The sequence below is a fragment of the Priestia megaterium genome, from assembly GCF_041941685.1.
Classification (GTDB): Bacteria; Bacillota; Bacilli; order Bacillales; family Bacillaceae_H; genus Priestia; species Priestia megaterium_C.
Genome location: NZ_CP130958.1, coordinates 330,344 through 388,014, shown reverse-complemented (window position 1 = coordinate 388,014; position 57,671 = coordinate 330,344). Strand labels below are relative to the sequence as shown.

The following is a 57,671-nucleotide window of genomic DNA, read 5'->3' as shown; positions in this document are numbered from 1 at the left end:
CGCATAACATTTCCATCCACAGCAGGCTGTGGCACTCCGTATGCAATACTTAAAATGGCTCCTGTCGTATAAGGACCTACTCCTTTTAGTTTAGAGATTTCTGCTGGCGTATTTGGAACTTCTCCCCCGTATTGTTCGTGAACTTCTCGAACGGCCGTTTGTAAATTACGGGCACGGGAATAATAGCCTAGCCCTTCCCACGCTTTTAACACATCATCTTCATTCGCATAAGCTAAGTCTTTGATAGTGGGAAATTTGCTAATAAAGTTATTAAAATACGGAATGACCGTATCTACTCTCGTTTGTTGAAGCATAATTTCAGATACCCACACTTTATAAGGGTCCTGGTCTTGACGCCATGGTAAAATGCGCTGTTCCTGCTCAAACCAAGAGATTAAGTCATTTTGAAATGCTTGAATATCAAAATTTTGTACAATATCTTTACTTTGTTTCACGTCATAGCCTCCGAGGTATTAACTATACATATACAATGTGTTGCTTTTTGAATCTTAGTAACTTTATGATAACCTTATAACAACTACAAATATGAATAGTAAAATGAATTGTTCAAATAATGAATAAAAACAGCCAATTTGCTGCGTTAATAATAAAACGAGATTTTTTGCTTTAAATCAAGCTTTCATGCTGAATTAGAATAATCTAGGATCGTCATCTTACAAAGGAGGAGTTCGCTCTGGATACTGGTACACACATTGCAATGGGAATCGCCCTGGGCGGCCTTGCAACATTAGACCCCACTGTATCTGCGAATACAGCCACAATGGATGCTGTAATGATTGGCGTAATGGCCGGGTCATTAGCACCTGATTTAGACACTGTTTTAAAGCTGCGAAACAATGCACAGTATATCCGGAATCACCGTGGAATTACACATTCTATCCCGGCCGTTATTTTATGGCCTTTGCTTATCGTGCTCATTCTTTCGTTTCTGCTGCCAGGAGCTAACTTGCTGCATCTATGGATGTGGGCCTTTGCAGGCGTCATTATTCACGTTTTTGTTGATATCTTTAACGCTTATGGCACGCAAGCTTTACGGCCTTTCACAAATAAATGGATTGCGCTCGGGGTAATCAACACGTTTGATTACGTGATTTTCTCAGCTCACGTCCTTGCGATTCTCATTTGGTTTGCTGGAGCAGCGCCGGGGCCAACATTCATTACGCTGTATGTGTTATTGGCGTTTTACTATGGACTGCGCTTTTATATGCGCCACCAGATCGCCACGAAGCTTCGAAAACAGTTTCCTGATGTAATCAAGCTCAATATCTCTCCTACACTGCGTTTCACTCACTGGCACTTAGCTGTGACGACCGAAAAGTATTTTCATGTAGGAAGAGCAATCGGAGAAGAAATTTTTATTTATGATACGTTTGATAAAGTTCCAATTCCTGAATCAGCCGTAATTGAAGTAGCGAAAAAAGATGAAAATTTATCTGCGTTTCTTTCATTTTCACCTATTTATAGATGGGAACTGGACGAATATAACGACCATATCGAAGTGCGCTTTATTGATTTACGCTACCGCAGCAAGGATTACTATCCATTTGTAGCCGTGGTCCAGCTTGATTACGATTTAAATATTATTTGCTCGTACACAGGTTGGATTTTCAGTGAGAAAAAATTGCGTAAAAAGCTTGATTACCTCCCGCACTAATCATAACAAGAACAAATATGAAACCCAAAAAACGAACCGTCTTGAGAAGACGGTTCGTTTTTATTTAATGTTTTAAATAGTCATCGTTATTTAATAAATGCTGATATTTAGGGTTTTTAACCGCGATTTCATGAAGTTTGTCACCATAGCTGTTGATATACATCGTAACAACCTTTTCCGTCGCTTCTTTCCCTTTATAATCATATCCGGCTTTTGCGTAAGATGACTCAAAATCTTCCCAGAAAAGTTCGACCCATGTGCGCGCTTGAGCATATGAAAGCGAACTGTTTTTACTTAATAGCTGATTCGTTAATCTTTCAAATATATCGTTCATAAGAACACCTCGATTACCAAAATTCTATATGAGTATGTTTGCACTTTTAACTTACACTATAAATGCGGAGTTATTCACTCCCTCATGTACTATATCATAACCGCAACGCTTTCTGTTGTAAAAGGAGAGGTATCGATGCGCAATAAAGCAAAAGATTTTCCAAACCAACATCATACTAAGTTTGAAGGCGAACCTCGAGCAAAAGCTGAATACGCTTCAAAACGTGCAAATGGAACCATCAATACGCATCCGCAAGAACGCATGCATGCTTCTAATGAACGCGAAGAATAACGGCTTGCTCTACGTTTAAAAATAGAGTGACTATAGAAATCAAACAAGCAGCACTACCTCGTGCTGCTTGTTCATCCCGTTATTTTTTCAACATGGAAATAGGCAATGCCTCTTCTTTTTGCGGTGCGCCAAGCCTAAATCCCCACGCAAAAACTCCGTTCATATAATCAATTTTAAAATATGAACCCGGATCTCCTTGAATTTCATATACTTCCCCTGCTTTAAACGTTTCGGGATCCAATAAATATGACCTAGCCATTGTTACTTTTCTTTCTAATACTGCATACTCATTGACCATGCCAAGCTGTTCAGCTTTTCGTGCTTTTTCTTGAAGAGACCCAATTTCTTGTTGAAGTTCATACGTCGTCATATCGCTGTAACGTTTTTCAGACATGCTGTTTTCCCCCTTGTTTGCTTTCATTTTATTATAACAAAAGGTATAACTAAAGGGAGACTATGAAAAGGGAGTTTTGGGAATGAAAACAGTACTAATCACGGGCGGTGCGACGGGTCTTGGAAAAGAACTTGCAAAACTTTACGCAAAAGACTATAACGTCATTCTAGCTGGACGCAATCAACAGAAATTAAATGAAGCGCAGCATGAGCTAGGAGACAACGTATATACGATGTCTGTAGATATTACAAAGTATGAAGAAGTAGGAAAATCTGTAGAGAAAATGCTGATGCAGCATTCAGTAGATATCCTTATCAACAATGCAGGCATTGGACATTTTGGTCCTTTGACGGATTATACAAAACAAGCCATCGATGAAGTCATCGATACAAATGTCAAAGGAACTATTTTTTTAACACAAGCGCTTATGCCTCATCTCTTAACGAGACCTGAACCTAAAGTTATGAATATCATTTCAACTGCAGGACTTCGCGGGAAAGCTAATGAAAGCGTCTATGTGGCAAGTAAGTTTGGCGTAAGGGGATTTACAGAAAGTTTAAAAGTGGAATACCAAGATACCAGCCTTCATGTGATTGCAGCATACATGGGAGGCATGAATACCCCTTTTTGGGATCACAACAACCACATTAAAGATAAAAGCCGATTGCGCTCCGCTTCAGAAATTGCTGAGATTATTTATAAACAACAGAACGGCTCAGAAGATATTTTGTTTTAAAAAGAGAGTGAAACATAACTACATCAATCTAATCTAAAGATAAACAAATTGTATAAATGATCTTATAGAAATTGCGTATGACACGGCAGTTGATTTCCATGCAAGACTTCGCTTTCCGCAGAAGTCTTCGTCTTGCCCTCCAATCAACCGCTAGAAGCAGCTAAATACATGAAGTATACATTTACCATCACACTGAAAAAATCCGAACGAGTTGGATTCTACATCAAGAATCTCGATTCATCGTTCGGATTTCCCTTCAATTAACACACTTTTGTCCTGCCTTTATTCCTCTTCAATGGAACCTAGAAATGATTGAATTTGGTCAATAGAGAATCCCTTTCTATAAAGAGCCTGCTTCATTTTTTGCTGATATTCCCAGCCTTCATACTTTGAAAAACGACGATGAGCTTTCATTCCTTGGTATTGCAGAGCTTCCCATGCTTCATCGCTTTCTTTTTCTGTATTCGTGCGCTGAAATGCTTCTTGAATAATAGAAAAAGAATAGCCCTTCACTACCAATGCTTGTTCCATTTTTTGTTTCATCATCACTTGAGATAATTTTTTGTATTTCCCTTTTAATTTTTCAATTAACTTCACGGCAGTTTGAATTTGCTGTTCTTCAGGGTATTCACATAAACTAAGGGTAATAATGGAATCAGAAACCCCCTTTTCTTTTAATTCTCTTTGAATTACATTCGGTCCCTTTGATGTCGTATTCATTTGCGTTAACACAAATGCTTTCGCAAACTCTTCATCGTTTAAATAACGGTGGCTGACTAATTTCTGAATAACTTGTTGAATAATAGTAGAGTTAACGTCTTTTTTCTTTAAATAATCATACACCTCTTTTTCAGAGCGCATTCGATAAGATAAGTAGGTAATGGCTAAATTATAAGCTTTTTTTCATCATCTGCGTACTGAATTTCTGTTAGTTCAAATTCATCAAGCTCACGACCTTTTTTTAAGCCGTATTTGATGAGGACATTTTCATCAACACCAAAGCCAAACTCTTCACCTTTACCGTAATCTAAATACACATTATAACGTTCACCGCTATTCTTTTGCGTTGTGATCTTTGTGACAACAGGCATTCACCTTCACCTCATATTTCTTATTAAATTGATGGCTGAAGAACCGCCAAACGTATCATACACATTTTTGTTTATCTCAATAAAGGAGGAAATTCGTATGAAAATTGTTATTGCTGGAGGCACTGGATTCGTAGGCAAAGCTTTAACAAAACATTTCTTAACACAAAAGCATTATGTATATATTTTAACACGCAATGCAGACAAAGCTGCAAGAGATCCGAAACTTAAATATGTAGAGTGGATGGGAGAAAACAGCCAACCTGAAGCTCAAGTAGAAGGAGCAGACGTCTTTATCAATTTAGCTGGTGTTTCACTTAACAGCGGCCGATGGACGGACGAACGCAAAAAAGCAATCGTGGAAAGTCGCCTTTCTTCTACTCAAGAAATTCTTCGCATTATGGCTTCTTTACCCGAAAAACCGTCTCTTTACGTAAATGCAAGCGCCGTTGGTTATTACGGAACATCAACGAAAGAAACATCCACAGAAGCTTCCCCTTCTATCGGTACAGACTTTTTAGCTGAAACGGTAAAAAAGTGGGAAAATGAAGCGCTAAAAGCGATGGAGCTCAACATTCGTACTGTCTTAACAAGATTCGGCGTTATATTAGGGAAAGACGGCGGCGCACTTCCTTCTACTGCCCTTCCTTATAAATTATTTGCAGGAGGAACAGTCGGTTCTGGAGAGCAGTGGATGTCTTGGGTCCACCTTCAAGACGTCGTGGAGATCATTGATTATTGTATCCATCACAAACAAATAGAAGGACCTGTTAATGTAACTGCCCCAAATCCCGTTCAAATGAAAGAGTTTGGAAAGACGATTGGAAAAGTATTGAATCGCCCTCACTGGATGCCCGTACCTAGCTTTGGCCTTCAACTGCTGATGGGAGAAATGAGCATGATTATTTTAAAGGGACAGCGTGTTTTACCTGAAAAATTGATTCAACAGAATTACATTTTTACATATACTGTATTAGAAGATGCATTGCGAGATTTACTCTAGTTATTTTCTGATATTTACCTAAAACAGGTGACTAAGCTGCCGATAGATAGGAGCATCCTTTATGAAAACCATTCTCTTGAAAAACGCAACGCTCTATCCTATTACGTCAAAACCTATTTATAATAGTGATGTGCTCATTCAAGATGGCAAAATTGTTTTAATTGGGCCAAACTTGCAGCCTCCTCTTCAAGTAGAAGTCATTGACTGCAAACAGCGCTACTTATTCCCAGGATTTATTGATGTTCATACACATCTAGGACTATATGATGAAGGAACCGGCTGGGCCGGAAATGATGCTAACGAAACAATCGAGCCTATGACTCCCCATATCCGAGCTTTTGACAGCGTACATCCTTTAGATCCTGGGTTTAAAGATGCCATTGAAGCGGGTATTACGTCTGTACACATTATGCCTGGAAGTGCAAATGTGATCGGAGGTACAACGTCCGTTATTAAAACAGCCGGAACAAGTATTTCTCAAATGTTGATTCAAGAGACAGCTGGACTTAAGATTGCGCTAGGAGAAAATCCAAAACGAATTCACAGCCATGGCAATAAAGAATCCATTACGCGAATGGGTATTATGGGGATGCTGAGAGAAGCCTTTTATCATGCAAAAAGCAGTGATAATAAAGATGATTTGCGAATCAAACCGCTCATTCAAGCATTGAATAGAGAGATTCCCGTTCGAATTCATGCTCACCGAGCCGATGATATTCTATCAGCTCTGCGCTTAGCAGATGAATTTAATTTAGACGTTCGTATTGAACACTGTACAGAAGGCCATTTAATTGCTAAAGAGCTAGGTGGAAGAAACTTAAAAGTAAGCGTGGGACCAACTTTAACACGCCGCTCAAAGGTTGAATTGAAAAATAAAACGTGGAAAACCTATCAAGCTCTCTGCAACGAAGGAGTAGAAGTTTCTATTACAACAGACCACCCTTATACGCCCATTCAGTACTTAAATATTTGTGCATCCATTGCCGTACGTGAAGGACTCGAAGAACAAAAAGCATTAGAAGGCATCACGATTGCTGCTGCTCGGAATCTCCGTATTGATCAACGAATCGGCAGTATCGAAGCTGGAAAAGACGCTGATTTAGTGCTATGGAGCCATCATCCCTTTCACTACTTAGCAAAGCCCCTTTTCACCATGATAGATGGTAAAATATTATTTAAAAAAAATTAACATTTTACCTATTTTCTTTTTTTATTTTTTTTAGTATGATACGTTTAGAAGCATGTGAATTTCACAAAAGCATAAACATCACACGTTGACTTTTTATGTTTGTTGACTTGTAATGGGAAGGCAAATGGTGCGCCACCAGGTAACTGGTTCTAGTGGGTTCGATTCCCACCCCGAAATTTTTTTAATTATTAAAAAATTTCGAGGGTGGGGACTTGATTGGAGTCTGTATATACCCTCGATCAGGAGGGAAAAGTTATGTTAAAAAAACGTGACCTAAATGACTGTCAATCTCTATACGAACTCATGGTACATCCTGATGTCTTCCCTTTTGTTCGTCATAAAGCCCATTCCTATGAAGAATTTTTATTTGTGACTAAACAAACGATGGAAGCAGAAGATCATGGAGAAATTATTTCTCGCACGATTTTAGACGAATGGGGTAACCCTATCGGCACCATTAATTTATTTGATGTACAGGACCAAGCTGGTTTTTTAGGCACTTGGCTTGGCAAACCGTTTCATGGAAAAGGATATAATCAAATTGCAAAAGAAGCGTTCTTTAATGAACTGTTCTTTGAGTTAAATATAGAGCGAATCTTTATGCGAATTCGTAAAATCAATATCAGGTCTATTAAGGCTGCAGAAAAACTGCCTTATGCCGTACTGGCGAATGAAACACATAAAGCTTTATACGATGAAATTAATCAACATGAAGACGTATATGATTTATACGAAATTCCAAAAGACTTGTATACACTATACTACTTGCGTCACGAACAAGACGTTCAAGAAGATCACCAACTTAAAGAAGCGTAAGAGTCTCTCCGTGTAACGGAGAGCTTTTTTTATGATTAAAAACGAGAGATTCTGGAAAAAATAAGTAGCATGATCGAAAAACGTTAATTGGAGGTTTTTTTATGTCTGAAAAAAAACGAAAAGAAAACGCAAAAAATACGTTAAGTAGCGCTCAAGAAATCTATTACGGCCGCGAGTTTAAAAAAGCAGACCGTGCAGGCGGCTACACGAAAAAATAAGTGAGGCAAAACATCTCTATCCAACGCTTGATCATCCCAACGTCCTTTCTGTACAGTTTGTATCGGAAGGACGTTTTTATATTATGTAAAAATAATAACACGAAGATTTCAAGCGTATGATTTACGTTTTTTTAATACTCTACTATATCCACAAAGTTTACCCACAATTATGTGGATAATGTGTATAACTTTATTGAATATGCATATTACCGCTTTCATAACTTGAAATAACAGTGGGTAATTTTTATGTAAATTTTCTGAAAAAATGTGAATAGTGTGGATAAAGTTGTGAATATCCTATATAATTCAGCAGTTAACTTCTTGTTAACCTGTGGATATCTTCTTTAGCACTTTCATTTATTTTAGTACCATCAACGCTTTTGATATATTATAAGTATAATAAAAAAAGTAGGGGAAGTTCCCCTACTTTTTTATGATTGGAAACAATATATCCACACTTGTTCCTTTATCTAACTGACTAGAAAACGTCATCTGCGCGTGATGAGCTTTAATAATCCGATAGCTGACCATCAGTCCTAAACCTGTACCTTTTTCTTTTGTACTATAAAAAGGCTCACCTATCTTCGCTAACCGTTCAGGAGGAATACCCTGTCCTTCATCAGCAAGCTGCAGCCAAAGGTGGTTTTCTTTTACTTTAGTCGTAATATGAATAGCTCCTCCTTCAGGCATTGCTTCGATAGAATTTTTAATAATATTAATAAATACTTGTTTTAACTGATTTTTATCTCCATACACCCTTGGTAACTGGTGGTCCCTTTCAAATATGAAAGCTACTTCCTTTTCTGTTGCTTCAGGTTCAAGAAGTGAGCACACTTCTTGAACAAGCGCTTGCATATTCAAAGATTCAACCTTCATTACCTGAGGTTTTCCTAACATCAAAAATTCTTCTACGATTCCATTCATTCGTTCTAATTCAGTTTCCATGATATCTATATACAAAGCATCTTTAGGATGTTGTTCTTTTAATAAGTGAACAAAACCTTTTAAAGAAGTTAAAGGATTTTTGATTTCATGAGCCACTCCAGCTGCAAGTTCTCCTACCACGGCAAGCTTCTCAGAAGTTCTAAGCTTCTCTTCTGCCTTTTTACGCTCCGTAATATCCGTGGATACACACAGCATTTGAATCACTTCCTGTTTTTCATTCATAATAGGAAGTTTTGCTGTTTCGACCCAGCGCCGGTTTCCTTTCGAATCTTTAAACTGTTCTTCTAATACCATCCCTTTTTGGGTACAGTTTGAAAACGCCCCTTTATATAAAAGATCTGATCGAAGGTTGAACTGATATTTATCAATTGATTGTCCAATTAAGTCATCAGATTTTTCACCTAAGAGCATCGCAAAAGATTCATTAACGAGAATGAATTCCCTTTTGTGATTGATAGCATAAATATAGCTTGGATTAATGTCAATAACTTGTCTTAAAAACGTTTTCTGTTCCTGCAGCTGATTTTCTTTTTGCTGTAAATTTGCTTTAGAATGGCGTATATAGCTAATCATTTCATTAAACTGTTTAGATAAAATACCGATTTCGCCCCGCTCAATTTCTCGTTCCGGAATTTTTTGATTAAAATTCCCGCGCGCTACTTGTCCCGCCAATTCATATAGTTTATGAATAGGATTCACAATTTGCCTTGCATATAACGCAGTAAAAAAAGAAAGCAGTAAAATAGTAACCCCTGAAACGATCCAAAGCGTTTTTTCAAACATTTCATAAGGCCTGTAAATTTCTTCAACGGGTAATTCAGCGACAATTCCCCAATCCAAAACAGGAATATATTCGAAAGACGCAAAGAAATACTTACCTTCGGTGTTCACAACGCGCTGATATCCTGATTTATGATTCATCGTTTTCTGAACGATTTCATTTTTCTTAGCATTTTCACCGATTCTCTGTTTCTCTGGGTGGGAAATAATTCTACCATTGCGGTCTACAATAAATGTATAGCCGTTCTCTCCTATATCAAACGTTTGAAAGATGGATTGAAAGCTTTTATTTTCTTCAATTCGCAGCGCTAAATTTACAACCTTTTTTACATTTTGCTGCCCATCCAAAATAGGAATCGCCATCACCACAATATAGTGCTTTGTATCTGCTGAAACGACATCGCTTAAATATATTTTTTTGGTTCGCAGCGCTTCTTGAAAATATTTTCTTTTACTTAAGTTCACATGTTTCATATTTTTTAAATCATTCGGGTAATAATGCTCAACATACCCTTTTACATTAAAAATGGTTCCGCTATCGATATACGGTGAAATATTAACTATTTTCTGCAATTCTTTGTCTATTTCCTGTTCATCATCCGATAAAAACATAGGATCTTGCTGTACCTCGTCGCCTAGGCTCCAAATATCTTTAATGACGACGTTAATTTGCTCTTTCATTCTCTTGACGGTTTTATCAGTTACCTGTCGATATTGATCTTGAGAAATATTAGGCAGCATCACTCTTGAAACAATAAACATTAGCGTCAGTACGGTACAAATAAGAAGCACATTAATCGTGAAGATTTTCCAAAACGTATGAGATTTAAACCATTTCATGTTTGTTCACCTTAATCTAATGAAGTCTACCTCCATTGTACTGCAAAATGAAAACTTTTCCATATAAATGACGGAATTCCATCTTTAGACACAGAAGAAAAGCAATTTGTTCTACATTCCTATCAGAAAACTATGAGCTTTCTCACTGTGTTTTCTGTTAGAACAATTTTTTAGTTTTCTTCTATAAACTTTGCTTCCTGCATTTTATTCATGCAGTAGAAATCAATTATTTATCCTCCACTAAAAAAGACCTCATCACGGAGTGATGAGGTCAGAAGTTTACTATATTCTTTTATAAAAAATCATGTTTGTTCCCTGCTGATTTTCTAGCCTTTAAAGATTGATTTTCTTTTTCCTTCTAGTCCAGTAAAAAATAAATAAGAGAATAAACCAAACGGGCGTCAACAATAAGGCTGGGCGCGTCGCGTCAGAAAACAGCATAATAACAAGAATCACCGCAAACAAAGCTAGCACAACATAGTTTATAAATGGTGTTAACGGTGCTTTGAATGCTGATGCTGCATGCAGCTGCGGACGCGTCTTTTTATACCTTAGATGGCAAATGAGAATGATACTCCACACCCAAATAAAACAAATAGCGCTAATGGTCGTGACGATTCCGAAAGCTTGGTCTGGTATAAGTTTGCTTAACAGAGCTCCCGCTGAGATGACCAGCGTAGATACAAACAATCCGTTGCTTGGTACGTGGTTTTTGTTCAGTTTTGCAAACTTAGATGGCCCTTGGTCATTTCTACTTAAATTATATAAGATACGGCTTGTTGAAAACATTCCGCTATTACAAGCAGAAGCGGCTGAAGTTAATACAACAAAATTAATAATTCCAGCAGCAAGCGGAATTCCGACTAAACTAAAGGTTTTAACAAATGGGCTTTCTGCTGCATTTAATTCCATCCACGGGTTAATAAATAAGAGGACGATAAGCGCTCCAACATAGAAAAATAAGATTCGCAGCGGAATTTTATTAATGGCCGATGGAATATTTTTTTGGGGATTTGATGTTTCTGCTGCCGATACCCCTACCAATTCAACCCCGACGTATGCGAATATAACCATTTGGAATGAGAGTAAGAAACCTGAAACCCCATTTGGAAACAGTCCTCCGTGATTCCAAAGGTTTTGAACAGTAACGGATCCCGCGTCTGTTTTAAATCCCATTACCAGCAAAATAACGCCAATAATAATTAATGCAAGAATCGTAATAACCTTTATTAAAGCAAACCAAAACTCTAATTCTCCAAATAATTTTACGGTTAATAAGTTAAGTCCTAATAAAATGATTATACAAATAAGTGCGGGAATCCACTGAGGAATATTGAACCAATATTTCACATATACGCCAACTGCAATCACATCAGCCATAGCTGTCATAATCCAGCAAAACCAGTAGGTCCATCCCGTTACAAATGACGCCCATGGTCCAAGATACTCTTCAGCAATATCAGTTAACGATTGATAACCTGCTTTAGACAGCAGTAGTTCTCCTAGCGCTCTCATCACAAAGAAAAGCGCAATACCAACAATTAAATAAGCAAAGATGATAGAGGGACCTGCAAGCTGTATTGCTTTACCAGAACCTAAAAACAAGCCCGTACCAATGGTTCCCCCAATCGCGATTAGCTGAACATGACGATTGGATAAATCCCTCTTTAATTCTCGTTGTTCCAACTCTAACTCCTCCTAACAATAAAACCTTTGATGCGATCGTGCGGACTACAAATAAAGTCCAATAAAAAAAGAGATTGGATGCGCTCCAATCTCATGGTCATAAGAATAACAAATATCAAGGTACATGCTACCAATTAGTAACATGCCAAATAAATATCCGGTACTCTTCTGTCCTTTTGCCTGAGATTGTGAACCCTTCGGCGTCGCGAAACTATCGCGATCTCTCCAGAAGCTGCTCCTGCTATAGTGTGATCCATAGCAATCATAGCTTTCTACGTATTAAATTTTTCAATCAATAGAATGACTGTCGAATAGTTGTTTATTCTAATACCAGTTGGATGCTTTGTCAACAGGAAAGATTACTTTCATTTATTTCCCTTCTTCGAAAGAAGGTAATCGAACAATTTCAATCGTCAACTTAGTATCCTTTTCCTCATGCTACCTGAGTCCCTCCAGAAACCTGAACACATTAAACGGATCGTACTTTTTATTCACTCTTTCTAGCCTCTGTGCGTTGTCTCCAAAATACTCATACTCGTAGTTTCTAAGGCTGCTGATAGGGAAATTCACATAGGAACCTACCATAATACTTTTAATATATTCAAATCGCTTGCGAAGCCAATCTCTGTTTGCTCTTGTAAATGCACCTTCTGTCCATACAGACTGAAAGCCCTTTTAAAAACATTGAGTTCATCTTAACTCCGCCACCTCTGTAAATAATTTCCATTATTTTCATTACTATAGTATCCTTGATGTGGTTAAGGGTGTGGGTTTTGAGATAGGATTTGCGTTTATCATTTGTATAAGAAACGTCCTTATAGTTCATTTTGAAGATGTTCACTCTCTGATGTAATTTCTCCTTGGTGACGTAAAACTTTCCAAAGCGAAACTTTATTGGAACTTAATTTAACTATACTAAAATATTTTTTACACTAAAGGAACAGGTGCTGAATTTTAACGATTTTTCCCACTAATAAGAGTACAGCTCAAAGAAAAAAGAGCAGAACCAAATCTGCCCTTTACTCTTCATCTATTCATTTCTTTAACGTCAGACTCACCACATTCTCCACATGTGCCGTATGAGGGAACATATCCACAGGCTGAATGTAATCCACATGATAGGCCTTCGACAGCTGCTGCACATCTTTCGCTAATGTGGATGGATTACAAGATACGTAAACCATTTTCTTTGGCTTTACTTGTAAAATTGTTTTGAGAAGCTTGTCATCACAGCCTGTTCGCGGCGGGTCAACGACGATTACGTCTGGCTTCCAGCCTTCTTTCACCCACTGCGGCATCCATTTTTCAGCCGGACCCGTTACATACGTAGCATGTTCAAATCCATGATCTTTAGCATTTTTCCGCGCGTCTACAATAGATTCTTCAATCGTGTCCATTCCGCGAATTTCTTTGGCATCTTTAGCAAGCCATAAGCCAATTGTCCCTACTCCGCAGTAAGCATCTACGATTTTTTCACTGCCTGTTAGCGCAGCTGCTTTTTTTACTTCGTCATATAGCTTCACGGTTTGAAGAGGATTCAACTGGAAAAATGCACGCGCTGAAAGTTCGAATGAAATGTCTCCTAACGTTTCTTGAATCACCGATTTTCCAGCGAGGGTAAACGTTTCGTCTCCAAAAATAAGCGATGTTTTTTGGCCGTTTACGTTTTGTACGAGCGATTTCACTTCCGGTAGGCGACGCTGAATTTCTTTAATCAGCAGCTCTTTTTTCGGAATTTCTTTTTTAGCCGTAATCAAGACAATTTGTACTTCACCCGTTTCAAATCCTACTCGAGATACGATGGTACGTACAATCCCACGACGTTTGCGTTCATTGTAGATAGGAATTTGAAGGTCTTGTAAAATTCGTTTCATTTCTTTTGTCACGTGATTTGTAGCTTTATGCTGAATGGGACAGTTTTCAATATCAATCAAGCGGTGAGAATTCAGTCCGTACAAACCAGCGATGACTTTTTGTTTATCTACGCCGACTTGAAACTGAGATTTATTACGATAGCGCCAAGGATCTTCCATACCAATCGTTTGGCGTGTTTTTTCCTCTACTTTTTTTAATGAGCTGTGACGTTCGAACGCTTGCAGAACGATATCGCGCTTGGATTCTAACTGACCTTCATAGGATAAATGCTGAAGCTGACAGCCTCCGCACTGTGCGTAAATAGGACAGGGTGCATCTACGCGATGAGGAGATTTTTTGCGAATTCGCTTGATTTTACCTTCAGCAAAATTGCGCTGAACGTTTGTTGCTTCTACAACCACTTCTTCATTTGGTAATGCTCCCGGTACAAAGACGACTTGACGCTTAAAATATCCTACGCCTTCTCCATTAATACCGAGTCTTTTTATCGTTAACGGAAACGTTTGTCCTTTTTGAACTTTCATTTCAGTTTTTGGTTTATTCATGAGACCAACTCCGATTAGTTTAAATTCTTTATATAGTTATAGTTATTAACGGTCCTTAGCTGCTTAAACCTATTAGACCGTATTGCTTTAAAAAAGACATCAACGCATATTATAACACTTCAACAGCAAAAAACCGACAGGAGAAACATTCCCATCGGTTTTTATCGTTATTTCGTTTTAGAAGGACTTTTCTTCATTTGTTTGCGTTCGTTCATTAAATCATCAATACTTTTAAACGTATAGCCCTGCTTTTTTAAATCTACAATTGCTTGATCTAACGCATCCGCGTTATCTTTTGAAACGGTATGCAAAAGCATAATTGCACCTGGATGTATTTGAGCCATCATATTGTCGTATGAGTAGCGCCAGCCTTTTTGTTCATTCACTTTCCAGTCAACAAATGCAAGTGACCAAAATACATTCGTATAGCCCTCTTGCTTTGAAAGAGCTAGCGTTCGTTCACTAAATACACCTCTAGGTGAGCGAAGATATTTCATTTCATCACGACCAGTAATGTTCTTGTATTCATCTTTTACTTTTTGTAATTCCTCTTTGAAACGTGCATCATCTACTTGAGTTAAGTCAGGGTGATGCCATGAATGATTCCCGACAATATGCCCTTCTTTTACCATTCGCTTAATAAGCTTAGGCTCTTCTTTTAAATAATGTCCTGTTACAAAAAACGTTGCAGGAACCTTTCTTTTTTTGAGAACGTCTAATACCTGCGGTGTATAGCCATTTTCATAACCGTTATCAAACGTTAGATAAATATTTTTTTTATTTGTATCTCCGAGGTAAAAAGCATCATACTTAGCAAGAATTTGTTCATAAGCTGTACCTGCGGATGCGGGCTTGTGATCTTTACTTTTTTGAAATCCCCAGCTGATCGGAGTGTTTGGATACATTTGTGCTTCAACAGATGCTATGCCTGTTGACATCACGAATAAAAAAACGAGAAAAAAGGTGAACCGGCGCATAAGAAGCTCCTTTCGGAAGTCATTTTACGCTTAGTATCCACTCAATTTTCTCGTTCATGAACGTTACTTTTTACCATACGCTCCGGACGTATGTTTATTTAAATACCGGTTCTTTAAATTGCTCAAGCTTTTCAAATGAAGACTTGTCTACATCTGCATGCAAGCTGTTTCCGTGTGAATCCATCGTCACTACAGCTGTAAAGCCTTCTACTTTTAAATGCCACATTGCTTCAGGAATACCGAACTGCATCAAATCAACGCCTTCTACGCTCTTGATACAATCAGCGTAGTACTGTGCAGCTCCGCCGATCGCATTTAAGTATACACCGCCGTGCTCTTGAAGAGCAGCAAGCGTTTTAGGACCCATACCGCCTTTACCGATAACCGCGCGGATACCAAATTTCTTCATAATATCTCCTTGGTAAGGTTCTTCACGGATACTTGTTGTTGGTCCTGCAGCGGTTACGTGCCATTTTTCGTCTTCATCTTTTAACATAACCGGACCACAGTGATAAATGATTTGTCCATTTAGATCAATTGGCGCATCGTGATCTGTTAAATGCTTATGAATAGCGTCGCGTCCTGTGTAGATCATACCGTTGATGCGCACCACGTCGCCAACTTTTAATTCACGAATTTGCTCTTCTGTAATAGGTGCTTGTAATACAACTTCTTTTGTTTCATCCGCATTTTGTTTCTCTTCTTCGCCTGCATTTTTATTAAAATCTACTTCTTCGCCTTCTTGATACAGCCACTCTTGAACGCTTCCTGTATCGGCATTGATTTTAACGCCCAAACGGCGGTAAGCCCAGCAGTTATACGCAACTGACACATAGAAGCTAGCAGGAATACGATTGATTACGCCGACTTTACAGCCAAGTAATGTCGTTTCTCCGCCGAAGCCCATTGTACCGATTCCCAACTTATTGGCATTTTCCATTACATACTCTTCTAATTCTTTCAGCTGAACATTTGGATTTTCATCATCTAAGTTTCGGAACAGCTGCTCTTTTGCTAATTCATAGCCTGTTGTACGGTCGCCACCGATTCCAACACCAATGACGCCGGCACTACAGCCTTGACCTTGTGCTTGATACACAGAGTGCATCACACATTTACGAATGCCGTCTAAATCACGGCCAGCTCTACCTAAACCTTCTACTTCACAAGGCAGGCTGTACTGAATGTTTTTATTTTCACAGCCGCCGCCTTTTAGAATAAGACGCGCATCAATATAGTCATTTTCCCACTGTTCAAACTTAATAACCGGCGTGCCGCCGCCTAAATTATTACCGCTATTTTCTCCCGTTAACGAATCTACGGAGTTAGGGCGAAGCTTTCCGTGCTTTGTTGCTTCTTCAATCGCCCAATAAATCGCTTCTTTAATTTGAAGCTGATTCACTCCTACAGGGGTTTTAATTTTAAATGTTGGCATACCTGTATCTTGGCAAATTGGCGATAAATTATCATCCGCCATTTTAATATTATTGGTAATGGTCGCTAAAGACATTGCTGCACGCGTTCCTGCATTTTCACGCGCTTTTGCCTTTGCGATAGCACGTCGAACGTCTTTTGGCAATTTTGTAGATGTTTCAACAATTAAATCGTACATGCTTTGTTTTAAAGCTTCAATCATCACTTAATTCCTCCCATATCCCGCTAATGTATGTATTTATCTATCTGTCGTACAACTTTCAAAATTTATTATACTCCTTCAAAAATTGTTTCGAAAGACCTTTATAGGAGGATTTCCACTTCAAGCAAAAAAGCGCTAGTTTTTCTAGCGCTTTTTCCTTTGTTCATTCTTTATCTTTTTTAAACTGCTCACATTTTGCTTCGAGGTCATCAATCATCGTAATCAAACGGTCAATGTCTTCTAGGTCTGTGTTTTCAGGCTCCATGGAGTCTAATACGTGTACAAACATATTTAAACGATCTTTTAAATAACGTACTTGTGAATCTTTATCTCGAACGGCGTTTCCCATTTTAAACCCTCCTGATATAGCTTTTCATTCGTATTTCTTTATATCCTAACGAATACTTTCATATTTGACAACTAAAAGCAATAAAATCCATAATAGTCACTGGTGTCCGTTTTGAATGAGACGTATAATTTAGTCTAGCAGGACGGACCGTGAGATGTTTTCATCATCATTTCACTTTACGGAAAAATAAAAGGAGTTTTTTTATGGCCACTTTACAACGAATTACCCCGGAGTTCGATCCGTGGGAAGCGTATTTAGATATGAAACAATATGGCAAACCGACGCTTACAAACGTTGAATTTACCACAACGACGCTTTGTAATATGCGATGTGAGCACTGCGCAGTTGGATATACGCTGCAGCCAAAAGACCCAAACGCACTGCCGCTTGATTTAATTTTAAAACGTCTCGATGAAATTCCAACTCTTCGAGCGTTAAGTATTACGGGCGGAGAGCCGATGATGTCTCTATCTTCCGTGAAAAATTATGTGGTGCCTTTATTAAAGTATGCACATGAACGATGTGTCCGTACACAGATTAATTCAAATTTAACATTAGATCTTGCTCGTTACGAACAAATCATTCCTTATTTAGATGTTTTACATATTTCTCACAACTGGGGAACGATGGACGACTTTGTGGAAGCTGGCTTTGCAATGATGGAGCGAAAGCCTACTTATGAGCAGCGCGCCAAATATTTCGACCGTATGATTGAAAACAGCCGCGCGCTTGTAAAAGCAGGTGTAACCGTATCAGCTGAAACAATGTTAAATAAACGTACGCTTCCTCATATGGAAAAGATTCATCGTCAAATTGTTGATGAAATGCTTTGTCAGCGTCACGAAGTACACCCTATGTATCCAAGTGACTTTGCCAGCACTCTAGAAACATTATCTCTTCCTGAAATGCGTCAAGCTATTCATCACCTTCTTGATATTCGAGATGAAAATGTGTGGATGCTATTCGGCACGCTGCCGTTTTATGCATGCAGTAATAATGAGGAAGACTTAGCGCTCTTACAGCGCTTGTATAGCAGTAAAAATGTAACTGTTCGAAACGATCCAGACGGGCGCTCTCGCCTAAATGTAAATATTTTTGACGGAGATATTATCGTAACCGATTTTGGTGATACGCCTCCTCTTGGCAACATTCAAGAGACAAAGCTTACAGACGCTTTTGATACGTGGCAGGAAAGCACGATTTCTAAAGAACTTAGCTGTCATTGTTCGGCAGTGTCTTGTTTAGGACCTAATATTTTGGTGAAAAACAGCTATTATCAAGATACTGATTTTAGCAAACTCCAAGCGAGCATTACAAAATAACAAAAAAGAGATTCCATCACTGGAATCTCTTTTTTGTTATCTCGGCTGGTCATAAGCTCCAAAGCTTAAAGAAACATAATCTTGTACTGGAATCCATGCTCCAATTCCTTGAGACGTTACATTTCTCACCACAATTGAACGCTTGCTGCCTTTTACCGTTACATACACTTCTCCATATGTTACTTTTCCCTTTTCACTTACAGCAGGCGTATAAGCATAGAGGTAACCTACTTTTTTGGGAGCTACGTTATAGACCTGGTCTTTTTTCGTTCCGGCACCTACAAACGTTTGAAATGATAAAGTGAGCTTTGTTTTTTTAGCTGCTTCAATTAGCATCATTTGTTTAACATGATCAGGCTGAAGCACTTTTGCTGTTAATCCGCCTTTTACATGGCTTTGATTTTCCTGGCTGTACATCATTTTGTACTGAGTTTTTCCTGCTCTGTTATCATAATGATTTGTATTGATTCGCTGGTGCTGCCAGTTAACGTTTGTTTCTGTGGATTCGTAATTTAATGGCCACTGTCCTAAAAAGACGGTTGCTCTGAAACCAATTGCCCATGGAGTTTTAGAAATGTTTGATTCATTTAATATACGAATTAAATCAGGGTTTTCAATTTTTACATTTGATGTTTCAATGAGCTCTTTTGTAAACTCACTCGGCTGCAAATATGGCGTGTCTTGACTAGCATTTGGATACGTATTTTCTTTTGAAATATTTAAAGCTGAAGAAGGCACGTTGATGGTAGGATGAGCTGTTTTAGCAATGGCGATCTTCGTTGAACATGAAAATGAAATAATGATGGTAAACACAAATAAAAGCAATTTACGTAACATCTAGAAACTCCTTTCAACATCGTTAATGAATGCAACCATAGTTTTTTCAAACATCCCCTGTTTTATCCTGAATACCGAAAGGGAAATTCTTCTATTTACTTACACAAAAAGAAGAGATTAAGACATAACTAAATTAATCCAATCTAAAGACGAACCAATAGGATACATGAGCTAGTATGGGTCACTTTTTACGCCGCTGTTGATTTCCGTGCAAGACTTCGCTTTCCGCGGGCGGCCGATGAGCCTCCTCGTTGCTTACGCTCCTGCGGGGTCTCATCTATTCCGCTTCTCCCGCAGGAGTCTTCTCCTTGCCCTCCAATCAACAGCTAGAAGCAACTAAACACATGAAATCTATGTTCACTATAACCTAAAAAATCCGAACGATTATTCGTTCGGATCTTCTTTCAACTAAAACATTTTTGTCCCAGCCTCTTCTTTTTTAAATAAGATAAAAACCAATTCCCATAATAATATAAGCACCTAAAAGAGTTGCACCTTCGAACCAGTTTGTATCTCCGTCATTAGAAATAGCAATCGTTAAAAATACGGCCGTTACCATCGCAATCAACTCGGGCCAAGTAAAGACAAGAGACATTTGGTTTTCGAATAATAGAGAAACTAACACTAATATCGGTGCTACAAACATCGCTACTTGTAAAGTTGATCCAACAGCAATTTCAACAGCTACACCCATGCGATTTTTAACAGCCATAATAATAGCGGAAGCATGCTCTGCCGCGTTCCCAACAATCGCTACAATGATGACCCCGATGAACAGCTCACTCCAGCCAAAGCTTTCCGATACAATTTCGATTGTGCTAACCAAGCTTTCGGATACGTAAGCTACAGCTAACGTAGACAAAAAGAGAACAGTAATCGCTTTCCACATTGACCACTCTGGCTCCTCATGTTCTTCCACTTCTTCACTTTTATGCTGATACACGCCTCGATGCGTTACCAGCTTAAAAAATAACGCCGCTAAGTACAAGATGATGAGAATAATGGAGATCCCGACACTCAGGGACATAGTCTTCACTTCGTCCATTTCGCTAGCAAACACTTCAGGAATAACGAACGCAACGATAACGGCAAAGATCAATAATCCAGAATTATGTCTTGCATCATAGACATTAAATTCTTGACGCTTAAATTTTAATCCCCCGATGAAGAATGAAAGACCGCCTACAAGAAGAAGATTTCCTAATACAGAACCGGTTAACGATGCAAGCACCACAGCTGTAAGGCCTTCTTTTAGAGCAAAAATAGAAATAATTAATTCTACAGCGTTACCAAACGTAGCATTTAATAGACCTCCTATTCGAGGACCAGCTACAACAGCTAAGCTCTCTGTTGCTCTCCCCATAAAAGCTGCGAGGGCAATGATTGTTAAACAGTAAATAATAAACATAAGAACATCTGACCAGTGCATTATGTGCCCAATAACAGATAGCGGCACCCCAAGAATAACCGCTATAAGAAAAATCCGATTGATCATCGATATGTACACCTACCTTATTCATTTTTTGACAACAAAATCAATCATATCAAATTAATGGAATTTGTATAGACTCACCGTCAATGTTAGTATTTTTAACCTATTTTTATAAATGATAAACCCTTAATTGATTTTTGATTAAGATAGTTAAAAATCAGCCAAACTACCAAGGATAAAAAGATATAATAAGGAGTGAAAAAATGAGCAATAATGATGTGAAAAATCAAATTTTATCCTTACTGGATGACTATACAATTGGAACGTTAGCTACAATTCAAGATGGAAAACCTTATTCACGCTTTATGATGTTTTTTCATGAAGATCTTGTGCTCTACACCGCCACCAATAAAGATACCCATAAAGTCGAAGAACTAGAAAAAAACCCTTACGTTCATATTTTGTTAGGCTATGAGGGGCAAGGTTGGATTGATCCGTATGTAGAGGTAGAAGCCAAAGTAAATGTAGAAACAAACGAAGAGTTAAAAAAGAAATTTTGGAATGAAAAGTTAAAAGAGTGGATTAAAAGTCCAGATGACCCAAATTATTTGCTTCTTCAGCTGACTCCTGAACGCATGCGCTATTTTGATAAAGCTGGAAGCAAACCAAAGGAAATGTGAGCTTGAGACATAACTAAATCTATTCCATCTAAAGAGGAACAAAGGGGAGAAATGAGCTCGTAGGGACCGCTTGAGATACCGCTGTTGATTTCCGTGCAAGACTTCGCTTTCCGAGGGCGGCCCAGTGAGTCTCCTCCTCGCTTACGCTTCTGGGGGCTCACCTGTTCCGCTTTTCCCGCAGCAGTCTTCCGTCTTGCCCTCCAATCACCAGCTAGAAGCAGCCACATACATGAAACCTCCATTCAGCCTACCAATAAAAAAATCCGAACGAGTTGGATTCTCCAGCTAGAATCTCGATTCATCGTTCGGATTTTCCTTCAACTAACATACTTTTGTCCCAGGCTCATTTTATTTCGAAGGTTTCTGTCACTTCAATACTGTCCACAACCGACTGTAGCATCGAACAATTTTTTCGTGCTAGCTCAACTGATTTTTCAATTTTGTCTAATGGCAGGTCTTCTCCTGTGATGATATAGTGCAAGTAAATTTTTTCGATTCGCCCCGCTTTTTCATCATTTCGCGTCACATCAGCTTGGATGCGTAAATCGGAAAAAGCGATTCTTTTTTTCTCTAGAATCTTTCTTAACACGCCTCCGCTGCAAACAGCAATGGACGATACCATTAACTGATACGGACGAAAGCCATACTCTTCATCTCCGGCGATATGTAGCTCTCCATAAGGAAAATTTGTTGTAAACCCCGCCTCTTCTTTCATGTTAAATTCCATTTTCTTCACTCCTTTACTTCATTATAAACCGCTTTTTATATAATCAACTACTCTCAATATGGATACTTGTTACACCGTCACCATAAAAAAATCCGAACGAAGTTGATTCTCCATTAAGAATCTCAATTCATCGTTCGGATCTTCCTTTTGTTCTAGCCTCTTTTTATGATTCCGTATTAAATCAATTTTCCAGCGCGAATATCATCTGTCATTCCTTCGTAAGGCGCTTGAGCGATAACTTCCTCATTGTTCGCTCCGACATTTTTGATGAATGTAATGTCAGCAAATTCAGGTACAACGTATTTCGGATACGTTTCGTATTTTTCACGAGATTCATGCATTAAATCAAGGTGATCATTTTGATAGCACACTGTAATTTCAGGATGTTCATGTACCCATTTTGGGAAGAAGATAATGCCGTGCATGCGTTTTTCATCAGGCATAAAGTTTAAAGATACATCTGTTCCAGTCGGTTCAGTCCACGATACTTTATATACACCTTCTGTTAACTTCACAATATCTACTTTTTGGTCACGAACCCATCGTCCTGCCACCATTCCGCTATGAATACGGTAATCGATTGTATTTTCGTTTTTAATATAAATTTCATATTCCCATCCGTTTTCGTATGTGTAAATCATATGATTCCCAATAAATTTTTCCATGTTTATATCTCTCCTTTGAGTTAATTTATAAAACTTCGTATATGTCTAGCACAACGCTGTTTGGGTGTCTCACAGCAGCGCCTAGAAAAATGCGGTCCTGTAGCCACTTATACTTTGCACTTCCTGTTTCAAAGGCAGGAACCGTACGAAAATAAACATGCTCTGGAGGTACACTTTTACCTTCAGCAGCCTGTTCTTTAAATTCTTCACTAACCTGACGTATTCCGTTGTTTTCGATATAAATAAGCTCATCATCTTCTGTTTGAATTACATACCTTGCAGATAAATCAACGCGTCCATCTGAACGAATAATTTGAGAATCCGCTCCGCTTGGAAGGATTAAGCCTTTTATCTCTCCATCTGCAGTACCTGACTTAATAGGGATAAACTGTTTTTTTCCCAATCCTGTATGACCAATGACAATCGGTGTACCGACATTAATTGTGAATGTCGCTATTTTCTTAAGCACTGGTTCTATCATAGCGATCACCTCTTTATTGTAAATGAAAACATGTAACTATTTACATGATTTATTCTACTCTTCCTATAAAAAGATGTCAAATAGACAGCGCAGCATGTTTACATCCTTGTCAATAAAGCGTTTTCCTTGTACGATTAAACAGTTGGATTGACAAAATATAGATAAAAAAGAGGTTAAATACTATGAGTGCTACTCATCAACAACGTTTCTGGATTTTAGTTAGCCTTGTCGCCATTTCTGGATTCAGCCAAGGTATGCTGCTGCCTTTAATTGCTATTATTTTTGAGAAAGACGGTCTTTCCTCTACTATAAACGGATTAAACGCAACTGGATTGTACCTAGGCATCTTATTTATTTCTCCTTTTATGGAAGGGCCGCTTCGCAGATACGGATATAAGCCAATTATTGCAGCAGGCGGACTTTTAGTTATTTTGTCTTTAGCTTTGTTTCCCCTGTGGAAATCTGTTGTTTTTTGGTTTGTGCTCCGTTTATTTATTGGAATAGGAGATCACGCGCTGCACTTTGGTACTCAAACGTGGATTACATCGTCTTCACCTGCTGATAAACGAGGTCGAAATATTTCATTGTACGGGCTTTTTTTCGGTATTGGTTTTGCTGTTGGCCCTTTAATGACGCCGTTAATTGAAATTAATCAAGCGCTTCCTTTTATGATTTCTTCAGCTCTCTGCCTCATAACGTGGGTGTTTTTATTTTTGATAAAAAATGAATTTCCCCTACAGGAAGTGGAGGTTAATTCATTAAAAGAAACGGCTAAGCGATTTTCTAAGGCGGCTAAGTATGCTTGGATTGCTTTTTTGCCGCCTTTTGGATATGGATTTTTAGAATCATCACTGAACGGAAGCTTTCCTGTATATGGTTTACGAATTGGTTTGCAAGTAGAGTTTATTTCACTGCTGCTGACTTCCTTTGCAGTTGGAGCTATTGTATTTCAGCTTCCTCTCGGAATACTGAGCGATAAATTTGGACGGAAATTGGTATTAGGCTGGATTTTATCAATTGGAGCCGTTACGTTTTTTACAGCAAGTCTCTTGGAAGAGACCGCTATTCCATTAGTAGCCTGTTTATTTATAGCTGGCATGGTTGTAGGCTCGACGTTTAGTTTAGGAATCAGCTATATGACGGATTTGATTCCTGCTCGCCTACTGCCTACAGGTAATTTACTATGCGGCATTGCTTTTAGTATCGGAAGCCTTGCCGGCCCTTATATAGGCGGCACGTTTATTCAGTTCTTTCACCATATCAGCTTTTTTAATATTATTAGCGGGGTGCTTGGCTTTATTTTTATTATTCTTTTTGTATTCGGACAAAAGATGCCTATGCAACAAAAAACAAGCGAGAACCTATAGGTTCTCGCTTGTTCTTTAAACTTTTAGCGTTCGATGCTGAAGAGCTGATTTTTCAATTTGTATCGTCGTATGCTCAATGCCGCAGTGATCATGTACTAAATCGATGGCTTTTTGCAAAATTTGCTGACAATCTTTTTCATCTTCTACGCGCATATGACAGCTCAATGAGTCCAATCCTGAAGTAATCGTCCAAATGTGTAAATCATGCACATCTTTGACTCCTTCAATGTTTTCAAGAAGGTTTTTTATTTCACTATGATCTACCCCTTCAGGAGAGCCTTCCATCAAAATATGAACGCTATGAGCAAGCACGCCCCAAGCGCTTTTTAAAATTAATACAGACACAACTACAGAAATAATAGGATCAGCAATATACCATCCAAACAGCATCATAAGAAGTCCCGCTACAATAGCTCCAATAGATCCTAAAGCATCTCCCAATACGTGTAAGTAAGCGCTGCGTAAATTTACATTTCCTTTCACATCGCCTTGTCTCATAAGTGACCATGCGCTGATTAAATTAGCGAGTAAACCAACAGCAGCAATCAACATCATGCTGCCGCTTGCTACAGACTGCGGCTCTAATACGCGCTGATAGGCTTCATAGATGATAAATCCTGCTATTACAAACAGTGCCACTCCGTTAAAAAGAGCCGCTAATATTTCAAAGCGATAATAACCGTACGTTTTTTTAGCCGATGCAGCTCGGTTAGCAAACCATATCGCTACAAGGCTAAGAGCAAGTGAGCTTGTATCAGAAAGCATATGTCCGCTATCGGATAATAACGCTAAACTATTTGTAAAAAGCCCTCCAACAAACTCAAGAACCATAATACCCGCTGTGATAATGAGTGCAATTAACAGACCTTTTTTGTTGCCTTCACGCTGTGTATCAAAATGGTGATGGTGACCATGATGGTGGTGATGATCATGACTCATGCAAAGCCCCCTCCTTCTACTCGTTATGTGCGCATTCTACGTGCTGAATTACTTGATGCAAAATTCCAACCACGTGTTCATCATCATACGTATAGAAATACGTATTCCCTTCACGGCGATATTTTACTAAACGTAAATGACGCAAGTGAGTCAACTGATGTGAAATAGCTGATTGTGAAACACCAAGCACTTCAACCATATGACCGACTGAACACTCTTCTTGAAATAGCAAATAAAGAATTTTCATTCTCGTAGGATCTGAAATAGCTTTTAGTATTCTTGAAGCTTCTTCTACCGTTTGAGGCGATAAAAACGAATGTTCATCTTTTTTCATAACATCTCTCCGTTCATTATATGCAAGTATATGAGCATATGTTCATATATAAATTATAAAACACCTTTTTCTATATAGTCAATTATTTACGTCTTTCTAAATTTTTTTGCCTATTTTTAAAAAAAATCCACACAAAATACTTTTTCTGTTATATAATACAATTAAATATAATAAACTGTATTAAAACAGATGGAGAGGAGAATAATAAATGAGCAGACAAGAACGTAAAAACATGATTACATTTATTGAAACAATGAAGGGGATTGACCGTGAAACCTTAATGTACATGACGGATGCCGATATCGAGCACATTTACACTTCCGCTTATAAATATTATGAAGAACATTTAGATATGTAGTACGTTTTTTACAGAATGCAGACGTCCAGTTGCATTCTGTTTTTATTTTTTAGGCGTTAGTCGTTACCTCCTTGCTTGTTCCGTGCTATACTATACTAAATATCCCAATTTAAAAGACAATAGGTAAAAAAATGTGCTGCTATCGCTGAGATGGCAGCTTTCGTGCTTTTTTAGGGGTAATGATTGTGATTATTCTTCTCAATTATCGTTCAAGGAGGATTTGTATGGAAAATGCGTTACCTAAAAAACAAGAACAAACGCGGCAAACATCTTCTGCTGTCAATGTATTAAAAACACATGGTGAACTCATTGCTGCATTGTTAAGCGGCGTGCTGATTTTAGCCGGCTGGCTGCTGTCAAAACAGCAGGATACTGCTGTATCTATTACGCTCTTTGTATTAGCTTACGTGATAGGCGGATTTGCTAAAGCAAAAGAAGGCATTGAAGAAACGATTGAAAATAAAGAATTGAATGTCGAAATGTTAATGATTATTGCAGCCATTGGAGCGGCTGTAATTGGCTACTGGACAGAAGGTGCTATGCTTATTTTCATTTTTGCATTAAGCGGTGCATTAGAAACGTACACCATGAATAAAAGCAACCGAGAAATTAGCGCCTTGATGAATTTACAGCCGCAAGAAGCAACGCGTCTGATTGGAGATCAAGAAGAAATTGTATCCATTTCGGATTTACAAATCGGTGACTTGCTGCTAGTTAAGCCGGGTGAACGAGTGCCATCCGATGGTATTGTTGTCTCAGGTCAAACAACGATTGATCAGGCTGCTATTACAGGGGAATCTGTTCCTGTACTAAGACAGCTCGATGATGAAGTATTCGCGGGCACGGTGAATGTGAAAGGCGCCATTACCATTAAAATGACAAAGCCAAGTGCTGAGACGCTGTTTCAAAAGATCATTCAACTTGTTCAAACGGCTCAAAGTGAAAAGTCGCCTTCTCAATTGTTTATTGAACGATTTGAAGGCACATACGTAAAAATTGTTCTATCGGTTGTGGCAGTTATGCTATTTCTCCCACACTATGTACTTGGATGGAGCTGGACCGAGACATTTTACCGTGCAATGATTCTCTTAGTTGTAGCGTCTCCTTGCGCCTTAGTTGCATCTATTACCCCTGCTTCGCTGTCTGCTATTTCAAACGGAGCAAAAAAAGGAATTTTGTTCAAAGGCGGCGTGCATTTGGAAAGGTTAAGCCATTTAAGCGCAATTGCTTTTGACAAAACAGGAACGTTAACAAAAGGAAAACCAGAAGTAACAAATGTCATTGTCCGTTCTGATATGCACGAACAAGAATTTCTTATTAAAATCGCATCAATTGAACGTCAGTCCAACCATCCGCTTGCTCAATCCATTGTTGACTTTGTGAAAAACAAGCAGGAGTTAACACTCGTTCAGCCAGATTCGCTTGAAGACGTTCCCGGATATGGTGTCATTGGTTCTCTTCAAGGAGATATGTGGAAGATAGGAAAAGCAGAGTTTGTAGGTAAAGAAGATGCAGCTGAATTCGAAAATGGGATTTCATCTACGCTTGCCAGTGAAGGAAAAACGATTGTGTACGCAAAAGACCAGCATGGTATTGTAGGATTGCTTGCGCTAAAAGACGTTGTACGAACAGAAGCTGTAGACGCTGTTAAATCTCTTAAAGAGCAGGGTATTCATACTGTCATGATTACAGGAGACAGCGAAAAAACAGCCGAAGCCATTTCAAAAGAATGTGCAGTCGATGAATACATTGCAGAATGTTTGCCTGAAGCGAAAGTAGATAAAATTAAAACGTTAAAAGAAAAATTCCCTACTGTTTCAATGGTGGGAGATGGTATTAACGATGCACCTGCTCTTGCTACTGCTAACGTTGGAGTAGCCATGGGAGAAGGAACGGATGTGGCACTTGAAACAGCGGATATCGTTTTAATGAAAAATGATCTATCAAAAATTTCGGATGCAGTAGCTCTTTCCAGACGAATGAACTCAATTGTGAAGCAAAACGTTATTTTTTCTATTGCCGTCATCTTTTTATTAATTTGTTCGAATTTTTTCCAAGTGCTTGATATGCCATTTGGTGTTATAGGTCACGAAGGCAGCACCATTTTAGTTATCTTAAACGGCCTTCGCTTGCTAAAATCTTAACGCAAAAAAGCCTAACGTATTTGTTAGGCTTTTTATTATGGAAATCAATGCCTTAATGGTAACCGTTTTGTCCATTTTGACTGTTGCTTGTTTTATGCTTTGGCTGGCTCTTTTTATTTTGCTTTGTATTGCTTCCGTCTTTTTTTGTATGCTTTGTCATGATGTAAAACCTCCCTTTCACTTTGTTAGTATGCTCATATCTTACGAATGATTTCATCCCAATTTGTGACTATGAAGATTTGACTCGACGGTCGTAGAAAATAGCGTTGATTTCTCCTCCAATAACGATAATCATCCCCGATAGGTACAGCCAAATAAGCAGGATAATAATTCCACCCAAGCTTCCATATGTAGCTGTATAGTTATTGAAATGATTTACGTAATATGCAAACAGCATCGATACCACTGTCCATCCCACCGTAGCAAAAGCTGCTCCTTTTACAACATTTCGAATCAGCAGTTTTTTATTAGGAGCAAAGTAATATAACCCGGTAAAAACAGTAAACAAAATGAGACCGCTGATAATCCAGCGGGAAGCAGACCATAAAGCGAGAAAAGTTTCTGAAAATCCAAACGTAGACGATAAATAAAGGCCAATCATATGACCGAAAACAGGAAGTAAAAGCGCTACAATAATAACAAATATCATCGCAAAAGTAAGGAGAACTGCCATACCTCTCGCCACTAAAAAAGGCCGATTTTCTTGTACGTGATACGCTCGGTTAAATGCTCTTACGATCGCATTAATTCCATTTGAAGCAGACCACATCGTGGCAATGATACCAAAGGACAATAGCTTTTCATTATGAGAACCAATGATATGGGAAACGTTGCTTTCAATCATGTGCAGCGTTTGCTGTGGCGCTACATTTTCGACCAAGTCAAGCAGGTCTGTTGATTCCAATGGCAAAAATCCAATCAGCGTAATTAAGAAAATTAAAAAAGGAAATAGCGAGAGCAGCAAATAATAAGCCAATTCAGCTGATAAACTGGGCAGCTCATCTCGATGAATGCGGCCCATCAGTTCTTTGCCAAACCTTACGATGTTATTTATGTACATTCCAGCCATATGTGCCTCCTTATTTATTTTTGTTCATCACCATACTTCTCCACAAATGCTTCTTTTGTATCGTTTACAATTTCCATTACCTGAGGCGTTGTTTCTTTTAACTTTTCTACTTTTCCTGCTACAAATGATACATCTTCAGAAACTTGCTCGATGGTCGTACGGATGGTTTCATATTTCTCTTTGACAGTATCCGTTACAAGTTCAGGGTGCTGAATAAGAGTTGTTGTTTTGTCTTTCAGTTTTTTACTTCCTTGAATGACGGAGCTTCTTGTTTCTTTATCAAATAAAGAAACAGCTCCTCCTATAATTGCTCCAATGACAATACCTTCTACTAGCTTATTTCGTTTACCCATTTGTCGTTTCTCCTCCGTTTTTTATTTTTTAAGTATCGCTTATTCCGAGAAATGCTTCTCTATAATTTCGTCTAAAAGAGCCTTGCATCCTTCTTGAACTAAGTCATATACTTCGTCAAAATTTCCCGTGAAATAAGGATCCGGCACATCTTCAATATGTAAATCGGGCACAAAATCCAAAAGCCTTGCAATATAACCTGTTTTAGTATGTCCAGCCATCCTTCTCAGATTTCCTACATTTTCGACATCCATTCCAATAATATAATGGAATTTAGCTACATCCTCTTGAATCACTTGTCTTGCTGTTTGCCCTTTAAAATCAATGTTGTTTTTCGTTAAAATAGATTGCGTCCCTTCATGAGGAGGATTGCCTTTGTGCCAGCCTCCTGTGCCTGCAGAATCTACGTGAATTTGTCCTTCTAGCCCTTTTTTCTTCACCATATCTTTAAAGACCGCTTCTGCCATGGGTGAACGACAAATATTTCCTAAACAAACGAATAATACGTTAATCATAGTCTCGACTCCTTTCCCTTATTACAAACATTATATACAATCATTTTTAAACTAAAAAATAGTTTTCTTTTATTTGTATCGTTTCCACTCTTCTGTGGATAAGAACCTGACATAAAAGTGTTCACACGATAAAAACATGTTACAATAAAAAAAACGCAACTGGAAGGATGAACAAAGTGGATTTATCAGTAAAATCTCCAGAGAATATTAAACATATGGTCGATAGCATTAGTGAAAAACTGCGCATGCTAAATATCGGAGCAATTAAAGCTGAAGCTTTTGACGAAGAAATGTATGAAGACTTAAAGTACTTATACGATATGGTAATGAGAAAAGATTCTTTTAGCCCAAGTGAAATGCAAGCGATCGCTGAAGAATTAGGTACACTGCGTAAACAAGCTTAATGACAACTCCGTCAATGACTAATAGCCATTGACGGTTTTTTCTACATTTTTTTCTATACATGAATGCTGCACCTTTTAGCGAGCAAATAAGAGTTAAATCGTTTACATACGCATAGATGAAATATTCCCAAAAATCTTTCTTTTTTATTAGGAATTGACGTTTTTATTATTTGTCTATAGAATGTATCGAAATACCTAAAGCTCGTATAGTCTTGGAAATAGGGTCCAAGAGTTTCTACCGAACTACCGTAAATAGTTGGACTACGAGGGTTGAACATCATTCATACTGCATTTTTATTCTTCTTTATGTTCTCCCTTACATAGTCCTTCATTGTTATTCAGTTATACAATGAGAGGAGTCACATTCATGTCAAATACAAAAACAATCTTAAAAAAACAGCTTGCTGTTGCCAATAAAAAAATACCTGCAGATCTTGTAGTGAAAAACGGGAAAATTATCGATGTATTTACGCTTTCCATCATTGAAGCCGATATTGCGATTGCTGATGGAGTGATTGTTGGAATAGGTCAATACGATGGGAATAACGTTGTTGATGCAAAAGGAAAATACATTTCTCCTACGTTCATTGATGGACACGTTCACATTGAATCATCAATGGTTACACCTAAAGAGTTCTCAAAACTTCTTGTACCTAGAGGCGTCACAACTGTCATAACGGACCCTCATGAAATTGCGAATGTTTCAGGGAAATCTGGCATTGAGTTTATGCTTCAAAACTCGGATTCCATTCCTTTAGACGTATTTGTGAACTTACCTTCAAGCGTGCCAGCAACTCCTTTTGAAAGCTCTGGAGCCGTCTTAAAAGCACCTGACTTAGCGCCATTTTTCTCTCACCCTCGCGTGCTTGGATTAGCAGAAGTGATGGATTTCCCTTCTGTGCGAGATGGAGATGACGATATGCTCGATAAATTACAAGCAGCTAACGATGCAAACGGCGTAATTGATGGGCACGGCTCAGGGCTAGATGCTAAGGGCGTTAATATTTATCGTACCGCTGACATTTCAACAGATCATGAATGCGTAACAGCAGGAGAAGCAATTGAACGTATTCAGCGAGGGATGTATGTTCTGATCCGCCAAGGTTCTGTCGCTAAAGATTTGAAACAACTATTACCTGCTGTAAATGAACGTAACGCGCGCAGATTTTTATTCTGTACCGATGACAAACACCTAGATGATTTATTAACGGAAGGTTCTATTGATTACAATGTTCGTTTTGCTATTGAACTCGGGCTGGATCCGTTAATTGCGATTCAAATGGCTTCGTTAAATGCGGCTGAATGCTACGGGTTAAAAGATAGAGGTGCGGTTGCTCCTGGTTACAAAGCGGATTTTATTCTATTAGACGACTTAACCGATATATCTGCAGCACATGTCTATCAAAACGGAGAGCTTATTGCTGAAAATGGAGAGATGCTTTCTGTTCAAGAAGAACAAATTGATCTTCCAACAGAACTAATGAATTCTGTTCATCTCAAAGAGTTTTCCATTAAAAAACTTACGATACCACTTCAGCACGATCGCGCTAATATTATTGAAATTAATCCAAACAGCCTGCTTACAAATCATATTGTAGAAGAAGTTCAAGTGAAGCAAAACGAATTTCAGTCTTCTGTAGAAAACGATCAGCTGAAAATGGCTGTTGTTGAGCGTCATCATCTAACAGGGAATATTGGTCTTGGGATTGTAAAAGGTTTTCAGTTAAAAGACGGAGCGATTGCTACCACGATTGCTCACGATTCACATAATATCGTAGCCCTAGGAACAAATGATGAGGATTTAGCAAAAGCAATTGCGGCAATTGAAGAAATCGGCGGAGGTATTGTTATTGTAAAAGGCAATGAAGTGATTGGCTCCCTCCCTCTTTCCATTGGAGGATTAATGTCACCTCACCCTTACAATGAAGTAAACAGCTTACTTAAGCAGCTTCACGGGGCTCTTCATGAGCTTGATATTTCACAGAACTTCAACCCGCTGCTGACACTATCTTTCTTAAGCTTGCCTGTTATCCCATGTCTAAAATTAACCGACAAAGGATTATTTAACGTAAAAGAATTCAAGCATATCACCGTTCAAGCATAAAATAAAAAGGACTCGAAAGAGTCCTTTTTATTTATATCCTTTAGACGGCGCAGTTCGAGTTTTACGATTTTTATAATGACGATATCCTTCTTTTAAAAGGATAGGAAAAACAGCGACTAGAATTTTTTTTAATATACGTCCCAATTTAAGGCACTCCTTTACGTGTTCTTACTTTACTATACCCAAATTGGACAGCTAAAAACGCAAAAAAGAGCAGGTATATCCTGCTCTTTTTGTATTACTTACCGATAAACTGTTGAGTCCAGTACGTAGTATCACCTTTTACGTATCCAACACCAATTTCAGTGAAATCAGGGTTTAGAATGTTTTTGCGGTGACCGTCACTATTCATCCAAGCATTCATTACATCTTCAGGAGATTGCTGACCTTTTGCAATGTTTTCACCTGCTGTTGTATATTCAATGCCGAATTGTTTCATCATATCAAATGGTGAACCATATGTTGGTGAATTGTGGTCAAAGTACCCTTTGTCCATCATATCTTTTGATTTAGTGCGTGCAACGTCACTTAATTTTTTGTTAAGTGTTAAAGGTTTTAAACCTTGTTTTTGACGCTCTTGGTTTACTAAATCTACGACCTTTTGTTCAAATTGACTAGCATCTTTTGTTTGTTCTGCTTTATCAGTATTTTCTGATTGTTGAGCTTTTGTGTTTTGCTGTGTTTGCTCAGGAGCTTTTGCTTCTTCACTTTGTTCTGGTGCTTTTGCTTGTTCCTGTGGAGCTGCTTCAGCTTGATCTGGTGCTTGTGTTTCCTGTTGTGGAGCTGCTGCTTCAGCAGATTGTCCTTGAGCGTTAAATTTCTTTAATAGCTCATCTACATTTATATTTTGTGCTGCTTGAGCATCTTTAATGGTAATTTGTTTTGGAGTGTTGCAATCAGGAGCTGCTGCATTTGCTTGTCCTGCTGTTAGTAATCCTAATGATACGGCACCTGCGACAGTGGCAATACGAAACCTTTTCTTCATGTTTGAAATCCTCCTATGTGATAATAAAGTTTTTTGTAAAACCGCAACGCATCTAAGCTTGTAGCAAGCCAATCTCGTGATGCACCCTCATTGTTGCACGAAAACTATGAAACTCGCAACGTCTTTTAAGCTACCAAAATTATACTTTCATTTATGTAAAAAATATTTCGATTGTGTTACGTGGCTTCTACCTATTGATAGTAAAAGGTTTTCATATTCTTTTAGAAACCGCTTCATCCAATGCGGTAATATAACTGTAAATTCCTCGTCAAAATCGTTACATACAAAAAAGGCGACAGCAGAGTGGTAAACCACCCTGTTATCGCCTTTTACAGAAAATTTTAATAATATTATTTACTTATTTTAAGACATTTACTGATTCACGTACGAATGCTTCCATATCGTCTGGTGTACGGCTTGTAACTAGTTGATTACCGCATACCACCACTTCTTTATCATGGAAGTTTGCACCTGCATTTTTCAAATCAATAGCAATTGATTTGAAACCAGTTACGTCACGTCCTTTTAATGTTTCAGCATTGATTAGCAGCTGTGGTCCGTGACAGATAGCCATAACCGGTTTGCCTTCATCCATAAATGATTTTGTGAAAGCTACGACTTGATCGTCCGCACGCAAGATATCTGGTGAGAAACCTCCCGGTAAAAACAATGCGTCAAAATCTTCTGGTTTTACATCCGCAATTGCCTTATCAATTGTTAATGTTGTTTCGCCTTGTTTACCTGTTACTTCACCTGTTTTAACGTCGATTTTTGTTAGCGTGTGGCCTTCTTCTTCAAAGGCTTTGGCTGGATCTGTATATTCCACATCTTCAAATAAATCTGTTACTAATACTGCAATTTTCTTACTCATTCTAAGCAACTCCTTAATTGATTTGTGTACTAATGTTCTATAAATAAAATACCCGTACACTATTCTTTTAAACATAGTTTATGAGTAAAAAACTTTTCTACAATAACCAAAAACCACATTGAAGATTTTTATAAAGCAGAAATTCAAAACAAATTAAATGTCTGGAACGTCGTCTCTTCTGGAACTGGGTACACATCTCTTCCTGCAATCACGTTCAGAATACGCTGATTGCGCTGAACGGATAAACCAAGATTTGTTGCGCCAGATCCGTGTGAATGTTCGATATTGGTTAACGTAAAAAAGTAGTGGTTACGGGGTTGTTTAAATACCAGCCGGTAATCTTTTGTGACTTTGAAACGCTTGTCATCTTCCCATACGATATCATCTTTTATTCGTTCGATGAACGGCGAAATTTTTGGCTTATAGCCCGTGGACAATATCAAACGATCCGCTTCGTATTGAAAAGAGCGTTCAGCCTTTAATTGTTTGCACTCCAGCTCATATCCATTTCCTTTTTTATGAATATCACTTACTTCAGTCGAAGCTTGAATCGTAACGGGTACTTTTCCTTTAAGTGAACGATGATAAAGTAAATCATAGATTTTCGTTAAAGTAGAAGATTCAATTCCGTGACGTAAAGGATTTAAATCTTCTACCGTGCTTGTACGTTCCTCAAAAGACAGCGAATGAAAGTAATCTACATAGTCTGGCGAAAATAACTCTTGAGCAAGCTTGGATTGATCAAGCTGAAAAAAATTCGAGGATCTTGTAAACCATGTAAGGTGGTAATGATGTTCAGTCTGTTCTTCTAATAAATCAAGAAAAATCTCTGCAGCACTTTGCCCTGAACCAACGATCGTTACATGCTTTCCTTTTTGAATCTCTTCTTTTTTATGTAAATAGCCGCTGCTGTGTAAAATATGCTCATTCAGCTTTTCTTCAAAAGCCGGAGGTACAAGTGGAATGCTTCCTGTTCCCATTACAACGTGTTTAGCATTTACTGTTTGAATTCCCTCAGGTGTTTCTACCTTTACTTCATAATACTCTTCTTCATTTTTCGGTATCACGTCCACAACTTTTGAAGAAAAGTGGCAGGAAGATAGCTGCTCCGCTACCCATTTTGCGTACTCGTTGTACTCTTGACGCGGAATGTCAAAACGATTAAAGAAAAAGAACGGATACAAGCGTTTTTGCTTGTGAATATAATTTAGAAAAGAATAGGGGCTTGTTGGATCCGCAAATGTAACTAAGTCTGCTAGAAACGGAATCTGCAAGTCCGTGCCATCAATTAACATGCCCGGATGCCATTCAAATTTCTCTTCTTTATCAAAGAAGACGGCATCAATTTCATCAAGAGGCTCAGCAAGGGCCGCTAAGCCTAAATTAAAAGGTCCTATTCCTATTCCCACCATGTCATACTGCTTATTTGTCATCTTTAAACTCCCTTTCATAAAAAAAGCTAACAGTATTGTCTACTGTTAGCTTTTTACCCTTTTTCCATACATTTATGCGGAAGGAGTCATACTCATTTTCGGGCCAAACGATTCATACATGATATTTTCTTGGGAAATACCCATTTCAGCTAGGCCTTCTAATACCATTTGCGTAAATGATGAAGATCCACAAACATAATAATATGCATGTTTATCGCCGGCATATTTAGTTAGCTCTTTTTTAGTTAAGCGACCATACGTTATATGTTCATCATGCTGAGCTGTTTGCGCTTGACTATAGAAAACGTGTTGTTCAAATGTATATGTTTCTGACAACGATTGAAGCTCTCGTTCCATTGCATGAAACTGCTCATTTTTAGCACTGTGAATAAATGTTACTTCTTGATTGTTTTCCAGTGCTTGATGAAGCATTGACATCATTGGAGTAATTCCTACACCGCCGCTGATAAATACTGATTTCTTATTTTCTTTTAAGACAAAATCTCCTGCTGGAACGCTGACTTCAAGCAAGTCTCCTTCTTTCAATTGATCATGTAAATAAGTTGACACGACCCCGTCTTCCATTTGCTTTTCTTTTTTTACCGTAATTTTATAGTATGGTTGGTTTGGGTAGCCAGATAAGCTGTACTGACGAATGGATAAATACTCTTGACCAGGAATTCGTACACTCACATACTGACCTGGCAGAAAAGCAGGCAGCGTTTTTTGATCAGGTGATACTAAATAAAACGAGTACACGTCTTCTGCTTCTTTTACTTTTTTATGAATCATTAGTTTTTTATAATCTTTCCATCCTTTTTCTTCGGCTTCTTCATATAATTCTTGCTCCACACTTATGAATACGTCCGCAATGGCACCGTATGCTTCTTTCCAAGCTTCCATAATCTCATCTGTCGCAGCTTCTTTTAAAACATCTTTAATTGCTTTTAGTAAGAACTCTCCGACAATTGGATAGTGCTCTGCTTTTACGCCGATACTGCGGTGTTTATGAGCGATTTGCTTTACAACTGGAAGCAGCGTTTCAAGCCGATCGATATACTGCGCAGCGGCATAAACTGTATTAGCTAACGCCATTTGTTGACGGCCTGTTTTTTGATTTGTTTGGTTGAATACATTTTTTAAAGAAGGATACTGTTCAAAAAGCATCTCATAAAAACGAGTTGTAATTGCTTGACCATGCTGTTCTAAAACAGGAACTGTACTTTTTACAATAGAAATAGTTGTTTGTTTCATAACTTTCGCCTCCGAAAGATTCATTTTCAAAAGATATATTTTTAATACATCTTTATAATACTCATATCCTACTTGAAAAGATATATTTTATATACATATTTAAAGGAATGTTCACAAATTCACCCTGTCAAAAATGTGAGCATTCTTTCTGTATTTCTTAGATATAGACATGCTATTATAGATATATAAGCTGCTGGTAAGAGAAGAGGTAAAAAGATGAGGCTCACACAATATACAGATTACTCACTGCGAGTTTTATTATATTTAGGCGTTCGCGATAATAATAAACTAAGCAATATAAAAGAAATTGCTGAAGCGTATAATATTTCAAAAAACCATCTTATGAAAATCATTCACGAGCTTGGAAAACTTGGCTTAATTGAAACGATCCGAGGACGAAACGGCGGTATTCGTTTAGCTCAGCTTCCAAAAGACATTAATATTGGAAAAGTGGTACGTCAAACAGAAGAAGATTTTCATATCGTGGAATGTTTTGACCGTGAAGGAAACTTCTGCATTATTAGCCCCGTCTGTAAGTTAAAAAGTGTTTTACATGAAGCCATGCAAGCCTTCATTAAGGTGTTAGATCAATATACGCTAGAAGATCTAATTCAAAATAAAGATGAATTAAACCTCCTCCTTCTATCTCAAAAAAGCGAGGAATGAGTAAACTAAAATTCATTTGAAATCATTCTCGTTTTTTTAACCTTTTTCCCTTTCATCATAAAATAAAAGATGTTACAATGAGGCACGTATTGGAAAGACAAGATGTCTCCATTCGAGCAGACAATGAACCTCATTCTGTTCATCCTAAAAAAATGACGAAAGGGTGTTTGAGTATGCACGTAGGAAGCAAAGGTTGGTATGTTGAGGAACTTAAGAAACGAGGAGTTCGCAACCACGAAGGCCGAAAAGTAGAAAAGTACAAAACATATGTACTTGCTAACTTGCTTGATAAACACAAAAATTAATTAACGTGTAATAAGAGAGTACAAATGCGTACTCTCTTTTTTGTTCATTTAATAAGCAGCGTCTTGATAAAAATAATTTGGTGATAATACTTTATTTTTATAAGGCTTATGAAAAATATGCGTGGTAGCTGGCGAAACCGGCGGAATCAACCACGTCCAGTTCCCAGTCACTTCGCGGCCATTTTTTTGCTCTCTTTCTTCAAACAAGTGAAATTGCTGAGCAGCGGTGTGATGATCTACAATGCTAACGCCTTCTCGTTTAAAAGAAGAAAGCACTGCAACATTTAATTCAACAAGAGCTTTGTCCTTCCAAAGCGTCGCGTTGTAATCCATATTCAATCCCATCAGAGAAGCTATTTTTGGAAGTTGATTATAGCGATACGTATCCGCTAAATTTCGCGCCCCAATCTCAGTCCCCATGTACCATCCATTAAACGGTGCTGCGACGTAATCAATCCCTCCAATTTCTAGCTTCATATCTGAAATCATCGGGACAGCGTACCATTTTAACTGTAAGTCTTCAAATTCAGGAAGTTCTGGATGCGTAATCGCTACTTCTTTCACTAAGTGTTTTGGAATCTCAAAACATCGAGGTGAATCTTCATTCACTTGCAGTACCAGAGGAAGAACATCAAAGTGAGTTCTCTCACCTTCCCACCCCAAATTTCGGCAAACCTCCGTGAACGCAATAGAATCAGGATCTCCTACCGTACCGTATTCCGTCTCATATCCCGCATAGCGGATTAGCTGATGATTCCATATTCTAACCGGCTCTTTTGCTTTCATTTTCGGTTTGAACACCGTAATAGTGGGTCGGATTTTCCCGTCATTTGTTGCATATTCAATATGGTGAAACAGGGCGTCTCTTACCTCTTCAACTGTGTTCGCATCTCGCTTATCAAATACATTGAGCGAGTGCCAAAATAGTCGGCCGATACATTTATTGCTGTTTCTCCAAGCCATACGAGCTCCGTGCTCTAACTCTTCAAATGTATGATCATAATGTCCGATTGACATAATTTGCTGATGGATTTCTTTTAACCGCTTGTTTTTATCCGCTTCGCTTTTTTCAAGTTCAGCGTAACACGTCTCTATAAATACACATGCTTGTTCAAATAATTCTTCTTGCTTCAACGTTTGTTCCCCCTAGAAGAACAGATTTCATTCTTTTCGTTCAAGAAAAGCAAGTTTCAGTATACCATTCTCGTAGCGGAAACGCGCATCATAATGCTTTAATAGCCTCTTTCAATATTAACCAAGTTAGAAGGCAATTCGCCTTGCTCAACTTTTTGCAGCGTTTCAACAAAGCACTCGACGGCTTCTTCAGGCGTAGTCACCGCTGAAATATGAGGTGTTATGATGATGTTTGAATGATCCCACCAAGAAGATTCTTTCGTTAACGGCTCATGCTCCAACACGTCTATGTATGCTTTTCGAATACGTTTTTGCTCAATAGCCTCTACTAACGCATTTTCATCTACAGTTGCTCCTCGTCCAACATTTATAAAGTATGCATTTTCAACTAAATTCATCCATTTTGGATCAAAGTAGCTTTTTGTTTCATGTGTTAACGGCATTGTACTAATAATCCAATCGGCTTCTTTTAGCAATTCTTTTTCCTTCGAAACCGAGACCACTTGATCAAATGACGGCTTTTCATTCCCACTTTTAGATACACCAATTACTCGTACACCAAAAGATTTTAAAACGGCTGCAAGACGCCCGCCGATTTCACCTGTTCCGTAAATTATGACCGTTTGAGTAGAAAGCTGCTTAGGCTCTACCACTTTCCACTGCTTTTGTTTTTGCTGATGCTGAAACTGTGCATGGTGCTGAAGTTCAGCTAGCATATAGCTAAGACAATATTCACTGATTCGCTGACCGAATGAACAAACCGTACGTGTTAACATCACACTCTTTTTCAAATTACCGCTTTCTAAGAACCGATCGACTCCTGCGCCGAGAGAATGAATCCATTTAAAGCTATGGTCTTCAAAGCAATTTGTTGGACCGAAGGATAAAAGCGCGTCAGCCCAGTTTAAATCTTCAATTGTAACGTCTTGCTCTTCCATAAATCGAAACGTCTGAGACAGCTGCTTTTGTTTGATTATCTCCTCCAGCTCTTTATGCATTCTTCCTGCCACTAGTATCGTATGAATGTTCATTTCTTTTCCCCCTGCCTTTTTATTCTTCTATATACTCTATTTGAATGATTCGATATAACCGTCCCTTCGTCATGAAGGATTTTCTACATTGATATATATAGTATGAATGAAGTGAAAGGAAGACGCGAGTGAATTTTATATGACTTTCAAGGCTGGAAAACTCATATGGATTTATGTATATAAGTTCGCTATAATCGTTATGAATCAATTTGTTTATAACGAAACGTACGATAGATATTTTAAAAGAAAAGGTGTGTCAGCATGAGTGTATTAAACGTAAAAAATCTAAGCCATGGTTTTGGTGACCGTGCGATTTTTAACGATGTATCATTTCGATTGTTAAAAGGTGAACACGTCGGCTTAATTGGAGCAAACGGCGAAGGTAAATCAACATTTATGAACATCATTACAGGCAAACTAGAACCGGATGCTGGAAAAGTAGAATGGTCTAAAAAAGTGCGCGTCGGCTATTTAGATCAGCACACAGCATTAGAGCGCGGCCTTTCTATTCGTGATGTACTAAAAAGTGCTTTTCAATACTTATTTGATTTAGAAGCTCAAATGAATGGCCTCTATGAGAAAATGGCGGAGGTATCACCAGAAGAACTCGAAAAACTATTAGAAGAAGTCGGTACGCTTCAAGACCTCTTAACAAACAATGACTTTTACGTTATCGATGCAAAAGTCGAAGAAATTGCACGCGGATTAGGATTAGAAGATATCGGCTTAGATCGCGATGTACAGGATTTAAGCGGCGGACAGCGTACGAAAGTATTATTAGCCAAACTGCTGCTTGAAAAACCAGAAATTCTTTTACTTGATGAGCCTACAAACTACTTGGATGAACAGCATATTGAGTGGCTGCGACGCTACTTGCAAGAATATGAAAATGCGTTTATTTTAATTTCTCACGATCTTCCATTTTTAAATAGCGTGATCAATTTAATTTATCATATGGAAAACCAAGAGTTAAATCGCTATGTAGGAGACTACGACGATTTTATGAAAGTATATGAGATGAAAAAACAGCAGCTTGAAGCAGCTTATAAAAAACAACAGCAAGAAATGGCAGATTTAAAAGATTTCGTAGCGAGAAACAAAGCCCGTGTGTCGACACGAAATATGGCCATGTCCCGTCAAAAAAAGCTCGATAAAATGGAAGTAATTGAACTAGCTCAGGAGCGTCCAAAACCAGAGTTTAACTTTAAGGGTGCTCGTACTTCAAGCAAATTAATTTTTGAAACATCTGATTTAGTCATTGGATACGAAGAGCCGCTTTCTAAGCCACTGAATTTAAAAATGGAGCGAGGCCAAAAGATTGCCCTTGTAGGAGCAAATGGAATCGGGAAAACAACTCTTTTAAAAAGTATTTTAGGAGAAATCAAACCGATTTCAGGCTCTGTAGAAAAAGGAGATTACCAGCATATTGGCTATTTTGAACAAGAAATCAAAACGGCTAATTACAATACATGTATTGAAGAAGTATGGAATGAGTTTCCCCACTTTACCCAATACGAGATTCGTGCAGCTTTAGCTAAATGCGGCTTAACAACAAAACATATTGAAAGTAAAGTAGAAGTTCTAAGCGGTGGAGAAAAAGCAAAAGTTCGTCTATGTAAGCTGATTAACAATGAAACCAATATTCTTGTACTGGATGAGCCTACAAACCACTTAGATGTAGATGCGAAAGATGAATTAAAACGAGCTTTAAAAGAATACAAAGGAAGTATCTTAATTATTTGCCACGAACCTGAATTTTATCAAGATGTTGTCACAGACGTGTGGAACTGCGAATCTTGGACGACTAAATTATTTTAAAAAAACGGGTTAAAAGAGGCATATCTTTTAGAAAAAGTGGGAATGATAAGATTAAGTTCCCCCCCTTTGTGTGAGTAGCCATTTTTTAAATGGTTACTTTTTTTATGTATAGTCCTTTAAGAAAATGGCTATATTGTATCTATACTCCCTAAACCCAAAAAGGCCGCTGCAGCGATGCAGCGGTCTTTTCGTTGTCATGGCTTCATCTGTAGCCAGCTATCAAAATAATGAACAGCTATACTGCTTGGAGGATTTTCAGCTTGACACTTTGTAAGCAACATACCCAGCTCTTGCATCATCTTTTCTTCTCCTTTAGCAGAAAAAGAAATGTATTCTCCTTCATCCGTAGCCATCGTTTCTACCCCTATTTCAATCCGAGTGGATAGTACACGTCCCCACTTGCGTTCATTTTCTGTTATTTCAGTAATACCGTTTTCTTTATCTGCTTGGTTTCGGTACGCCATAATTGTGACCTCATCAGCGTACTGAATAACCCACCACCCCAGCGAACCGGAACCATTGCTATTTTTGAATGGAACTTCGTCAAACCAAAACGGTATATCTACAGCAAGCGGCAAGTGTAACTCATGAGACTGTACAGCGGCTTGAGAAATAACATATTGATACTGCAGAATACTTTTCGCGCGATTATTTTCCCAACTTTTATACAAATAAGGCTCTACATCCAAATGAACCCCTGAAAATTGCTGTTGCTCGTCTGCTTCTGCTTGGTAAGCTGTTATCCAATTAAAAAATGCTTCCTGCTCTTCTATACCAGAAGGCCCTATCCAATAAGGAGCGCCGTCAAGTGCGTAAACACTTATGCCCTGGGCTTGTGCTCGTTGGATAAAATGCCTATATACGGAAGGTGAAAGATGAATATCAATTTGTAAATAAACGTTTGTCACCTTTTTTTCTTGAAGCTTTTCGAGGATAGCTTCTTGGTTCAGCATCCATTTCTTTGTATCCCACACCCACGTCGACAGCGGTATATTCATCTCTGCATTCACCTTTGATCCACATCCTATTCCTTTACCCATATTAAACAGCCATACAACCACCAGAAAAATAAGAACGCACTTGCTTTTCACACTCTTTTTCCTCCTTTATACGAGCCAGAACTCATATAAAGAGAGTCTGACAGCTTGGCACAACTTTATGGTGAATTTCCCCCTTAAATCTGTAGCTTTTAGCAAACTCCTCCTTATCAATTTTTTGCAGCTTAATCTCTATATGTTCTATCGGTTGCTTGATTTATTTCTCTATATCTTTCTTATTAAATAAATATGCCTGTTTTGGATGGTTTGGCTGATTTGGATATTTCAACTGTAATTGTCCTTTTCGTAATAGCTTTGTTAAATAATTATTACGTACTCCATCCGGCGTTCTTTCTAGTAAATAAGCAAACTCTTTAAGCATGAGCGGTTTTTCTTTACATAACTCAAGAATAATATGTTCCATCTGATTCGGCGAAAGCCGTTTTTTTTCACGAGCCAGCGCGGCAATATCCCATAGCTTCGTATCAATATTCTCTACATTTACCAAATTAGAAGAATCCTCTTCTTGCTCGTTATTATAGGAGTTATGATTATTATTATAGGAGTTAACATCGCTATTATATAAGTTTATTTCGTTATTATAGCAGTTATCTTCTTTATTACAGGAGTTAACATCGTTATTGTATGACTTAAACTCCTCTATTAAGCCTTTATTATAGGAGTATCTATTTTTATTATAGGAGTCAATTTCGACATCGTTTTCAGGTGTATTTTGATGTTTTTCGACATCTTTAAAATTATTTCCCAAATCGGTTATGGACGTATTGTAAGTGTCTTTTTCAGAAGAACTTACCTGTCTTTCTTGAGTGGACAGAGATAACGTGACCACTGTACGATGCATAGAAACATCTTGATCAATAGCTGGCGTTTTATAATGATGCAGGCTCCAATTTTGCTTTACTTTTTTCAAACCAGAGCCCGAACGTTCACATAGCCCTAGTAAACTGAATAGCTTAACGATATTTGGGTTTCGAAGCTGACTAACGGTATTGCTAAAAACTGAATCTGTAGGTACTAACAAAAGACCTGGATTAGAAAAAACGTAATGTGAAGATCGCTTTTCTAAAATAACGCCGCCCTCGCCATTATAATCTGCATGAATAAGCATATTAATCAAAACTTCTGTTAAAGAGGAAGCGATTGACGGCTGAGGTTCGCTATTACGAACAATTTCATGAATATGAAAATAAAAATCAAAAATATTTCCTGACCACGTCCCGTCTTGAGAGGTAAAGCGCTCTGTCCATTCTTCGTTTCCTTTACTTTCCCGGTATTCTAAAAAGTATTGGGGTAAAACTTCTGTGATAATCCGTTCTTCACTGAATAAAAGCAGGCCTGCGAGTGTGACTCCTTCTTTATGGGTATCTCTAACCTTTCCCCAAGCTCCTACTTTGTATAAAAACTCCTTTGTTTCAAGCGCATTCCAAGGATGAGCTGGTTTTACTTCAGCAAACCGATCCCGGTAGCTTTTGATCGTATCAAAATTTAATTCGTTTAATCCATAGTGTTCTAGGATGAGATTATCTTGTAACATATTCAACTCTCCTATTATCTTTGTATATTTATTTAACAGCATGAATATGCTGTTTCTTACCTCTTGTTACTAACGTACTAACTTTATTTATCTAGATGCCATCAGCACCCCAAAGTCCAGTCCGTAGATTGTACTTCTGTTGTACAATTTCTTCTAAATCGATATATACATCTTATCTATTCTATCATTTTTTCTTTATTCTCTCCTTCATTTTTCAATCTTCAAAACAGTCGAGTTTATTGTGTAAAAGCTGTGGATAAAGATGAATATCCACAGCTTTTACACAGACTACAAACCCTTTTCTAGCTGTTTCAATATAAATTTGTTATAATACCCTTCATAACAACGGATTAAGTGAGGGATTACGTATGGAAAAAGCTACATTTGCAGGTGGATGTTTCTGGTGTATGGTTACACCTTTTGAAGAGCTAGAAGGTATTCACGGCATTGTATCAGGATATATGGGGGGAACTGTGGATAACCCTACTTATGAGCAAGTAAAATCTGGAACAAGCGGTTACTACGAAGTGGTTCAAATCACATTTGACCCCGAAGTGTTTCCCTATAAACGTTTATTAGATCTTTATTGGCCGCAAATTGATCCAACAGATGACGGAGGTCAATTTCAAGACCGCGGCTCGCAATATCGAACAGCAATTTTTTACCATAACGACAGCCAAAAACAAGCAGCTGAAGAGACGAAGCTAGAGGTCGCAGAAAGCGGACGTTTTAAAAAACCAATCGTAACAAGCATTCTTCCTGCCTCTACGTTTTATGAAGCCGAAGAGTATCACCAAGATTTCCACAAGAAAAATCCAAAGCATTATAAAGAAGACCGTGCTAAGTCTGGTCGAGATGAATTTATTCAAGCGAACTGGAAATAATTCTTGTGTTCAAAACAAAGCCGCATAGCGTTTGCTATGCGGCTTTGTTTTACCAATTATCTGTATAAGTCGTTGTTGTTGACGGCACGCTCCAATATTGCTGCGAAGGCTGCCATGCTTTTAACGATCCATCAGCTCTCTTCACAATTGCTTTAAATTGAACATTTTGACTCGCAGGAAAATAGACTGTGCCTCTCCAATCAGCTGTAGATGAATTGTATGTTAATTTAATTGGATAAATAGACGTACCCCACTGACCTAGCTCAGCTCTGTCTCCAACAATATAAACCGTTTCTCCTAATGCAGTTGGCGCATTTTTTACTACAACCGTTTGCGCAACCGGTGTAACGCCCAACGTATTTTTAAATTGCCCCATAAGCGTATCATTATTAATTACATCGTAGAAACGAAGCAAAGTAAATCCCGCAAAATTATAGTTAAAGGCCATTTCAGCTGCTTTTTTATATTGATCTTCACTGCCTATGGTTAAAGCATTTTCCCCATTTAAAACAACTCCTTTTGCATTCGCAATACCTGCTACTTGGCGTACAAGCGTTTTTGGCATAGAATATTCTGGATAACTTCCGCTGTCCGTCATTTCTAAGCACGTAAACGTTATATCTAATTTAGCTGTTTTAAACGCATCTAAAAGCGCGTTGTAATCATTATATCCAGCAGGTTTTTCTGCAGCATGAGGAATCGTCGGATTATTATACTGCCAATGAATTCCCGCCACTTTTGCACCGATTGGTACGTTAAAGGTGGAATCAAAAGCCTGATGAGCTAACTGTCCAATACGTTTTGTGTGATCTTCCAAAGCTCCTTGATACCATGCTAAGAAATCTTTTCCATAAGCTGTTGAATAACCATCTTTTAAGAACTGATAGCCATCTGATGGCGGTAAAATTTGCGATGCAGACGTTAAATTGGTTCCCCACACTTGATTAACGCCGGTGAGTGAACCGTATTTAGTCAAAGCATATGATTGAAACTTGCTTTTGACAAAGTTCGTATACACTTGAAATTTCCCTCTAGACGGATAGCCGTTTCCGTCTGCTGCTGTATAGGACGGATAACGAATTTCACCTGCAGGTCCTCCTGATAAATAGATTTTAGCAATCACGTCTTTATAAGGTGCTAACGCTTGCGCAAATGCCGTGTAGAGCTCACCGTATTGCTTAGAAATAACGTCTGTTGCAAGAGGGCTTAGCGTTTCTTTATTTATCGTTCCTGTTTCAGATTTAAAGTAAAGGCTGTCATCACTTTTTAAGTTCCATACCCAAGATGGGAGCGGAACGTTACAATCATCTCCTACATTGCCTCCGCACTGATGAGTAGAAATAATAGGAACGATCTTTATACCTGCATTACGAGCAGCTTGAGCAAAGCGCTGCGCATAGGAAAAATCGAACTGCTGATCGCCGTTTTTCTCCATATCTCCCCACCAGAAGTCTACTGTCACTGCATAAAATCCATTTTGTTTCGCTTTGCGTAAATCGTTCTCAAACGCTTCCCATGTTGTATAGTCTGTTACCTTTTTTAAAGGCGCCATTAAATAGGTTTTGTAACCTGGATTCATTGATTTTCCATCTACGGCAGCCGCTCCGTTAAGTGGATTCAAAATGAAAGCGTTAACAAAAATGAGCATTAAAATAAAAGCCAATCCTTTTTTACATAGCTGTTTCATAGCTTCCCTCCATTTTTTTCAAAATCAACTATAGGTATTCGGCGGATTTTAGTTTTTTCCCTTTTCTTTTATAAAAAAAGACGCCCCGCCAGGACGCCTCCTTCATTAGTTCCAAATCTCATTCACCCATTCAGGATGGTCAATAAACGGATTGCGATTATGCTGATAGTCTGAATAAATAATGTCATTTCTACGTCGTTCTCGATCATCTACTGGATCATGGGCGTTCCATTGAAGAAGCACAGATAATTTCCCGTGATAAGGAGCAGTGCCATTATTTACTGTGTTATTAAGTTCTAAGTCAGGCTCATCACTTACATCGCCTTCATAGCGCACGGCCATATAAAACAACATACGAGCCACGTCGCCTTTTACTTCATCTCGAGGTTCCCATGAATCACTGTCAAAATAATTTCCGAGTGCTTCGCTATGTTCCGTCCCTCCGTTATCAAAATCTAAGTTTCCTCTCGTACTGTTTACAGACACATCGGTTGGACGTAAGTGATGAAGATCTGTTCCAGGTCCCATAGCTGTTCCAAAATCCCCGTGAGACTTTGCCCAGACGTGCTCACGATTCCAATCGTCCACTCCGCCTCCATTTGTACTCTTAGCCTGTGAACGCCCCGTGTAGAGCAAAATAACGTTATTTGCGTTAGCTGGATCTTCATCCGTTCTCTTTAAAGCTTCCCATACGGCTGAATACGACAGTTCTGTGTGATGATCAATAATGTTATGAAGCTCTGTCTTTAAGGTATTTCCTGTTTTTCCAGCTGCGGTACGATAATAGTCTTCTACTGGAACGGTTGGCTCTGTGGGATCTGGAGTAGGATCAGTTCCTCCTGTTTCTGTACTGATAGAAGTAACTGATTTTATTCCTGGATGTGAAAAATAAGGAGTGAGTGTGCCCTTAACAGTAAGACTTTTCCCTTTTAACTCCGAGTGACTTTGAAGTCCAAATGTACTTCGCAAATTTGAAGAAATTTGAACGTACACCATCTTGTCTGTATTGGTTTCATTTGCACTGTCAGCAAGAGCAAGTGCATAATCGTTTGGGTAATTGCTCGTAATAACTGTAGATGTGCCTGTAGGTTGACCTACTACATATCCTTTAACCGTTTGTACACTGTTGTTTTGATTCTCAAGAGCTTGTGCAACAGATAAAAATGCGGCTGCTTGACTAACAGGAGTTAAGCTCACTAAAAGAACAAAAACAAGCAGGGGCATTGCCCATGTTTTTTTACACAGAGCGTATAATTTCACTTTTTTATTCCTCCTTATGATAGGTTTGAAAACTAGTTTTCTTCCACCTCTTTATATTATTTTTTCACTGTGAATTCCCTGCCTCTTTTTTGTTAAGTTTTATAGTGAAAAAGATGTATTCTTCTTTACAGTGACGGCCACTTTATGCGAAGGGTTATATTTTTAAAAGTCCACATTGGAAAAAGCATTATGTGTCTTTCTTTATATATGGTATAATCAACCGAATCGTAAAAGAGCTTATACCATTTCAGAAAATGAAATGATTTAAATAGAAATGAGGATTGTCTATGCTTAGTTTTGACGAAAAATTAGCTATTATTTCATCGTTTCCAGAGCTGCATCGAAAAGATGTATCTTTAGGACGCGTGAATTTTCATTATGAAGAAAGCGTGTACGATAAAACGGTTGTTGTGCATCATCTGCATCCTAACGGAAATGGATTTGTATATGCAGGGTTTTTAAAAGGATATGAAACAAATGACAAAGGTCTTGTAAATATCCGTGATTATACAGAAGAAGAGCTTCGCTCAATTATTGAAGCTTCTATTGAATCTTTGTCTACCCTTCCTGATACAGCTAGAGAAGAAGCTATTGTAGGGAATGGAAATGAACAGCGCTGGAACGGCCCAGACAATGCAACGCTTTTACTTGTTCATGAAGATGACCTGTGGAATGTTTATTCTGGATTGAACTTAGAGGCAGCATTTCTATCTTACGAAGAAGCAGAAGATTATTTGTTTGAAGAAGGCTTCCGCCGCCTATAAGCTTGCGTCTATACGAAAAAAACCTCGCTGTTGATTAACAGCGAGGTTTTTTCATTTTTTTACAGAAGGCTGAGGACTAATGCGCGGTATTAAAACCGCAAATAATACAACAACCCCCACACCAATCAATAATAAATAAAACCATTGTAGGTCTGATGACTTTTCAGAAGCAGTTTGTTCTGTTCGATCTTTCTTGTAGTAAGTGTTTTTAGAAGAAAACAAGTTATATTCTTTTGCTTTCGCAGAAATTGTATTATCTTCAGCTGATGCGTTCGCAAAAAGACTTTCTTTTAAGCTCTCTTTCTCTGCATCTTCCTCTTTTTCAAATGTAAGATCCTTTATTTCCTCCGGAATATTTCCTACTTCTTTTTTATTTTCCAGCAAAGATTCGGGGTCCAAGTTAATCGGATCATCTTTATATACATTTGGTTTAATCTCTTCAACGTTTCCGTCATCAGCTTCAGCCGCTGCTGCTATAGGGAAACAAAGAAGTGAAAAAATAAGAACAATACTTCCAATCTTCTTATTAAGCACTATAGGTTTCATCATTTTCGACCTCTTTAGTCGTCTTTAAAGCACGAATAATAGATGGCAGAACACTTAAAACGGCAGTCATCCCCAGTAATACAATAAGCGCCTGTCCAAACAGAGACTGCGTATCATATTGAATTGACATATATACTTTAGATACTGGATCTTCGTAATTAAAGTTTGGCATAGATAAGTTAAGAAGCGGGGTAATATAAAATAAAATCAACCCTACTGTCGTCACCCATCCAGCGAAGCTTCCTAATAAGAAAGCAATACGTACAAGTGTAGATGAAGCAAGCAATAAGACGATCGTAAAGATTGACCATTCCATTGCCCGGTCTCCCGATAACGAATAAATGTTAAGGCTAAAGATACTTACCATTAACCCTACAATCAAATTTAATAACCCAAACAGCGTACCTTTTACAAGCATAGGTGCGTGTCGGTAGTATTGACTGAAATAGCCAATTAGTAAGCTGCTGATTAAGATAATAACCAAAATGACAACCGGTGGAACCTCTTTTACTTTTTCAGCCGGCACTTCACCGCTTACTTGAAGAGGATTCGCTAAATAATGATAAACGTAATCATTATTCTGTCCATCTACTAATGTATTATTTAACAGACGGTATACCTGGCCGCGAACCAACTTCGTTGAATCCACGTTTTGGGCCCACTTGCTGTTAAGCGTGTCAGCTTTATCCTGGACTTCATTTACACGCTTCTGCAATTCATCGGTGTATGTGACAACATTAGCTTGTCTTTCACCTAAAGATGAAATGAGTTCGTTCATTCCTTTCAACTCTTGACCCATACTTTGCTGCAGCGTCATTAAGCCCGTTACGTCCGGAGCTTCTTTCTTTTCTAATGCTTGATCTTCACCTGCGCTAGATTGAAGCTCTTGATTCATTGCATTTGCTTTTTCTTGAATAGCTGATAGCTCTTCCATAATAGATGCTTGTTCAGCATCAACTGTTTGTCCATACTGGTCAGCAAAATCTTGCTCTGAATTTTGGAACTGTGCTAACTCTTCTTTTGTTAGAGACAGGTTTTGTTGGATTTGCTTACGTGCATCTTGAGAAGAGACGGTGCCAGCTAAAGCCTGCTGCAAACTTCCTTTAATAGAGTCATTGTTAAGGACGCTGTTCTGTATGTCTGTATTTCCTACTTGAGCTAAAGTCAAATCATACTGCGATAAATCACCGTAGTACTTTAGCAGATCTTCTGCACTGCTGCTTTGAATCTTACCTGAGAATGTATTGCTTAGCTTTTCCTTGCGAGAAGCTGAAAGGTTTGGAGAAGATAAGATTTTATCTTCTTTGTTTTTAATCATCGTAATGAGATTTTCTACATCCACACTACCTTTAGAAGGCTTTTTGCCGTCTTCTTTCAACTTTTCATTCTCTTTTTTTAATCGTTCATTTTCTTCTTGAAGCTTAGCAATTTGACCGCTCGACGACTTGGTTGCTTCTTCTAAGTCTTGCTCTGCTTTGTTTTTCTGTGCTGTCAAAGACTTAACGTCTGCTTCCAAACTGGCAATTATCTGCTTCAGCGCATCCGTATTTTCTCCTGAAGCTTCCGGTTGAACTGTTACATTTTGCAGCTCATCTTTGACTGCTTGTACCTGTGTTTTCAGATTAGCCACTTTTTCAAGCGCACTTTTCACAGCATTGGATGTACCTGATGCATCCGGTGTGTCCGGTGTTTCAGGCGTTTCAGGCGTTTCCGTTCCCTCAGGTGCTTCAGGTGCTTCAGGTGCTTCAGGCGCTTCAGGTGTTTCGTTCATCATTCCTTGGAGCTGCTGTTCTAAGTCTTCAAGCCCTTTTGATATATCATCAAGCTTTGCTGTTTGCTGAGATAAATCCACTTTAATTGGTTCTGACGTTCCTTCGCCTTGACCGGCATCTGGCTGAGTTCCATCATCTTCTCCAGGATCCGTCGGGGTCTCTCCATCTTGATTCGGATCTGGCTGAGTTCCGTCACCTTCCCCAGGGTCCGGTGGCGTCTCTCCGCCTTGATTTGGATCTGGCTGAGTTTCGCCGTCTTCTCCTGAATCCGTTGAGCCTCCGCCACCCTCATTTGATGAAGCTGTCTCTAGCTGCGCACGAAGCGGCTTTAGCTTACTTTCAATTTGATTTAGTGTTGTTTGCTCAGACTGCTGTTTATATGAACTGACTATTTGGCCGTTCAAATCTTGCAGAGCTTTTTCTTGTTCACTGACGTTATCCGCTTGTTGGTCTCCAAGTTCTCCGACGGCTTTTTGATTTTGATCCAGCTGCTGTTGAATGGAAGATAAGCCACTAAACACTTGATTGGCCTGCTCATTAAAATTTTTCTTAGAACTTGGCTGATTAGATTCAAGGGAAGACAACCCTTCTTGAATCGCAGCGACGCTTTGGGCCTGCGTTTTTTCAAGCATTTGTTTCTGTGTTTCTTGATATGTTTGATATTGATTTACATATTCAATGAAGCTGTTTAAATTCTTTTCAACCTGTTCTACGTCGCCTTGTCTGTCGCTAGAACCTTTTTCTGCTTTATTTACATTATCTTGGATTTGCTGAAGAATTTTCTTTTGATCATTCAATTCACCTGCTAAATCTTTTGAATTCGGTTTATAAAAAGCGACCATTGTTTTTTGAAAGGCGATTTCTTTATTTAGAATTTTATCGAACTGTCCGCGTACCTTATCCACTTCCTGTGATACATAACTCCAGTACAAAGAGGACATTTCATTATTAACCTTTGTAGTAGCATCTTCTAATTCCCCTACTACTTTTTCCTTATTAACTGCGTTAAGCTGACTTTGAACTTTGTATTCCAAAGTAGCTTTTTCTGGCTTTTTTCCTGATACGATAAAATATTTTGTGAGAAAGTCGAGGGAATATAGATAACCGCGTCATATTTCCCATTCTGTAAACCGCTTGTAGCTGCGCTTCGTCCAAGCACAGTCCATTGATAATCTGACCCCTCCTGTAAAAGAGGAGTCACTTTTTCCCCAAACTCTATCGCTTTTTCACTATTTTCTTTTACTCCATTATCTTCGTTAACAACCGCAATCGTTCTTGTTGAGTTTTCTGTGACTTGCAGCGGGTTGTCTCCAATATACTGGAAAAAGAAAGAAGGAAGAGCCAAAATTAAAACAACAGCTAATATGACTTTAAGTGTATACTTACGCTGTTCGGTCATGTTAAGATCTTCCTTTCACTTACACATAGCGGGATTTGAATTCTTGTTTCTTTTCCACTTTTAATATAATAACCGAAGCCAGGGTTAACGTCGGCTTCTTTTCGATCATAAGGAAGTGTAAATAAGCTTTGATCCGTTTTCTTCATCAGCAACACGGCTTGGCTAATTTGCTTCACTTCTGTTGTTAACGCGTCAAATCCTTTCGAAAACTCATTGTTGTTCCCTGCAACAATCAAGTTAAAGCCCAGGTGACTATAATTTTTCATCAATTTTGTAATACGATCCTGCAGGACGCTGTCTAAGTTTTGCTGGAATCTTACAAATCCGTCTACTACAAGCATGATCGGGGCAAATGAAAGACTGTGTACCGTTCCTGCCTGCACTGCTTCCAAATACTTATTTTCACGTCGCTGCAATCGTTCTTCAGTTAAATCAAGCCAGTCGATAATCTGTTCTTTTGTTTCCATGTAAACAACTTCATCTTCACCTGCATAGCTTGATAAACCGCGGTCAACCGAATCAAATAGTCCGATTTGCTTCACGCCTTGTTCAAGCGCTGTTTGCAGTATGACCTTCACTACATTTGTCTTTCCTTTTTGCGTCTGCCCCATGACGATGCAATGCTTATTTTTCGTAAAGTTCATATGCACCGGTCGAACAAACTCTTCATCTAATCCAAGAGGAATGACTCCTTTTTCCCGAATAACCCTTCTGTCTGTCATAAACTCGACAAGTACAAGTTTCGATGACAGCATTGGTACAGGCTCCGGAACAATAGCATCAGCATATTGATTCTTTAATCGTTGAATGTGCAGCTTAACTGCATCAAAAATTTCAAAATCATCTTTTCCTCCCGCAGGTAAAAACAGCTGCGCAAAATAAGGTTGATCCGTTTTGATAATAGCCCGGCCTGGAATAGACTCTAGCGCATACGGCGTACGTCCTAAAATAGAATACGCTTCTGAATGATCCATTAAATAATGAACAACCTTCGTTTTCAAGTTATTCATAAGTGACTGACGAATAGAATTCACGCGCGTCGCGGTAAAGATCATATAAATCCCTAAAGACTGGCCATCACGCACGAGCTGTGTGAACTGCATTTCTAGATCTTGCATTTCTTCTTTGACAAGATCAAAATTATCAATCGTGATAAAAATTAGAGGAAGCTCTTCTGAACTTAGAGCATTATACATTTTGATATTGCTAACTTCCTGCTGTTGAAATAACTGCTTTCGCCTTGCGATTTCTTGTTTGATAATCGTCATGAATTTTTCAATTTTACGCATTTGATCCATTAAGAAATAATCCGCCGTATGAGGCAGCTGACGAAGCGGCAGCAGCGTGCCGTTTCCAAAGTCAAAAATGTAATAATGAAGCTGCTCCGGGCTCTGTCTTTCAGCTAGACTAAGAAGCAACATCATGACTGTAAACGATTTACCGTAGCCCGATGACCCAAATATACCAATATTCCCATCGTCCATCAGATGGTAGTTATATACCGTTTGACTTTGCTTTTCCGGTTCATCAATTAAGCCAATTGGGAATACGCCGTCTCGCTTCTCTTTGTACTCACTGCGAAGCAATCTCTCTCTAAGAGGCGGCAGCCATGGACTATTTAATTTTTTGATACCTAATTCCTGCTGCGTTTTTTCAATTTTTTGCACCACAACATCAATTTCTACTTCCGCTTGTTTAGATGACGTCTGCTGAGTAGATACATCAGATAAAGGAATCAACCCGAGATCTGTGACAACGGCGACTTCATCTTCAGCCCCATACGTATCTTCCATGTACGGCGCGCCGCTCCAAGCTGACTGAAACAGTTCATACACTTCATTATTTCCAACCTGCAGATAGCCTCGGCCCGTCACCGTAATAGAAGCAGCGTCCGCATTTTTTAAGATTTCTTTACTGTCAGCGGCATCTTGGACTTTTAAAGCTACTTTAAAGCGCGCATTACTCCAAATTTGATCGTCAATAACACCGCCTGGCTTTTGCGTAGCTAAAATTAAATGAACGCCTAGACTACGCCCAATGCGCGCCGCGCTGACTAATTCGCGAATGAACTCTGGTTCTTCACTTTTTAGCTCGGCAAATTCATCCGAAATTAAAAATAAATGCGGAAGAGGTTCTTCTGGCACCCCTTGTTTATATAAATCTGTATAATCATTAATATGATTCACTTCATATCTATCAAACAAGCGCTGGCGTCGCTTTAATTCACTTTTAATAGAAGCTAAGGCTCTTGTACTAAAATTCTTACTTCCTTCAATGTTTGTAATGGTTCCAAGCAGATGAGGCATGTTTTTAAACGGCTGAGCCATTCCTCCGCCCTTATAGTCAATCAATAAAAACGCGACTTCATGGGGGTGGAAATTCACCGCTAGAGAAAGAATGTACGTTTGTAAGAATTCACTTTTCCCTGACCCCGTCGTACCTGCAAGTAATCCATGAGGGCCGTGAGCTTTTTCATGAAGATTTAATTCAACAATATCTTCTTTTCCTTTTAACCCAATAGGAACTGCTAGCGACTTAGCTGATTCATTGCTTTGCCACCTTTGCACGATATCCAACTCACCAATTTCTCTTGCTTTAAATAATTCTAAGAATGAAACGCTATTTGGAATTGAGTTGGTCATGCCAACTTGGTGATCCAATGTCCGCAGCATCCTTGCAAATCTTTCATTATAATCAAGCGTGTGTTTATCAAGCTGAAATGGAATATTCACAGCTTTTTGCTTTTGAATTAATATATCCCCCTCGGATTCGTTAATATAACGGACGAGTGTATGAATATGCTCCGTTAAGCTTTCCTTTGTCTCTGCCGCAAATATCGCAGAAAACCCAAGGTGAGGATGATATCCTTCTAAATACTCTAAGATAACGTGATCTGCAATTAACTGCTGATTCGTAATAATAAAAACAAAGTGAGGCAAGAAAACCCCTTCTCCTTTTGCTTCATCTAAATCGCGTTCTCTCAGCATTTCATAAATAGAAGATAAAAGCTGATCTCTCGTTTGTTCATTATAGATGAAACCTTTCGCAAAAGAATGCGGAAACTGAAAATGAGGAAGCCATTTCATCCATTCCCACTCTTTATATTCTTCTTCATCAAAAATGAATACGAATCTTACGTCATGATAACTGTGGGAAAATGCCAGCTGTCCTACAAGCTGATGCAGTTCATTCTTCACCGTTTTCATCTTTCCTACCAGACCGATAGAGCCTAAACCTAAATGAGCGGTAACAGGGGCATTTTTGACTTCTCGATAGACCTTTTCCATGTGCTGAGACTGCTCAAGCAAATCATCAATTTCTCGATTAGCCATATCTCCGCTATTCAAAGAAATTTGGTAGCTTCCAGGAACTGTTCCTGTTCCAAGGCGCACCTGTAAAAAATCACTGCTTTCTACAGTCCGTTCCCAAATTCGATCAGAAATCTGTTCTGTTAAATATTTCATTCGTTCAAACGTCGGAAAATGATAAGATAATACATCTCGTTGAACTGATACTAGTTCTTGTAATTCCTCGCGCTTGTTTTCTAGATACTTTGTATAGATTCGGCGACGACGCTCCTGCCGCTTCTTGCGCTGTTTTTTATCTTTGAAGTATTGAACGGTAGATACAATCAGCGTGGTCGTAAACATCATGACAGATATAATAATGAAAATTCCCCTAGGCTGAATAATTGAGACCGTACCCATGACTAAAAGCATGACTAATGGCGGTAAAATAGTAAGCCATAAGCTTCGGTTATTTTCGTCATTGTCTTGAGACGGAAAGGATAAGCTCACCTTATCATTAGGCAAATCATATATCATGCGCGGTGTCCTTCTATAAACCGGGTACTTCTTTTTCATTTCAGAAATAGGCTGTGCCGTAGCTGGAAGCTTAGATGCATAATCGTAGCAGCTTTGAATCTTCAGCAAATCTTTTTCGATCAATTGAATGGTCATAGAAGACCATAAAATAAGATCACCGGGCTGAAGGTTCGTATTCTCTTCTAGTCGGTGTCCGTTAAGATAAAGCGGTTCTTGATTATAAAAGACCTTCCACTTCCCGTTTATCTTTGATAAGTAAAATCCTTCTTTTGGCTCTGCTATACACTTTTCTTTCTGCTGATACACATCAGCTGCTTCATCACTGGTGGAAAACGAGACT

General features: G+C 38.5%; 55 protein-coding genes, 1 pseudogene and 2 riboswitches (2 of these 58 running past the window's edge). Of the genes and pseudogenes, 19 read left to right on the top strand and 37 right to left on the bottom strand.

Annotated features, from left to right (window positions below):
• Nucleotides 1-455: the start of an A/G-specific adenine glycosylase gene (gene mutY / locus Q5794_RS02075; RefSeq protein WP_192997866.1), read on the bottom strand. It extends 640 nt beyond the left edge of the window; the window shows 455 of its 1,095 coding nt (coding positions 1-455); its start codon is at nucleotides 453-455; the stop codon falls past the left edge of the window.
• A gap of 239 nt (nucleotides 456-694) precedes the next feature.
• Here mutY and Q5794_RS02070 point away from each other — a divergent pair, with 239 nt between their 5' ends.
• Complete coding sequence (locus tag Q5794_RS02070) at nucleotides 695-1,675, top strand: metal-dependent hydrolase (RefSeq protein WP_214986997.1); 981 nt, start codon at nucleotides 695-697, stop codon at nucleotides 1,673-1,675.
• 64 nt (nucleotides 1,676-1,739) lie between these two features.
• Here Q5794_RS02070 and Q5794_RS02065 read toward each other — a convergent pair whose 3' ends face one another.
• Nucleotides 1,740-2,009: a YfhJ family protein gene (locus Q5794_RS02065; RefSeq protein ID WP_028412432.1), complete on the bottom strand. Its 270-nt coding sequence runs from the start codon at nucleotides 2,007-2,009 to the stop codon at nucleotides 1,740-1,742.
• Nucleotides 2,010-2,144: 135 nt separating this feature from the next.
• Between Q5794_RS02065 and Q5794_RS02060 the strand changes: the two genes are divergently transcribed.
• Nucleotides 2,145-2,300 (top strand): small, acid-soluble spore protein K, encoded by a 156-nt coding sequence (locus Q5794_RS02060; protein WP_013055155.1) that lies wholly within the window; start codon nucleotides 2,145-2,147, stop codon nucleotides 2,298-2,300.
• Between the two features lie 79 nt (nucleotides 2,301-2,379).
• Here the strand turns inward: Q5794_RS02060 and Q5794_RS02055 are convergent, their stop codons facing one another.
• Nucleotides 2,380-2,694, bottom strand: coding sequence for a YfhH family protein (locus Q5794_RS02055; RefSeq protein WP_129705912.1), 315 nt, complete (start codon nucleotides 2,692-2,694; stop codon nucleotides 2,380-2,382).
• A gap of 82 nt (nucleotides 2,695-2,776) precedes the next feature.
• Between Q5794_RS02055 and Q5794_RS02050 the strand changes: the two genes are divergently transcribed.
• Complete coding sequence (locus Q5794_RS02050) at nucleotides 2,777-3,430, top strand: SDR family oxidoreductase (protein ID WP_214986960.1); 654 nt, start codon at nucleotides 2,777-2,779, stop codon at nucleotides 3,428-3,430.
• Nucleotides 3,431-3,712: 282 nt separating this feature from the next.
• Here the strand turns inward: Q5794_RS02050 and recX are convergent.
• Nucleotides 3,713-4,521: pseudogene (recX, locus tag Q5794_RS02045) on the bottom strand (recombination regulator RecX).
• Between the two features lie 97 nt (nucleotides 4,522-4,618).
• On the opposite strand from recX, the gene Q5794_RS02040 reads away from it, so the two are divergent.
• The 4 genes from Q5794_RS02040 to Q5794_RS02025 all read left to right on the top strand — a co-directional run bounded on the left by Q5794_RS02040 (nucleotide 4,619) and on the right by Q5794_RS02025 (nucleotide 7,744).
• Nucleotides 4,619-5,521: a TIGR01777 family oxidoreductase gene (locus tag Q5794_RS02040; RefSeq protein WP_374988635.1), complete on the top strand. Its 903-nt coding sequence runs from the start codon at nucleotides 4,619-4,621 to the stop codon at nucleotides 5,519-5,521.
• A gap of 61 nt (nucleotides 5,522-5,582) precedes the next feature.
• Nucleotides 5,583-6,710, top strand: a complete 1,128-nt coding sequence (locus tag Q5794_RS02035) for an amidohydrolase (RefSeq protein WP_013081539.1) — start codon at nucleotides 5,583-5,585, stop codon at nucleotides 6,708-6,710.
• Nucleotides 6,711-6,965: 255 nt separating this feature from the next.
• A complete protein-coding gene (locus Q5794_RS02030) occupies nucleotides 6,966-7,526 on the top strand; it encodes a GNAT family N-acetyltransferase (protein WP_013055149.1) in 561 nt (186 codons plus the stop codon).
• A gap of 101 nt (nucleotides 7,527-7,627) precedes the next feature.
• The gene (locus Q5794_RS02025; RefSeq protein WP_013055148.1) at nucleotides 7,628-7,744 is read left to right on the top strand and encodes a YfhE family protein; all 117 of its coding nucleotides are present in this window, start codon (nucleotides 7,628-7,630) and stop codon (nucleotides 7,742-7,744) included.
• Between the two features lie 423 nt (nucleotides 7,745-8,167).
• On the opposite strand, the gene Q5794_RS02020 is transcribed toward Q5794_RS02025, so the two are convergent.
• The 7 genes from Q5794_RS02020 to Q5794_RS01990 all read right to left on the bottom strand — a co-directional run bounded on the left by Q5794_RS02020 (nucleotide 8,168) and on the right by Q5794_RS01990 (nucleotide 17,377).
• On the bottom strand, nucleotides 8,168-10,309 hold the full coding sequence (locus Q5794_RS02020) for a PAS domain-containing sensor histidine kinase (protein ID WP_214986963.1): 2,142 nt from the start codon (nucleotides 10,307-10,309) through the stop codon (nucleotides 8,168-8,170).
• A gap of 333 nt (nucleotides 10,310-10,642) precedes the next feature.
• Nucleotides 10,643-11,995 carry an amino acid permease gene (locus Q5794_RS02015; protein ID WP_214986964.1) on the bottom strand — a complete coding sequence of 451 codons (1,353 nt, stop codon included), beginning with the start codon at nucleotides 11,993-11,995 and terminating at the stop codon, nucleotides 10,643-10,645.
• Nucleotides 11,996-12,153: 158 nt separating this feature from the next.
• Nucleotides 12,154-12,234, bottom strand: a riboswitch (glycine riboswitch).
• A gap of 199 nt (nucleotides 12,235-12,433) precedes the next feature.
• Complete coding sequence (locus tag Q5794_RS02010; RefSeq protein ID WP_251034102.1) at nucleotides 12,434-12,580, bottom strand: BBE domain-containing protein; 147 nt, start codon at nucleotides 12,578-12,580, stop codon at nucleotides 12,434-12,436.
• 449 nt (nucleotides 12,581-13,029) lie between these two features.
• Nucleotides 13,030-14,415, bottom strand: coding sequence for a 23S rRNA (uracil(1939)-C(5))-methyltransferase RlmD (gene rlmD, locus Q5794_RS02005; RefSeq protein ID WP_268575128.1), 1,386 nt, complete (start codon nucleotides 14,413-14,415; stop codon nucleotides 13,030-13,032).
• A gap of 167 nt (nucleotides 14,416-14,582) precedes the next feature.
• Nucleotides 14,583-15,392, bottom strand: a complete 810-nt coding sequence (pdaA, locus tag Q5794_RS02000) for a delta-lactam-biosynthetic de-N-acetylase (RefSeq protein ID WP_192997858.1) — start codon at nucleotides 15,390-15,392, stop codon at nucleotides 14,583-14,585.
• Between the two features lie 94 nt (nucleotides 15,393-15,486).
• A complete protein-coding gene (locus Q5794_RS01995; protein WP_374988634.1) occupies nucleotides 15,487-17,028 on the bottom strand; it encodes a fumarate hydratase in 1,542 nt (513 codons plus the stop codon).
• Between the two features lie 163 nt (nucleotides 17,029-17,191).
• Complete coding sequence (locus Q5794_RS01990) at nucleotides 17,192-17,377, bottom strand: SE1561 family protein (protein WP_013081532.1); 186 nt, start codon at nucleotides 17,375-17,377, stop codon at nucleotides 17,192-17,194.
• Nucleotides 17,378-17,580: 203 nt separating this feature from the next.
• Between Q5794_RS01990 and yfkAB the strand changes: the two genes are divergently transcribed.
• A complete protein-coding gene (gene yfkAB, locus Q5794_RS01985; protein WP_214986966.1) occupies nucleotides 17,581-18,699 on the top strand; it encodes a radical SAM/CxCxxxxC motif protein YfkAB in 1,119 nt (372 codons plus the stop codon).
• A gap of 36 nt (nucleotides 18,700-18,735) precedes the next feature.
• Here yfkAB and Q5794_RS01980 read toward each other — a convergent pair whose 3' ends face one another.
• The 3 genes from Q5794_RS01980 to cax all read right to left on the bottom strand — a co-directional run bounded on the left by Q5794_RS01980 (nucleotide 18,736) and on the right by cax (nucleotide 21,031).
• A complete protein-coding gene (locus Q5794_RS01980) occupies nucleotides 18,736-19,536 on the bottom strand; it encodes a YfkD family protein (RefSeq protein ID WP_374988633.1) in 801 nt (266 codons plus the stop codon).
• Between the two features lie 188 nt (nucleotides 19,537-19,724).
• Nucleotides 19,725-19,859: a hypothetical protein gene (locus tag Q5794_RS01975; protein WP_285229689.1), complete on the bottom strand. Its 135-nt coding sequence runs from the start codon at nucleotides 19,857-19,859 to the stop codon at nucleotides 19,725-19,727.
• A gap of 116 nt (nucleotides 19,860-19,975) precedes the next feature.
• Entirely contained in the window at nucleotides 19,976-21,031 is a 1,056-nt protein-coding gene (gene cax, locus Q5794_RS01970) for a calcium/proton exchanger (protein WP_374988632.1), read from the bottom strand.
• Nucleotides 21,032-21,231: 200 nt separating this feature from the next.
• Here cax and Q5794_RS01965 point away from each other — a divergent pair, with 200 nt between their 5' ends.
• Complete coding sequence (locus tag Q5794_RS01965; RefSeq protein WP_374988631.1) at nucleotides 21,232-21,648, top strand: pyridoxamine 5'-phosphate oxidase family protein; 417 nt, start codon at nucleotides 21,232-21,234, stop codon at nucleotides 21,646-21,648.
• On the opposite strand, the gene Q5794_RS01960 is transcribed toward Q5794_RS01965, so the two are convergent.
• From Q5794_RS01960 to Q5794_RS01945, 4 genes are all read right to left on the bottom strand, one after another.
• Complete coding sequence (locus tag Q5794_RS01960; RefSeq protein WP_226897714.1) at nucleotides 21,609-21,875, bottom strand: hypothetical protein; 267 nt, start codon at nucleotides 21,873-21,875, stop codon at nucleotides 21,609-21,611. The two genes, Q5794_RS01965 and Q5794_RS01960, sit on opposite strands and share 40 nt — an antisense overlap.
• Before the next feature lie 116 nt (nucleotides 21,876-21,991).
• A complete protein-coding gene (locus tag Q5794_RS01955; protein ID WP_192997853.1) occupies nucleotides 21,992-22,375 on the bottom strand; it encodes an OsmC family protein in 384 nt (127 codons plus the stop codon).
• 176 nt (nucleotides 22,376-22,551) lie between these two features.
• A complete protein-coding gene (locus Q5794_RS01950; protein ID WP_057245249.1) occupies nucleotides 22,552-23,040 on the bottom strand; it encodes a phenolic acid decarboxylase in 489 nt (162 codons plus the stop codon).
• A gap of 25 nt (nucleotides 23,041-23,065) precedes the next feature.
• A complete protein-coding gene (locus Q5794_RS01945) occupies nucleotides 23,066-23,521 on the bottom strand; it encodes a DUF3237 domain-containing protein (protein WP_374988630.1) in 456 nt (151 codons plus the stop codon).
• Nucleotides 23,522-23,703: 182 nt separating this feature from the next.
• Between Q5794_RS01945 and Q5794_RS01940 the strand changes: the two genes are divergently transcribed.
• A complete protein-coding gene (locus Q5794_RS01940) occupies nucleotides 23,704-24,888 on the top strand; it encodes an MFS transporter (protein ID WP_268575122.1) in 1,185 nt (394 codons plus the stop codon).
• Nucleotides 24,889-24,903: 15 nt separating this feature from the next.
• Here Q5794_RS01940 and Q5794_RS01935 read toward each other — a convergent pair whose 3' ends face one another.
• Nucleotides 24,904-25,827 (bottom strand): cation diffusion facilitator family transporter, encoded by a 924-nt coding sequence (locus tag Q5794_RS01935; RefSeq protein ID WP_192997850.1) that lies wholly within the window; start codon nucleotides 25,825-25,827, stop codon nucleotides 24,904-24,906.
• Nucleotides 25,828-25,843: 16 nt separating this feature from the next.
• Complete coding sequence (locus tag Q5794_RS01930; protein WP_013081523.1) at nucleotides 25,844-26,161, bottom strand: helix-turn-helix transcriptional regulator; 318 nt, start codon at nucleotides 26,159-26,161, stop codon at nucleotides 25,844-25,846.
• Between the two features lie 208 nt (nucleotides 26,162-26,369).
• Between Q5794_RS01930 and Q5794_RS01925 the strand changes: the two genes are divergently transcribed.
• Together Q5794_RS01925 and Q5794_RS01920 are read left to right on the top strand one after the other, a co-directional pair.
• Entirely contained in the window at nucleotides 26,370-26,519 is a 150-nt protein-coding gene (locus tag Q5794_RS01925) for a BH0509 family protein (RefSeq protein ID WP_013055132.1), read from the top strand.
• A 224-nt stretch (nucleotides 26,520-26,743) separates the two neighbouring features.
• Nucleotides 26,744-28,663: a heavy metal translocating P-type ATPase gene (locus Q5794_RS01920; RefSeq protein ID WP_214986970.1), complete on the top strand. Its 1,920-nt coding sequence runs from the start codon at nucleotides 26,744-26,746 to the stop codon at nucleotides 28,661-28,663.
• A gap of 229 nt (nucleotides 28,664-28,892) precedes the next feature.
• Here the strand turns inward: Q5794_RS01920 and Q5794_RS01915 are convergent, their stop codons facing one another.
• Genes Q5794_RS01915 through Q5794_RS01905 form a run of 3 tightly spaced genes read right to left on the bottom strand, consistent with a single transcriptional unit; the run spans nucleotide 28,893 to nucleotide 30,598 of the window.
• Nucleotides 28,893-29,732: a YihY/virulence factor BrkB family protein gene (locus tag Q5794_RS01915; RefSeq protein WP_013081521.1), complete on the bottom strand. Its 840-nt coding sequence runs from the start codon at nucleotides 29,730-29,732 to the stop codon at nucleotides 28,893-28,895.
• Nucleotides 29,733-29,746: 14 nt separating this feature from the next.
• Complete coding sequence (locus tag Q5794_RS01910) at nucleotides 29,747-30,085, bottom strand: hypothetical protein (protein ID WP_013055129.1); 339 nt, start codon at nucleotides 30,083-30,085, stop codon at nucleotides 29,747-29,749.
• A gap of 39 nt (nucleotides 30,086-30,124) precedes the next feature.
• Entirely contained in the window at nucleotides 30,125-30,598 is a 474-nt protein-coding gene (locus Q5794_RS01905; RefSeq protein WP_013055128.1) for a low molecular weight protein-tyrosine-phosphatase, read from the bottom strand.
• Nucleotides 30,599-30,774: 176 nt separating this feature from the next.
• Here Q5794_RS01905 and Q5794_RS01900 point away from each other — a divergent pair, with 176 nt between their 5' ends.
• Complete coding sequence (locus Q5794_RS01900) at nucleotides 30,775-31,002, top strand: DUF1128 domain-containing protein (protein ID WP_013055127.1); 228 nt, start codon at nucleotides 30,775-30,777, stop codon at nucleotides 31,000-31,002.
• 182 nt (nucleotides 31,003-31,184) lie between these two features.
• Nucleotides 31,185-31,286, top strand: a riboswitch (purine riboswitch).
• An 83-nt stretch (nucleotides 31,287-31,369) separates the two neighbouring features.
• The gene (ade, locus tag Q5794_RS01895) at nucleotides 31,370-33,106 is read left to right on the top strand and encodes an adenine deaminase (RefSeq protein WP_374988629.1); all 1,737 of its coding nucleotides are present in this window, start codon (nucleotides 31,370-31,372) and stop codon (nucleotides 33,104-33,106) included.
• Nucleotides 33,107-33,344: 238 nt separating this feature from the next.
• Here the strand turns inward: ade and Q5794_RS01890 are convergent, their stop codons facing one another.
• The 4 genes from Q5794_RS01890 to hmpA form a co-directional block, all read right to left on the bottom strand.
• Nucleotides 33,345-34,091 carry a CAP domain-containing protein gene (locus Q5794_RS01890; protein WP_214986973.1) on the bottom strand — a complete coding sequence of 249 codons (747 nt, stop codon included), beginning with the start codon at nucleotides 34,089-34,091 and terminating at the stop codon, nucleotides 33,345-33,347.
• A 358-nt stretch (nucleotides 34,092-34,449) separates the two neighbouring features.
• The gene (locus tag Q5794_RS01885) at nucleotides 34,450-34,962 is read right to left on the bottom strand and encodes a type 1 glutamine amidotransferase domain-containing protein (RefSeq protein ID WP_013081517.1); all 513 of its coding nucleotides are present in this window, start codon (nucleotides 34,960-34,962) and stop codon (nucleotides 34,450-34,452) included.
• 143 nt (nucleotides 34,963-35,105) lie between these two features.
• A complete protein-coding gene (locus Q5794_RS01880; RefSeq protein ID WP_214986974.1) occupies nucleotides 35,106-36,395 on the bottom strand; it encodes a lysine N(6)-hydroxylase/L-ornithine N(5)-oxygenase family protein in 1,290 nt (429 codons plus the stop codon).
• Nucleotides 36,396-36,467: 72 nt separating this feature from the next.
• On the bottom strand, nucleotides 36,468-37,649 hold the full coding sequence (hmpA, locus tag Q5794_RS01875) for an NO-inducible flavohemoprotein (protein WP_214986975.1): 1,182 nt from the start codon (nucleotides 37,647-37,649) through the stop codon (nucleotides 36,468-36,470).
• Between the two features lie 216 nt (nucleotides 37,650-37,865).
• On the opposite strand from hmpA, the gene Q5794_RS01870 reads away from it, so the two are divergent.
• Together Q5794_RS01870 and Q5794_RS01865 are read left to right on the top strand one after the other, a co-directional pair.
• Nucleotides 37,866-38,315, top strand: coding sequence for an Rrf2 family transcriptional regulator (locus Q5794_RS01870; RefSeq protein ID WP_214986976.1), 450 nt, complete (start codon nucleotides 37,866-37,868; stop codon nucleotides 38,313-38,315).
• 173 nt (nucleotides 38,316-38,488) lie between these two features.
• Nucleotides 38,489-38,620, top strand: a complete 132-nt coding sequence (locus Q5794_RS01865) for a YflJ family protein (RefSeq protein WP_016762840.1) — start codon at nucleotides 38,489-38,491, stop codon at nucleotides 38,618-38,620.
• Nucleotides 38,621-38,668: 48 nt separating this feature from the next.
• Here the strand turns inward: Q5794_RS01865 and Q5794_RS01860 are convergent, their stop codons facing one another.
• A complete protein-coding gene (locus Q5794_RS01860; RefSeq protein WP_214986977.1) occupies nucleotides 38,669-39,754 on the bottom strand; it encodes a nitric oxide synthase oxygenase in 1,086 nt (361 codons plus the stop codon).
• A 98-nt stretch (nucleotides 39,755-39,852) separates the two neighbouring features.
• The gene (locus Q5794_RS01855; RefSeq protein ID WP_214986978.1) at nucleotides 39,853-40,785 is read right to left on the bottom strand and encodes a D-2-hydroxyacid dehydrogenase; all 933 of its coding nucleotides are present in this window, start codon (nucleotides 40,783-40,785) and stop codon (nucleotides 39,853-39,855) included.
• A 261-nt stretch (nucleotides 40,786-41,046) separates the two neighbouring features.
• Between Q5794_RS01855 and Q5794_RS01850 the strand changes: the two genes are divergently transcribed.
• Nucleotides 41,047-42,603, top strand: coding sequence for an ABC-F family ATP-binding cassette domain-containing protein (locus Q5794_RS01850; RefSeq protein WP_013055117.1), 1,557 nt, complete (start codon nucleotides 41,047-41,049; stop codon nucleotides 42,601-42,603).
• Nucleotides 42,604-42,797: 194 nt separating this feature from the next.
• Here the strand turns inward: Q5794_RS01850 and Q5794_RS01845 are convergent, their stop codons facing one another.
• Together Q5794_RS01845 and Q5794_RS01840 are read right to left on the bottom strand one after the other, a co-directional pair.
• Entirely contained in the window at nucleotides 42,798-43,694 is an 897-nt protein-coding gene (locus Q5794_RS01845) for an amidase (RefSeq protein ID WP_374988628.1), read from the bottom strand.
• A 163-nt stretch (nucleotides 43,695-43,857) separates the two neighbouring features.
• A complete protein-coding gene (locus tag Q5794_RS01840) occupies nucleotides 43,858-45,195 on the bottom strand; it encodes an ATP-binding protein (protein ID WP_374988627.1) in 1,338 nt (445 codons plus the stop codon).
• Between the two features lie 368 nt (nucleotides 45,196-45,563).
• Between Q5794_RS01840 and msrA the strand changes: the two genes are divergently transcribed.
• The gene (msrA, locus tag Q5794_RS01835; RefSeq protein WP_057245265.1) at nucleotides 45,564-46,079 is read left to right on the top strand and encodes a peptide-methionine (S)-S-oxide reductase MsrA; all 516 of its coding nucleotides are present in this window, start codon (nucleotides 45,564-45,566) and stop codon (nucleotides 46,077-46,079) included.
• A 49-nt stretch (nucleotides 46,080-46,128) separates the two neighbouring features.
• Here msrA and Q5794_RS01830 read toward each other — a convergent pair whose 3' ends face one another.
• On the bottom strand, nucleotides 46,129-47,766 hold the full coding sequence (locus Q5794_RS01830; protein ID WP_192997836.1) for a family 14 glycosylhydrolase: 1,638 nt from the start codon (nucleotides 47,764-47,766) through the stop codon (nucleotides 46,129-46,131).
• A 105-nt stretch (nucleotides 47,767-47,871) separates the two neighbouring features.
• Nucleotides 47,872-49,026 (bottom strand): endonuclease, encoded by a 1,155-nt coding sequence (locus Q5794_RS01825; protein WP_374988626.1) that lies wholly within the window; start codon nucleotides 49,024-49,026, stop codon nucleotides 47,872-47,874.
• Nucleotides 49,027-49,313: 287 nt separating this feature from the next.
• Between Q5794_RS01825 and Q5794_RS01820 the strand changes: the two genes are divergently transcribed.
• On the top strand, nucleotides 49,314-49,790 hold the full coding sequence (locus tag Q5794_RS01820) for a hypothetical protein (protein WP_013055111.1): 477 nt from the start codon (nucleotides 49,314-49,316) through the stop codon (nucleotides 49,788-49,790).
• A gap of 51 nt (nucleotides 49,791-49,841) precedes the next feature.
• Here the strand turns inward: Q5794_RS01820 and essA are convergent, their stop codons facing one another.
• The 4 genes in view from essA to essC are tightly spaced (each overlapping or abutting the next) and all read right to left on the bottom strand, a layout consistent with a single transcriptional unit that may run on beyond the window.
• On the bottom strand, nucleotides 49,842-50,339 hold the full coding sequence (gene essA, locus Q5794_RS01815) for a type VII secretion protein EssA (RefSeq protein ID WP_192997834.1): 498 nt from the start codon (nucleotides 50,337-50,339) through the stop codon (nucleotides 49,842-49,844).
• Complete coding sequence (locus Q5794_RS01810) at nucleotides 50,317-53,142, bottom strand: type VII secretion protein EsaA (protein ID WP_374988625.1); 2,826 nt, start codon at nucleotides 53,140-53,142, stop codon at nucleotides 50,317-50,319. The genes essA and Q5794_RS01810 overlap by 23 nt, the downstream gene beginning before the upstream one ends.
• Nucleotides 53,091-53,507, bottom strand: coding sequence for a hypothetical protein (locus tag Q5794_RS01805; RefSeq protein ID WP_374988624.1), 417 nt, complete (start codon nucleotides 53,505-53,507; stop codon nucleotides 53,091-53,093). The genes Q5794_RS01810 and Q5794_RS01805 overlap by 52 nt, the downstream gene beginning before the upstream one ends.
• Nucleotides 53,504-57,671 carry the 3' portion of a type VII secretion protein EssC gene (essC, locus tag Q5794_RS01800; protein WP_374988623.1) on the bottom strand. 311 nt of this gene lie beyond the right edge of the window, so only the last 4,168 of its 4,479 coding nucleotides appear in the window; its start codon lies beyond the right edge, outside the window — the gene reads right to left on this strand; it ends in the stop codon at nucleotides 53,504-53,506. Before essC ends, Q5794_RS01805 begins: the two co-directional genes overlap by 4 nt.

Bases quoted from the DNA above. Each gene is read 5' to 3' on its own strand.
- Q5794_RS01995 (WP_374988634.1), bottom strand. From the start codon at position 17,028: ATGATTGAAGCTTTAAAACAAAGCATGTACGATTTAATTGTTGAAACA.
- Q5794_RS01960 (WP_226897714.1), bottom strand. From the start codon at position 21,875: ATGTGGCTGCTTCTAGCTGGTGATTGGAGGGCAAGACGGAAGACTGCT.
- Q5794_RS02040 (WP_374988635.1), top strand. From the start codon at position 4,619: ATGAAAATTGTTATTGCTGGAGGCACTGGATTCGTAGGCAAAGCTTTA.
- Q5794_RS01890 (WP_214986973.1), bottom strand. From the start codon at position 34,091: ATGAAGAAAAGGTTTCGTATTGCCACTGTCGCAGGTGCCGTATCATTA.
- Q5794_RS01935 (WP_192997850.1), bottom strand. From the start codon at position 25,827: ATGAGTCATGATCATCACCACCATCATGGTCACCATCACCATTTTGAT.
- Q5794_RS01945 (WP_374988630.1), bottom strand. From the start codon at position 23,521: ATGATAGAACCAGTGCTTAAGAAAATAGCGACATTCACAATTAATGTC.
- Q5794_RS01915 (WP_013081521.1), bottom strand. From the start codon at position 29,732: ATGGCTGGAATGTACATAAATAACATCGTAAGGTTTGGCAAAGAACTG.
- Q5794_RS01950 (WP_057245249.1), bottom strand. From the start codon at position 23,040: ATGGAAAAATTTATTGGGAATCATATGATTTACACATACGAAAACGGA.
- Q5794_RS01840 (WP_374988627.1), bottom strand. From the start codon at position 45,195: ATGTTACAAGATAATCTCATCCTAGAACACTATGGATTAAACGAATTA.
- msrA (WP_057245265.1), top strand. From the start codon at position 45,564: ATGGAAAAAGCTACATTTGCAGGTGGATGTTTCTGGTGTATGGTTACA.
- Q5794_RS01980 (WP_374988633.1), bottom strand. From the start codon at position 19,536: ATGTTACGTAAATTGCTTTTATTTGTGTTTACCATCATTATTTCATTT.
- Q5794_RS01925 (WP_013055132.1), top strand. From the start codon at position 26,370: ATGAGCAGACAAGAACGTAAAAACATGATTACATTTATTGAAACAATG.
- Q5794_RS01910 (WP_013055129.1), bottom strand. From the start codon at position 30,085: ATGGGTAAACGAAATAAGCTAGTAGAAGGTATTGTCATTGGAGCAATT.
- Q5794_RS02020 (WP_214986963.1), bottom strand. From the start codon at position 10,309: ATGAAATGGTTTAAATCTCATACGTTTTGGAAAATCTTCACGATTAAT.
- Q5794_RS01855 (WP_214986978.1), bottom strand. From the start codon at position 40,785: ATGAACATTCATACGATACTAGTGGCAGGAAGAATGCATAAAGAGCTG.
- Q5794_RS02065 (WP_028412432.1), bottom strand. From the start codon at position 2,009: ATGAACGATATATTTGAAAGATTAACGAATCAGCTATTAAGTAAAAAC.
- Q5794_RS01930 (WP_013081523.1), bottom strand. From the start codon at position 26,161: ATGAAAAAAGATGAACATTCGTTTTTATCGCCTCAAACGGTAGAAGAA.
- yfkAB (WP_214986966.1), top strand. From the start codon at position 17,581: ATGGCCACTTTACAACGAATTACCCCGGAGTTCGATCCGTGGGAAGCG.
- Q5794_RS02055 (WP_129705912.1), bottom strand. From the start codon at position 2,694: ATGTCTGAAAAACGTTACAGCGATATGACGACGTATGAACTTCAACAA.
- Q5794_RS02025 (WP_013055148.1), top strand. From the start codon at position 7,628: ATGTCTGAAAAAAAACGAAAAGAAAACGCAAAAAATACGTTAAGTAGC.
- Q5794_RS01850 (WP_013055117.1), top strand. From the start codon at position 41,047: ATGAGTGTATTAAACGTAAAAAATCTAAGCCATGGTTTTGGTGACCGT.
- Q5794_RS01870 (WP_214986976.1), top strand. From the start codon at position 37,866: ATGAGGCTCACACAATATACAGATTACTCACTGCGAGTTTTATTATAT.
- Q5794_RS01885 (WP_013081517.1), bottom strand. From the start codon at position 34,962: ATGAGTAAGAAAATTGCAGTATTAGTAACAGATTTATTTGAAGATGTG.
- pdaA (WP_192997858.1), bottom strand. From the start codon at position 15,392: ATGCGCCGGTTCACCTTTTTTCTCGTTTTTTTATTCGTGATGTCAACA.
- Q5794_RS01805 (WP_374988624.1), bottom strand. From the start codon at position 53,507: ATGACCGAACAGCGTAAGTATACACTTAAAGTCATATTAGCTGTTGTT.
- Q5794_RS01965 (WP_374988631.1), top strand. From the start codon at position 21,232: ATGAGCAATAATGATGTGAAAAATCAAATTTTATCCTTACTGGATGAC.
- Q5794_RS02060 (WP_013055155.1), top strand. From the start codon at position 2,145: ATGCGCAATAAAGCAAAAGATTTTCCAAACCAACATCATACTAAGTTT.
- essA (WP_192997834.1), bottom strand. From the start codon at position 50,339: ATGATGAAACCTATAGTGCTTAATAAGAAGATTGGAAGTATTGTTCTT.
- Q5794_RS01865 (WP_016762840.1), top strand. From the start codon at position 38,489: ATGCACGTAGGAAGCAAAGGTTGGTATGTTGAGGAACTTAAGAAACGA.
- Q5794_RS01955 (WP_192997853.1), bottom strand. From the start codon at position 22,375: ATGGAATTTAACATGAAAGAAGAGGCGGGGTTTACAACAAATTTTCCT.
- Q5794_RS02030 (WP_013055149.1), top strand. From the start codon at position 6,966: ATGTTAAAAAAACGTGACCTAAATGACTGTCAATCTCTATACGAACTC.
- Q5794_RS02050 (WP_214986960.1), top strand. From the start codon at position 2,777: ATGAAAACAGTACTAATCACGGGCGGTGCGACGGGTCTTGGAAAAGAA.
- Q5794_RS02035 (WP_013081539.1), top strand. From the start codon at position 5,583: ATGAAAACCATTCTCTTGAAAAACGCAACGCTCTATCCTATTACGTCA.
- Q5794_RS02010 (WP_251034102.1), bottom strand. From the start codon at position 12,580: ATGGTAGGTTCCTATGTGAATTTCCCTATCAGCAGCCTTAGAAACTAC.
- Q5794_RS01880 (WP_214986974.1), bottom strand. From the start codon at position 36,395: ATGACAAATAAGCAGTATGACATGGTGGGAATAGGAATAGGACCTTTT.
- cax (WP_374988632.1), bottom strand. From the start codon at position 21,031: ATGATCAATCGGATTTTTCTTATAGCGGTTATTCTTGGGGTGCCGCTA.
- ade (WP_374988629.1), top strand. From the start codon at position 31,370: ATGTCAAATACAAAAACAATCTTAAAAAAACAGCTTGCTGTTGCCAAT.
- Q5794_RS01830 (WP_192997836.1), bottom strand. From the start codon at position 47,766: ATGAAACAGCTATGTAAAAAAGGATTGGCTTTTATTTTAATGCTCATT.
- Q5794_RS01990 (WP_013081532.1), bottom strand. From the start codon at position 17,377: ATGGGAAACGCCGTTCGAGATAAAGATTCACAAGTACGTTATTTAAAA.
- Q5794_RS01940 (WP_268575122.1), top strand. From the start codon at position 23,704: ATGAGTGCTACTCATCAACAACGTTTCTGGATTTTAGTTAGCCTTGTC.
- Q5794_RS01920 (WP_214986970.1), top strand. From the start codon at position 26,744: ATGGAAAATGCGTTACCTAAAAAACAAGAACAAACGCGGCAAACATCT.
- rlmD (WP_268575128.1), bottom strand. From the start codon at position 14,415: ATGAATAAACCAAAAACTGAAATGAAAGTTCAAAAAGGACAAACGTTT.
- Q5794_RS01820 (WP_013055111.1), top strand. From the start codon at position 49,314: ATGCTTAGTTTTGACGAAAAATTAGCTATTATTTCATCGTTTCCAGAG.
- Q5794_RS01905 (WP_013055128.1), bottom strand. From the start codon at position 30,598: ATGATTAACGTATTATTCGTTTGTTTAGGAAATATTTGTCGTTCACCC.
- hmpA (WP_214986975.1), bottom strand. From the start codon at position 37,649: ATGAAACAAACAACTATTTCTATTGTAAAAAGTACAGTTCCTGTTTTA.